The organism is Halothiobacillus sp., from assembly GCF_028710545.1.
In the GTDB taxonomy this organism is placed as follows: Bacteria; Pseudomonadota; Gammaproteobacteria; order Halothiobacillales; family Halothiobacillaceae; genus Halothiobacillus.
Genome location: NZ_JAQTTX010000002.1, coordinates 1 through 57,671, shown reverse-complemented (window position 1 = coordinate 57,671; position 57,671 = coordinate 1). Strand labels below are relative to the sequence as shown.

Below are 57,671 nucleotides of genomic sequence, written 5' to 3'. Positions count from 1 at the left end.
GATACCCAACCAACGCGCAGCCAATCCGCCTGGCCCTGCGGCATAGCCGCCCAAGCCCAGAACAAGGGCGGGTTTGTTGCGGGCAAAATATTTTCTTGCGGCAAATACAGCGCGGATGAGTCGCCAGGGCGTGAGTAAGCGAGTCAGCAGGTTTTTGCCGCGCAGTCCGCCAATTTTGAGCCAGTCGATCGGGAAGCCCGCTTCCGGCACGAGCCGCGCCTCAATGCCCGCGGTGGTGCCCAGCCAGCGAATGGCGTAGCCTTTTTCGGCAAGGCCACGAGCCACGGCCAAAGCGGGGATGACATGCCCACCCGTGCCACCGGCCATCACATAAACAAGAGGTTTTTCCTGACCGGTCATAATGACACCTCCTTTGTCCGCATCGATGCATCCTGCCGTCGCTTCATCATTTGCGCTTCACGCAGCTCGGCCACCATGGCCGCCTCGTGGTGCACTCGCATCAAAAACCCCAGAGAAATCAATGCCACAATCATGGCCGAACCGCCATAACTCATCAGCGGCAAGGTGAGCCCCTTGGTCGGTAGCACGCCCATATTCACGCCCATGTTGATCAGCGCCTGCATCCCGATCCACACACTGATGCCCCAGGCCAGCGCGGCACCGGCAATCTGATTTTCCTTCCACGCCATGCTGGCAATCGCAAACCCGCGCCAGACGATGAGGCCGTACAACGCAATCAGAGCAATCACGCCGAACAACCCCAGCTCTTCTGCCAATACGGCGAAAATAAAATCGGTGTGCGCCTCGGGCAGATAAGAGAGTTTCTGCACGCTCTCACCCAGACCGCGCCCCCAGACGCCGCCCGTGCCGATGGCAATCAGCGCATTGGCCAGTTGATAGCCATGCCCGAACGGATCCGCGAAGGGATTGGAAAACGACAGCAAGCGCTCAATGCGGTATTGCTCGGAAAGCACAACGAATACGCCCAGCAGGCTCATGACCACGGTGGAACCGACCATCATCTGCCATTGCGCCCGCGCCAGCCATGCCATCGCGAACAAGGTGGCGGCAAGCACGGCGGTCGTCCCGAAGTCCGGTTGCAGCAGCAGCAATAAGCTCGCCGCGAAAATAACAACCGCCGGCCCCAGCATCCCGGTGATGCGGTTTTGCAGCTTGATGGTGTGTGTGGCAATGTAGCCGGCCATCCAGACGATGAATCCCAAACGGGCAAATTCGGACACCTGAATATTGACCGGCCCGAGCGGAATCCAGCGGTTGGCCCCGTTGACGGAATGCCCGATGCCTGGCAGCAGCACAACCAGCAGCATCAGCAGTGAAGCGATCAGAATCCACAACTTGTATTCAACCCACAGCGCGATTGGCTGCCGCAATACCAGCCAAATGGTGATGGCCGCGCCAATTACCACGGCGATCGACTGACGAATCACAAAAAAGAACGGATTGCCAAAACGTTCGCCCAATTCCATGGAGGCGGAAGTCACCATGACAAGTCCCCACGCCAGCAGTGCCAGCACGGCAATCATCAAGATCGGATCGAGCCGAATGCTCTCGTTGCGCACTTTTTCCACATCTTGTGGCTTCGCGGATAACCAGGGCAGCAGTTTTTGCATGGTATGGTTCATGAGGCCACCTCCGTACCGCGTGTATGAGTGGCGGCCAGTGCGGCAACGGCAGCGGCAAATTGATGGCCGCGATCCACATAGCTCACGAACATGTCGAGACTGGCGCAAGCGGGTGCCAACAATACGGTGGATTGTGGTGGTGCTATTTCCGAAGCGGCTTTAACTGCTTCGATCATTGAATTGACGCGACGAACGGGCCATGCTGCGCCCGGCTGGTTTAAGAGCGCTTCGGCGATAACCGCCTGATCCTGCCCCAACAGAACCACTCCGGCACAACGCCCGACCAGCGATTCGGCCAAGGCTGTAAAGTCCTGACCTTTGCCCTGACCGCCTGCAATCAGTACCAAGGGCGGTTGCATACCGACAATTGCCGCAACGGCCGCGCCGACGTTGGTGGCCTTGGAATCATCGATATAGCGCACGCCATCGATGACACCCACGGTTTGGGCGCGATGCGGCAGGCCGGAAAACGTACGTAACACATTGAGCAGACGTTCATCGGTCAATGCGACACCGGGTACCGCCGCCTGTACCAACGCCAAGGCCGCCAATACATTCATCTGGTTGTGTTGTCCGGCCAGAGCCAACTCGTGGACAGGCAGAATCCGAAGTGCGGGCGCATTCGCCACAGCTTGCACCAGCCATGATTCACCTGCGATGGTCATCAAGCCAAAATCACCCGGTTGTGTCGGTGTGGCCGTTCCGAACCGGATCACTTCGCCCGAAGCCCGTTCCGCCATCGCTGCCACTAGGGGATCATCCCGGTTCAATATGGCGCGACACGCTTTATGCAGTACGGTTTGCTTGATTGCTGCGTAGTGCGCCAGCGTGCCGTGGCGATCGAGATGATCCTGACTGATGTTCAGCACCGAAGCGGCCACCGGCATCTGTGCGGCTGGCAGGCTGTCAAAGTCGGTCGATTCGAGCTGGAAGCTGGAAACCTCAAGCACCAGCACTTGTGCACCGGCAGCCAGCAAATCCAGCGCGGGGGTGCCGAAATTTCCGCCCACAGCGGCAGATACGCCAACCGCATTCAGCAACTCACCGACCAGCGCGGTCACCGTGCTCTTGCCGTTGGAGCCTGTGATCAGCACCACGGGCAAATCGGTCGCATGCAGGGCCAAGTCAATATCGCCGCGCACGGGAATTTCCTTCGCCCGTGCCGACATGATCAAGGGCAAATCCAGCGCGATACCGGGGCTGACGATGAGTTCCGCCACGTTATCCAGGAGCGACTCGGGCAAAGCACCCATGGTGACGCAAACCTCTGGATACTGCGCCAGCCAGTCGGCACGTAGTGCAGCGTCATCGCGGGTATCGGCGGCCGCAAACGGCAGGCCGAGACGCGACAGATGCCGCGCCACGGATTGCCCGCTCGTGCCCATACCCAGAATGAGGCTGTGTTTTTCCATCAGCGCACCTTCAACGTTGCCAAACCGATCAGCACCAGGATGACGGTGATGATCCAGAACCGCACAATGACCTTCGGCTCAGGCCACCCCTTGAGTTCGAAATGGTGGTGAATCGGCGCCATGCGGAAAATCCGCTTGCCCGTCAGCTTGAATGAGGCGACCTGGAGCATCACCGATACGGTTTCCATCACGAAAACCCCGCCCATGATGAACAGCACGATTTCCTGGCGAACCATCACCGCGACCACACCCAATGCCGCGCCGAGTGCCAGCGCACCGATGTCGCCCATGAACACTTGCGCCGGATAGCTGTTGAACCACAAAAAACCAAGCCCCGCGCCCACGATTGCCGCGCAAAATACGGCCAGTTCGCCCGCACCGGGCACGAAGGGAATGCCCAGATAGATCGCAAATTTGGCATTACCGGTCACATAGGCGAACACCGACAGCCCGCCGGCCACCAGCACGGTCGGCATGATCGCCAAGCCGTCGAGGCCGTCGGTGAGATTCACGGCATTTGAACTACCTACGATGACGAAATAGGTCAGCAGGATGTAGCCGAAACCCAACGGGATCAGTACATCCTTGAATAACGGGATAATCAATCCGGTTTCCTGCGGCGTTTTGGCCATGTTGAACAGCACGACAGCGACAATCAGCGCAATCACCGACTGCCAGAAATACTTGTAGCGGGAAGCCAGCCCCTTGCTGTTGCGCTTGGAAAGCTTGAGGTAGTCGTCCACACCACCGATCAAGCCGAAGCCGAAGGTAGTCAGCAAGGCAATCCAGACGTAACGGTTGGACAGATCACCCCAGAGCAATACGGCGGCACCGATCGCCACGAGAATGAGCGCACCGCCCATCGTCGGCGTGCCTGCTTTGGACAAATGCGACTGGGGGCCGTCACTGCGGATGGGTTGCCCGGCCTTGATCGACTGCAACCAGCGAATCATCGACGGGCCGATCCACAAGGCGACGATCAGTGCGGTCAACACGCCCAGCATGGTGCGCAGCGTGAGGTAATGAAACACACCGAACGGGCTATAGAATTTTGCCAACCAGTCGAAGAATATCAATAACATATCAGTGTGCCTCCGACTCTGGGTGGGTAGGCACGAGCCAGTTCATCATCCGTTCCATACGCATAAAGCGTGATCCTTTCACTAAAACTGTTACGGGCATCTTTGCGGACGAATCACGCTCCACCCGATCCAGCAAAGGCATCAGTTTTTCAGCAATGATTTCCGGCTCGTCAGCAGCAAGCACAAGCGCGTGCGCCGGTTCCGGCCGGGTCGATGTGATCGCCTTGTTCATGGCTTCGCCCAGGGTGAACAATCCGTAAAGAGATAAGGTCTGCGCGTAACGAATCAGCGATTCGTGCAGCTCGTCGGTCTGGTCGCCCAGCTCGCCCATATCGCCCAGAATTGCTACGTGCCGACCGGGCAGACTGACCAGATAATCGAGCGCTGCCCGCATGGATTCGGGGTTGGCGTTGTAGGTATCGTTGATCACGGAGATCTGATCGGAGCACCGAATCAGACTCATCCGGCCGGGTGGTGGCGTGAATTCACGCAAGCCCTTGGTGATGGCTTCAAGCGACAAGCCCGACGAACGGGCCACCGCAATGGCCGCCAACAGATTGGTCGCGTTATGAGCACCCGGCAACGGCAAGGCGAGTTCACTCAGCATCGGCAGCCCGTCTTCAAACACGCTAAGCCGACTCGTGGCGGTGTCGTATTCGCCAGCCCAACGTGCGCGCCCGTCACCGGCCAACGAAAAGCCAGATCGATGCGCTGGGCAATGTGCCCACCACCGATCGGCACCATACGAATCCAGATTGATAACGGCTTTGGCGTCCGGCGCCAGGCCGGCATACAGTTCGCCCTTGGCCTGAACGATGGCATCAATGGAACCGAACTCGCCTACGTGCGCGGTACCTGCCATGGTCACCAGGGCCACATCGGGGCGAGCGAGCGCCGTCAGCCGGGCAATTTCACCCACGTGGTTCGCGCCCATTTCAATAACGGCGAACCGATCGGTTAAATCCAGAGAAAGCAGGGTCAGTGGCACACCGATGTCGTTGTTGAGGTTGCCGACAGTCGCCCGCGTGGCACCAACTTGCGCGCACATTGATGCCAGCAACTGCTTGACCGTGGTTTTTCCCGCGCTGCCGGTAATGGCAATCACAAAGGGATCGACCTGATCGCGCCAGCATTTTCCGAGGGTTTGCAGCGCAGCCAGCGTGTCATCCACCAGAATCTGAAGAATATCGATTTGAGGATTCAACCGGGCGACAACCGCCGCAGCCGAACCTGCCGCCACCGCAGCGGCCAAATGATCATGACCGTCGAATCGTTCGCCTTTCAGTGCGACAAAGAGGTTGCCCGGCACCAACGAGCGTGTGTCGGTGCTCACACCTTGAATGGCGATATCAGGCAGCGGGCGTGATTGATTATTCAGCCAGTCAGCCACCTGATGCAGGGACGCACGCATCATACGGCACCCCCTGCAAAGCGTTTTGCCCCGACATAGCCTTGTTGCGCAATCCAATCGCGCACGACCGCGACATCATCGAAAGGCAGGCGTTGGCCCTGTATTTCCTGTGTGGTCTCGTGACCTTTGCCAGCGATCAGAATCCAATCACCGGCTTTGGCCTGCATCAGTGCCAACTCGATGGCCTTTCTGCGATCGGGCTCGATCATTACAGTATCTTGGGCGGTGGCCGGCGCGGTCAGGCCCGCGCACATCTCGGCAATGATCGCCTCAGGCGCTTCACTGCGCGGATTGTCTGAGGTCATGACGAGCTGATCGGCCAACCGTTCTGCTGCCTGGGCCATCAATGGACGCTTGCCGCGATCACGATCACCACCGCAACCGAACACGCAAATGATTTTGCCTGCTGCGTCCCGATGATCACGCAGGGCCCGCAATACCTGATCGAGCGCATCCGGCGTATGCGCATAATCAACCAACGCCCGCGCACCATTCGGCAGGGTGATCATCTGCATGCGGCCAGGTGGTGGCGTGCTCTGATCGAGTGCCTTGATCGCCGTATCCAGCGGCATGCCCAACGCCAGTACCGCCGCCAGCGCGGCCATGATGTTGGCACCATTGAACATGCCGACCAGCGATGGTTGCAATCGGGCTTCGCCCAGCGGCGTGCGTACCTGAATATCCAGGCCCTTGGGCAGCGCCTTGATCGAAGTCACCCGAATCTGCTGGCAATCGGCGACACGCCAATCCGGATCGCCCAGGCCATACGCCCAGCAATCGGCGGATTCGCTCAGCGCCTCGAACAAGACATCGGCCTCCGGCTCATCGAAATTGATGATGCCTGCACGCAATCCGGGCCAAGCGAACAGCTTGGTTTTTGCTGCAAAGTAATCGGTCATCGTGCCGTGATAATCGAGATGATCGCGCGACAGATTCGTAAACACCGCCATGCGGATCGGCAGACCCTGCAAGCGGTTTTGCGCCAGCGCATGAGAGGAGACCTCCATCACGACGTAGCGCACGCCCTCACGGATGAAATCGACCGCATAACGCAAGGTTTCCAGCAAACCGGGCGTGGTGTTCGCCGTTGACTGCAGGTGTTCAAGTCCCGGCGACCACAAGCCAGCGCCCAGCGTGCCGATCATGCCGATCGAAGCGGTATGTGGCGCACCGCTGCGGCTCAATGCCCCGGCGATGAATTGAGCCACACTGGTTTTGCCGTTGGTTCCGGTGATGCCGATGATCGTCAGGCCATCGAAGTTCACGGCACAAATCCGACCGACCATTTGACGCACGAACGAATGGACAGCCTCAACTCGAATCACCCGCGAGTCGGCATAATCCGCTTCGGTCACAACCAGCACCGCGCCTGCTGCCAACGCCTGGCTGATGAATGGTTCGATATTCGGTTGAACCCCTGAGCGCGCAATGAAAACGGCACCCGGCACAACCTCGCGCGAGTCATCCGTAAAGACATGGGCGGTTGCAGAGCCGACGTTTTCTGCTACCCGCAGATTCATCGCGGACAGGATTTCGCCGACAGAACGCGGGCTGAAGTGAAGCATGCTCATGCGCCACCCGCCCGTTTTTTTCCGGTAGCAGTTGCAGACGACGGCGGCACTGCAGCCGTCGTCACTTGCGCCGGTTCGTTCGGCAGGTTGTCGGGCCGGATATTCAGCATCCGCAAAGCGCCCGACATGATGCCGTGAAAGATCGGAGCCGCCACGTCGCCCGCGTAATAACTGCCCTGCTGCGGATCGGTCACCACAACGACCAGAACCAGGCGTGGATCACTGGCAGGCGCAATACCTGCAAATACCGTGTTGTAATTGTCTTTCGAATAGGCACCGTCGGGGCCGATCATGCGCGAGGTCCCGGTTTTACCGGCAATCTGGAAGCCAGCAATGCGTGCCTTGGGCGCGGTACCCTGCGGGCTGACGACTGACTGCAACATGGATACGACTTCATCGCAGTCCTTGGCAGGAGCGACCTGAACGTAACTCGGTGGTGCATCGCGCTTGAGCAGGCTGGGGTGGATGTACCGACCATGATTCGCCAATGCAGCGTAGGCCGCGGCCAGTTGCAAGGTCGTCACACTCAGACCGTAGCCGTAGGAATGCGCTGCGGTACCGCTCACACTCCACTGCCGCCAATTTTCCAACCGCCCGGCCACCTCGCCGGGGAAACCCACGCCGGTCTCCTGACCGAAGCCGAAAGCGCGCATGTTCTTCCACAAGGCCTCGGCACCCAGATCTTCACCGATATGACTCGCACCGACATTACTGGATTTTTCGAGAATGCCACGCAGATCCAGCACGCCGTAGTTGCGATGATCCCGAATGGTATAACCGCCGATGCGGACCCAGCCCGGTGCGGTATTCACGGTGCTATCCGGCTGCCACCGGCCGCTTTCCAGTGCGGCTGTGATTGTGAACGGCTTCATGGACGAGCCGGGCTCGAACTGATCGACCAGGGCACGGTTTCGCGTCAGGGCGGGTTGCATCGTGGCGCGGTTGTTGGGATTGAACGATGGCACCGTTGCCATCGCCAGCACTTCGCCCGTCACCACATTCATCAAAACGGCTGAACCGTATTCGGCTTGGTGGGCGGCGACGCCCCGGGCCAACTCGCTGTAGGTCAGGTACTGCAAGCGTTTATCAATCGACAAAACCAGGTCATGCCCTGGCTGTGCTTCTTTCTGTACGCCGAGGTCATCCACCTCGTGACCGTAGGCATCCTTGAGTATCAGCCGCCGCCCCGCGACGCCGGCAAGATAGTTGTTGTAACTGGCCTCCAGTCCGGCTTGCCCTTGATCATCAATATTGGTAAAGCCGACTAATGAAGCCGTCACATCGCCCGTGGGATAAAAGCGTTGATATTCTCGTTGCAGGCCGACGCCGGGAAGTCTGGCTGCACGGATGGCCGCCGCCACACTGGGCCGAACCTGACGCTGAACATAAATGAACTGTTTGCTGCGGTTATCCGCCACCAGAGAACGCAAGCTGGCGTCCGGAATCTTGAGTAGGCTCGCCAGGGTTTTAATCGGGTCCTGGTCGACATATTTCCTGGCCGAAGCCGTGTTGCGTGCGGCATAAAACCGGGTCAATTCGGTCGGATTCACCCAGACAGCATCCATCGGCACACTGATGGCAAGCGGATCGCCGTTACGGTCGGTGATCATGCCGCGATGAGCCGGAATCACCTGTAACCGCTGCTGACGATCCCCGCCCTGCTGCACGTAGAAGCCTTGCTCACTTACCTGAAGCTGTACCGCTCGCCCGACCAGGATCAGTGCGAGCACACCGAACAAGCCGAGCACGATCACGGTACGCCAGCAACCGCCGAACCAATCAAGGAAACGCCACAAGGCGCCCTTCTCCATCGGAGCCGGACGGCGCTGATTTGCAGGATGGATGACCCGGCTCATCGGAACACCATCGTGATCTGATCGGCTGAAGGCACGTGCATGTCCAACCGGGTCTGCGCAATTTGATCCACACGCCCCTGCGCCGCCAGCGCCCCCTGCTCCAACTGGAGTTCGGCGTAGGTCACGTTCAATTTCTCGATGGCCTGACGATGGGTACTGAGCGCGCGTGTCAGATCACGATCCCGCTGGGCGGTATCCACCACCGCCAAAGCAGACAGGAACACTGCCAATGCCAGAATGCCGATCAGAAATTTCATGCCACACGCTCCGCCACACGCATGATGGCGCTACGCGACCGCGGATTGCGGGCAATTTCTTCCGCCGAGGCGCGGATCGAGCCGCCCACGCGGGACAAACGCGCCGTCCCCACGGGTTGTCCGAAAAAATCCTTGTCCGTCGTGCTTTCGTCGCGAATGAAGTTCTTGACGATCCGGTCTTCCAGCGAATGAAAACTGATCACGACCAGGCGGCCACCAATCGAGAGCAAGTCCACCACCTGGGATAAGGCGGCGGCTATCTCGTCCAGCTCACGATTGATGTACAGCCGGATGGCCTGAAAGCTACGGGTGGCCGGATGCTTGCGCGGATCACGACGGGGTGTCGCTTCGACGATGCAACGTACAAGGTCGAAGGTGGTGGTGAGCGGGTGGGTATCACGCGTTTCGACAATGCGGCGGGCGATACGCCGTGAAAACTTCTCGTCACCCAGTCGATACAGGACGTTGGCGATTTCCTCTTCTTCTGCCCGGGCGAGCCATTCGGCAGCGGTTTGTCCAGCCTGCTGGTTCATGCGCATATCAAGCGGACCGTTTTGCTGAAAACTGAATCCGCGCTCCGCTTCGTCGATCTGGGGCGAGGAAACCCCGAGGTCGAACAAGACGCCATCCACCTTGCCCTGCAACCCCATCGACGCCAGCCATTGGGCAGCGGATGAGAAGTCCGCATGATGGATCTGAAAACGAGCATCCTTTGAAGCCAGCGCCTCGCCCGAGACCAGTGCGCGCAAATCCCGATCGGTCGCGAACAAGCGTCCACGTTCATCCAGCTTCGCCAGAATGGCGGCGCTATGACCGCCACGCCCGAACGTCGCATCGAAATAAACGCCATCGGGGCGCACGGCCAGAGCCTCTACCGCCTCGTTGAGCAGAACGGTTTCATGGGTCAAATCTTGCGCCTTTTCCTGCACGCGCATCGGGATGCCGTTCATAGGGAAATAGCCTCCAGTGCGGCTGGCAGGTTGCCGTCATTGGAATCGCTGAGGAAAGCCTCGGTTTGCGCAGCCCAGTTTGGTTGCGACCAGAGCTCAAGTTTCTTGCCTTGGCCCAACAACACGACCTCTTTCTCGAGTTCGGCATGGCTTCTTAACTCTGTCGGCACCAGAATGCGCCCGGCGGAATCGAGCGTGATCTCTGTGGCGTGACCGATCAGCATTCGCTTGACGCGGTTTGCCTGGGCGTTAAAGGAAGGGAGTGCGTCGATTTGTGGCTCGATAATCAACCAGGTGGACAAGGGATAGATCAACAGGCAGCGCTCTTGTGCGTCGATGGTCATCACCATTTGACCTTCATCCGCGGCAAAAGCCGCCCGATGGCGCGTTGGCATGGCCAAACGTCCCTTTCCATCGAGATTCAGGTTGGTGATTCCCTTAAACACTTTTTCCCACTACTCCCCACTTTTTCCCACGCAGACGCACTATATCGACACACCTGCCTGCAAACAAGAGGTGTTTGGTGAATTCTCTTTACATCACATAGAGTTACATCGACTTCACAAGAGAAGTTCGCGCAATTTTTCCGATTAAAACAGTGGGTTACAAATTATTGCTAACAAAGCGCGCGAAGAGACCTGGTGATTATTTGACCAGACGAAAAATTCGATCGGTTCGATTCTCGAGCCATGAACGGGCCAAAGACCAAAACTGATCAATATAAGCAATTGATAAAATAGAAAAAATATCGCAGGCATTCACGCCCGCGCGTTTCGGTGGAGGCGATACAGATTGAACTAAAAATGACGCCGAATGGCGGCAGAGATGGGGGGGAGTTGGTCGATAAGCCGGGTTCTGTCAAGGACTGTCATTCATCTGGGGTCATCGTCACCGATGCCCTCAAGCAGCCTACCCGGAAACAGCGCGGGCCACGCCATTGTTTCCCTATTTGGCCTTGCTCCGAGTGGGGTTTGCCTAGCCATCACGTGTTACCACGGATGCGGTGCGCTCTTACCGCACCGTTTCACCCTGACCACGCACATCTTGCGATGCCGTTCGGCGGTTTGTTTTCTGTTGCACTTTCCGTCGGCTCACACCGCCCAGGCGTTACCTGGCACTCTGCCCTATGGAGCCCGGACTTTCCTCCGCGTATTGCTACGCCGCGACAGTCTGACCAACTCCGGCGCGCATACTAGCAGCACTAAAGAAATGGCGGGGATTTTTTGCACCCCGATTTTTCAACCATGGACGGCATGAGAAACCACGTCTGATAAACTTCAGCATTCATCGAAAATCAAAACAGACACATGGCCCCCATTACCGCACCTGCAGAACTTCCCGATTCACTTAAAGCCAGCTTCTCGCTAATGAACACGACGGAAGCTTCTCGTGAACATATCGATCCTGCTTCAATCAGAAGCGTCACCGACTGGTTTTATACAGAGCGTTGGCACCAGGAACGCGCGGATACAGCGGAACTGACCTGGTTGCTGCATTGGCTGCCGGCCGAACAGGCCGAGCGGATTGCTGAAATCGCCGATGCCCTGTGCATCAGCCGGCTTCAAGCCGGGGAAATCGATTCTGCGATCACACTAGCCGAAGACACGCTGGCAAAACACGATGATTTCTGTTTGCGCCACACACTGGCTTTAGCCCAATCAGCCAAAGGCGATCTGAATCAAGCCATAGGCACATTGGAACAAGCACTGAACAATCCTGCATTCACCGAGGCGACCACCCCACCGGAACAACGGATTCAGGCCTGGCTGGATCTGGCCAGATTGTTGCAGAACGCCAAAGCCCTGTTCAAAGCCATGCGACCGGCCAAGCAAGCAATCGCACTGGCCGCTCAAAACCACGAAGAAGAGTTGCTGGTCGAAGCCCTCACTCTGCTGGTGCGGCAACTCATTGAGCAAGGCGGCAGCGACGAGGCATGGGAAGCGCTCAAACCACATCTGAACGATACCTATTCCACAGGTCAGAAAGCGCTCTGGACGCTGGCCTTTTCGGAATTATCGAACGAATTGAGTGAAGCGGATCGCGATCGTGGCGCCCTGTTCTTCCTTGAGGCCAACGAACCGGACGCCTTGATTCGTCTCTGGGTCAAACACGCTGAAACTGCGGAAGATCAGGATGATGTGCTCATCGCCTATATCCTGTGCCTCCTCTTCCGCGCACCCGTTGACGCTGCAGCCCCCCTTGCAGCCAAGCTCCTGCTTCGGGACAAGGATCGCCAGACCGAACGCGCGCCGCTCATTGCCGCTGCCGCCATGGCTCTGGCCGAAATCCCCGACGAACGCAGCATCAAGCGAGCGCACTGGTATCGGGATGCCATGATCCAACTGATCAGCGTCGCACGGCACCAGGGCGTTCCCGAAGCGGCGGTCAAGCAATGGGCCGAAGATGAGCGGTTACTGCTGGAACATGGCGTCATCGAACGGGCCGCCAAACAACTGATCAACGAATTGGCAAGCACGCCTAACTGGCTCTTGCGAGCCATAGAAAAAGCTGGTCAAAAATAACCGGCTTCAAGGAACCTCTGATTGAATCCTTCGTGGCCGAGACGGGCTTTTGAGGGATGAGTCGCAAGGCGCGGTGCGAAACGGGCTTGCGCCAGCTTAATGCGAAGCAGGCGCAAGCCCGCGTTAATGGTTACTCCATTCGTGAGCGGTGCAACACAGCGGGCTTACGCCAGCTCCGCGTAAAATCGCCCTCAAAAGCCCGTCCCATGCGGGTTGCCGCCCAAAAGCCGCAACACTTCGTTATCGGCCTTGGCATCGTAGCGTAAACTACGACCTGCGGCCTCTGCCTCGTTTTGCGGCTTTTGGATCAGCAACTCGGCTCACGAGGGATTCAATCAGAGGTTCCTAAACTTCTTGCGCTATGTGCCCTTTTTTTACGGGGCAAGCAAAAGCGGTTCTGTTTAGACCGCAAATTTTTCCAGCGATTCGCCACGCGCCAACGCATCGGCCAACCAATGTGGGCGCTTACCGCGACCAGTCCAGGTTTGAGCCGGGTTTGCCGGATTGATGTATTTAGCCGGCAGTTTCTTGTTTGTCAGTTTTGATGTTTTTTCCAGGCCGAATACCTCGGCAACAGACATATTAAGACTTGAAGCCAATTCTTCGGCTTCTTTACGCAGACTGTGTATACGCTGCTGGTGACGATCGCGCAGGGTACGCTCCGCATTGGCCATTAACTGTTTCAAGTCTTCAGCAGATAAGCTATTAAGATCGATAGAACTCATTGGAGCACCTTTAGGGCTGGTTGTTTTAATTGAAGATACACGCGGATTCTATCAATTAAACATTTAACGTCAAATCAATTATTGGCTTGCGCCATTCCTGACAAATCAACCCAGGTAAATAGCCCCAGGTAAATCAACCCTGAGAACGCTTAATTGAGGTCATCCACTTTATAACACCATAAAACATTCCATTGATACGCTTTGTGAGAACGAAAATGAAAAACCCAAAAAACCACTGATTAAATCAGAGGTTCCTTAATCCAAAGGCTGATCAAGCGAACGTATCCAGACGCCAACGCGCTGTCACAGCTTGAGTCTTATCTTCAGAAGCAACCGAACCGGTTGCGTCCTGTTCTTCAACAACGGCCGAACGATGAGTAGTCGAAGCACCGTGTGCGCCCGCAGAATCACCGAAACCTTGGGAGCCCCCCTGGTTCATGGCCTGATTATTCGAGCCGTCCTGCCCACCGCTCATCACCGTAACTTGGGCATTTCCCAAACCGGCATCCTGAAGCCACTCACGCAATCTCGGCATATTTTGATCCAGCATATCTTTGGCCAGATGGTGACTCGCCATGATTTGAATCGTGGTTTGATTATTTTGTTGATCTATCGTGATTTTCATTGGCCCCAAATGAACTGGGTTAACATCCAACGTGGCGCGGGAAATATTTTTGCCCACCATGAACTGAATGTTTTGCCCTAAATCCGCAGCCATTCGCGGTTGATTTAATGCCAGAGTTCCGGGAAGAGTAACGACGGGCGTTGTATTGGCTGCCGCACCAAATCCCGAAGTGGAGAGATTAAAGGTTCCTGGCGCGTTATTACCGGATGAGTCAGCCAACTGCAAGGTCAAATCCGATTTTGGCATTCCCTTCGAAAGGGCGCTCGATATAGAGCCGGCATTTATTGTTTGCGCCGAAAGGGCGGAACCAACTGCCCCGGATAGACTTTGCATCTGCCCTGAAAAGGCTGCCGCCGCATTACGTCCACCAGAAACGGTCGGATTATTCTGGAACTGCCCCTGATTATCGACAGCGTGATTATCCTTTTTCGAGGGATCCATCGCTTGTTGGACACTTGCGGCAGACGACCCTTTTACTGCTCCGTCTTGCTGCACCGCACGCCCACCTACCGAATGTGATGAGCGCATGTCTGAGACACTTTGGCCTACTCGCCCCTCAGCCAAATGTGTTTGCTGAATCGTTTGAGCCAGATGCTGAACCATGGCCTGAAGCTGCCCCGTCCAACTCGCCGCATTGATATCGCCTTGTTGCAGCAGGGTTTGCAGCTTATCGAGTTGGGCCAGCCACATGGACAGGCTGTTTCCATCCAGAGTAGCTGAACCGCCCCCCTTTTCCAGTTGCGATTTCAATGCAGCCAATTGCTGCGCCAGTGTACTTAGCGCGGCCTGTGCCTTATCGGACAACGGCGGGTTCTGATTGCTCAGCGCATCGATTTTTTCCTGCAATGAGCTGATCCGTTGCTGCAGCGCCGAGGCCATCTGTTGAGGGGTTGTCTGCCCCGTGGCCGGAATACCCGATTGATCCGCGACCGATCCAGTCGTCTGATTTATGTTCGCCGCCTTTGCGTCGGCTGCAACCTGCGAACGCCCGGCAACGCCCTGAGCTTGTGCGTTCTTGCTTTGATTCTGGATGGCACCGGCCATCATCTCGGCGAACCCCTTCCGTTCAGCGGGAGTATTCGACACGCTGCCTGATGCGGGATCGGATCGTCCACCGACTGCGGCATTCAACGCGCTTAAGGCTGAGCTGTTTAACTGTGCCATATGCTTACTCCCAACGTTCAAACATCCAATGGGTTATGCCGATGCTGTGCGGCGTGCGCATCATTTACGGCCTGTTCTTGCTTGTTCTGCATCCGGTTGCGCTCGTTTTCAAACCGGCCACGCAGTTTTTCAACAGAACGATGCTGACTACTGGCCTCGGCAGCGGCCTGCTTACAGGCAAGCAACTCGGCCTCCACTTGGGCGACAACCTCTTTTTGATGGGCAATGGTTTGCTCGATCCGCGCCATAAACGCGCGATAATTTTGCAAGGCAAATGCTTTTGCCTGCCCACCGGAAGCGAATCCGATACCGGCCGCGTATTCCTGCAAGTAATCCGTCAGTTGCTGCAAGCGCGCCTGCTGTTCATCCAACCGCCGCTGACATTGGAGCAGCGATTCCTTGGCAATATTCGCCCCGCGCTCGGTAATTTTCTCCACGCCTTTGACCCGTTCGATTCGCTGCTGATTCACGATGGTCACCTCCGGCCTTATCAGGCGGCGCTGTGCATCAATGATTCGAGCGCCGCAAAGCTCGAATCAAGGTCTGCCGATTCATGGATGGACTGGCTCAGGAACGCCTCCAGATCAGGCTGCGCATCAATGGCGCGATCAAGCCGCACATCATGCCCACGACGATACGCGCCCACGGCCAATAAATCCCGGCTTTGATTGTATGTGCTCATCAATTGCTTGAAGCGCTGCATCAGATCCAGATGCTCCGGTGATACCAGTGCGGGCATCATTCGGGAAATGGATGCTTCGATATCAATGGCCGGATAACGGCCGCGTTCGGCAATGGCCCGGGAAAGCACAATGTGCCCGTCCAGAATGGCACGGGCGGCATCGGCGATGGGGTCATTCTGATCGTCCCCTTCCACCAGCACGGTATAAAACGCCGTCATGCTTCCGCGAGCCGATTCCCCGTTACCCGCACGCTCAACCAGGGCAGGCAAACGGGCGAACACCGACGGCGGATAGCCCTTGGTGGCCGGTGGCTCGCCGATCGCCAAACCGATTTCCCGCTGGGCCTGGGCGTAACGCGTCAAAGAATCCATCAACAGCAGCACATCATGGCCCTGCTCGCGGAAATATTCGGCGATGGCCGTCGCCAGACTCGCGCCGTGCAAGCGCATGAGCGGCGAGGCATCGGCCGGAGCGGCGATCACAATCGCCCTTGATCGCGCTTCGTCATCGAGGATCTCGGCGACAAACTCACGCACCTCGCGCCCCCGCTCGCCGATCAGGCCGACCACGATAATCTCCGCCGCGGTGTAGCGTGTCATCATGCCGAGCAGGACGCTTTTACCCACCCCGCTACCGGCAAAAATACCCATCCGCTGCCCGCGCCCCACGGTGAGCAGGGCATTGATTGCTCGCACGCCCACATCCAATGGCTCGCGGATCGGGCGACGCTTGAGCGGATTGTTGCTGCGCCCCTGCAAATCAACCGGGATGTCGCCGAAAATGGCCGGGCCATCGTCCAGAGGTTGTCCGCGCGCATCGAGAACACGCCCCAGCAGCTCCGGCCCCAGCGGTACCCGAATGGATGCCCCCTGATTCTGCACCCGGCAGCCCGGCGCGATGCCTCTGAGCGCTTCCAGAGGCATGAGGTAGGTATTGCGCTCGGCAAAGCCGACCACTTCGGCGTCCACATAACGACCAGCCGGATCGTCATCCAGAAAAATGCGGCATTGATCGCCAATGGCCGCCGTGAGCCCGCTGGCTTCGAGCGCCAGGCCCACAACCCGGACGATTCTCCCTTCGGCTTGCAGCGGCGGGCGTTGCACGCGTGCCTGCAAACCCATGAGATGACGGGCCCAATCCAACCCGGCTCCCCCGCCGCGCATGGAAGGCGGATCGAACACGGCGGGATTGCGGCCCGATGTCATTCGGCGGCCTCGTTCACTTCATTCGCAATGGGATCGGCCGGGCCCGCCACTTGCTCATCGAGCACGCGCAGGCAAAGTGCGGCCCAGCGGGCTTCCAGACTGGCATCGACGAGCGACTCCACGCCCACGGTGTTCGATTCGACCTTCAAGCCACCCGGCGTCACCGTTGCATCTCGGCGCACGGTAATGGTTTGCGCGTGTTGGTTTTGCACCTTGTTCTGATCGATGGCGGCCTGCAAGGCATCGGCATCGTCGGGATGGCACACCAGCGTGACTGCGCGCACGGCCACCGGCAACGCTTCGATCGCCGTGCGAGCCACCACTTCCAGATGCTCGGGCGCGATGGTCAGTTCGCGGTAAATAATGGCGCGGGCCATCTGGGCAGCCAGTCGGGCCATTTGCAGGCTGACTTCCGCATCCAGATCCGCCAAGGGTTGGGTCAATGCCTGCAACCAGCCATTAAAGCGCTGTTGGATCCGTGTTTGTTCAGCCAAGGCGGCGGCCAGCCCTTCGGCATGACCAGCCGCAAAACCGGCCTTTTCCCCCTGGGCCCGCCCCGCCGCGAAACCGGCTTGTTCGGCCTCTTGGCGCGCCTGTGACAATTTTTCTGCTTGAGGATCGAGCGGCTCGCGCGCAATCTCCGATGGCTCCTCCGGCAGATCAAAATCAGGCAAGGCCCAGGCCGAAATATTCGATACATCTGCCCCCGCGGTCAACGGACGTACCAAGGGTACTTCTTCAACTGCGGCAGCCTGCACGGGATCAGACGAATTCTTCACCGCCGCCTCCTAAGCTGATCTTGCCTTCATCCGCCAGTTTGCGCGCCGCCTGCAGAATTTCTTTCTGTGCCGCTTCGACATCGGACAAGCGTGTTGGGCCCAGTGATTCCAGGTCGTCGCGCATCATCTCCGCTGCCCGCTTCGACATATTCTTGAAGAACTTATCCTTGAGGTCGTTATCCGCACCCTTCATCGCCATGAGCAGGCGATCGGACGGCACCTCACGCAGAATGGTCTGGATGCCGCGATCATCCACATCGATCAGGTTGGCGAACACGAACATCAGATCTTCGATCTGTGTACCCAATTCGGCATCGGTGGACTTGACCGCATTCATCACCACTTCCTCAACGTTACCTTCAAGGAAGTTCATGATCCCCGCCGCAATCTTGACGCCACCGACCTTGGACGACTTGCCACCACCGGCGCCAGAAACCTGACGCTCCATGATGTCGTCCAGTTCCATCAGGGCCTGTGGTGACACGCCATCGAGATGGGCGATGCGCAGGACGATATCGGCACGCATGTTCTCCGGCAGCATCTGTAGAATTTCCGCACCCTGATCGCTCTCCAGATGCGACAGCACAATCGCGATAATCTGCGGGTGTTCGTAGCGGATGATTTCGGCAATCGAGCGCGGATCCAGCCATTTGAGAAATTCCAGATTCCGGCGGTTGCCGCCCGAACTGATGCGTTCGAGCAGGCCTGCGGCCTTGTCTTCACCCAAGGCCCGGTTCAGCACGTTACGAATGTAATCGGTGGTACCGAGCGCCAGACCGGTCTGGTCGCCCAGATCCAGCACGAACTGATCGAGCACAGCCTGAATCTGGGAGCGGGTCACATTGGGCAGAACGGCCATGGCCTGGCCTATTTTCTGAACCTCGCGTGGATCGAGCTTGGCGAACAACTGTGCCGCAGACTCCTCGCCCAACGCCATCATCAGGATGGCGGCGCGCTCAGGGCCCTTCAATCCAGCGATCAGATCACCGGGGTTTTGATCCGCTTTAGCAGGGGCTTCGGCCATCTCAGTTCTCCGAATGCGTCCATTGTTTGATCACCGCGGCCACCGCCTTGGGATCATGATTGATACTTTGTTTCAGTTGTTTGAGTTTATCGGCATAGCTGGCGGCACCCACGAGTTGTGGCACCCCTTCAAGGTCATCCGCGTCGTCCGGCCCAGGGATTTGACCCGGGATCTGTCCGCCATCACCACCCTGCCGGGTAAAAGAAACGCCTTCCTCAGTCATGCCATTGTCTTCCACGCCATGAGGCAACCCTGTGCCCGGCTGGTGAGGTAATGCCTCTGGGCGGGATTTATCCGCCAGCATTTTCAGCAGAGGTCGAACGACCATCAAGAAAATGACCAACATTGCCACGCCCAATCCCAGATTTTTCAGCAATGGCATGAACCATTCCTGCTGCCAGAGCGGAACGGAGACTTTTTCAATCTTCTGCTCAACGAACGGAATGCTCGCGAGCGTCAATTTGTCGCCACGCTGTTCATCCAAGCCCACGGCTTGGGACACCAGATCCTTGATTCGCGCCAATTCGGCATCGCTCATCGGCTCGGTTTTCGTTTTCCCGTCCTTGTCCGTCACGGTTTTTTCATCCAGTAACACCGCCACGTTGAGTTTATCCACCGCGCCGCTGGCGTATTGGGTATGACGAATATCCTTATCCACATTGTAGTTGCGTGTTTCGTTCTTTTGGGTGCTGATCGGTGTCTGAATGATCTGCTGGTATTGCTGAACGTTCAGATTGGCCGGTGGCTGCAGGCCGCCTGCCGTTGGCGGCGTTACGGTGCCCCCGCCCGGTGGCTGATTGGTGAGCGCACCAGGCACGCCACCGTTGATACCCTGATCACCCAGGGCACGCGTGGTGTCGTTGGTCTGCTCGGAAAGCACGACCCCGGTTTTCGGGCCATAGGTTTCGCTTGTACCTTCCTGACGCGAGAAATCGATATCGGCAGATACCTGGGCGCGCACCTGATTTGCCCCAACAATCGGCGTCAGCAAGGCTTCGATCTGGCGAGCGTAGGCTCGTTCGACGCGCTGACGATAGGCGAATTGTTTATCGGTCAAACCCATGCCACTGGCATCGTCAGAATTTTGACTAAGCAATTCACCGCGCTGATCAATGACGCTCACATTCTCCGGTTTCATCCCCGCCACGCTCGACGCGACCAGATGCACAATCGCGCGCACCTGATCGGCAGTCAGCGATTGACCTGGCGATAATTCCACCACGACCGAAGCCGTGGGCGGTTGCTGTTCCCGAACAAAAACCGATTGCTTGGGTGTCGCCAGATGCACACGAGCTGCCGAAACGCCTTGAATGGTCTCGATTGACCGTGCCAGTTCGACTTCTATGGCGTGCTGGTACCGTGCATGTTCAACAAACTGGCTGGTACCCAGGGATTGATCCTTGTCCAACATCTCAAGCCCGACCCCGTTACCTGAAGGCAGACCCTCGCTGGCCAGCAACATCCGAACGGCGGGCAACTGGGCAGGGTCGACCAGAATGGCGCCATCCGCACTCAGTTGATAATTCTTTTTGGCCGCACGCAACGCATCGACCACGGCGGCCGACTCTTTCGGCCCCAGATTGGTATACAACGGTACCAGAGATGGCTTTTGCCCCCATAGGAAGAAGCCGACCATGAAGGAAAGCGTCGCTGCCAGCGCCACCAGAATCAGCAACTGACGGAAACTCGACGATTGCGTGAATCCGTCGATTTGCCGGATCCATGCCGGCGTTCCTGTTGTTGGCTGGTGAGCGGCAGACATGGGAGCCATCGAATTCTGTGCCATGGTGAAACCCTAACCTTTTAAATTGGCCTTAAACCGGCATGTTCATGATGTCTTGGTACGCCTGCACCAAGCGGTTGCGCACCTGCAAGGTGGCATTGAAGCCCAGTGAAGCCTTCTGGGAGGCCAGCATGACCTGCGTGAGATCCACATTCGGGTCGCCCAGCTCAAAACGGGTCTTCAACTGGGAAGAATTCTGTTGCAGATCATTGACCTGACCGATTGCCTTCGTCAAGAGCGATGAGAAGGAATCGCCACCGGCAGGCGACACCGCAGGTGGTACACTCGCCGGCTGGGCCAGCCGCTGGGTGGCTTCCTGACGCATGACGCGCATTTGCGACAAAATTTGATCGACCGACATTCCGCCACTCATCTTGCCTACTCCTCAACCTGATCAAGCCGCTTGCCGAAAACAGTGTGTGTTCCAAGCGAAGCATTGTGTTGAGATGAATTAAGCAGGGTTTATGCCAATTCAGGCGGACATCTGATACTTGCGGAGTTTCTCAACCAGAGTGGTTCGGCGGATACCCAGTTGCCGCGCGGCCTGCGCGACCACACCGTCATTATTGATCAGCGCCTGTTCGATCCAGGCGCGCTCGATGGCCTCGAGCTGATTCTTGAGATCGAAGCCCATTTCCGGCAAAACACACTGGCATTGCGCCAGTTCCTGTTCATCGACCGGCAACCGAATGCCCGCAGACTGATCCACGCTCGTCCGCCCAGCGGCAAACATGTCACGGGGATCAACATCCTCCGGCGCTGCGGCATCCTGCGAGCTCAGTTCAGGCACCCTTGCGGTGGTCGGAGCGGGCATATCGGGCATTTGCCAGTCGGCGGGCAGCTGCATGCGGATCTTTTCTGGCAGCTGCGCGACATCCACGACCTGATCGGGGTACAGAATCCCCAGACGCTCGATGAGATTACCCAACTCACGCACATTACCCGGCCACGGAAGCGCCGAAAGCACCGCCAGCGCGCCATCGGTCAACTTCGCCACGGGGCGTCCCGCCAAGGCAAAACGTTGCGTCAATGCCCGGACAATCTCGGGAATATCCGCCTGCAATTCACGTAATGGCCGGGTTTCAAGCGGGAAAACATTCAAGCGGTAGTACAAATCCTGCCGGAAGCTGCCTTCCTGTATGCGCGCTTCCAGATCCCGATGCGTCGCGGCCACGATGCGCACATCGGCCGTGAAGGTATGCCGCCCGCCAACGCGCTCGAATGTACGTTCCTGCAATACGCGTAGAATCTTGACTTGCATCGGCAGCGGCATATCGCCGATTTCATCCAGAAACAGCGTGCCGCCCTCGGCCAGTTCGAAGCGCCCCGGTCGCGCACTGATCGCGCCGGTAAAGGCGCCCTTCTCATGGCCGAATAACTCGGACTCAAGCAATTCCGCCGGAATCGCGCCGCAATTGATGGGCACGAAGGGTTTATCCGCCCGATTCGACAGACGATGAATCATGCGCGCCACGACTTCCTTGCCGGTACCGGATTCACCCAGAATCAGCACGGTGGCATCGCTGGGTGCCACCTGTTCGATCTCGGCCCGCAGCTGCCGCATGACCGGCGTTTGCCCCACCAAACCACGTCCGGCCGCAACCAGCTGTTCACCGCGCCAACGACTGAACAAACGCTGAACGATACCCTGCAACCCGGACAGCGTACAAGGCCAGGCCAGTGTGGCGAAGGGTGTTTGAACCGCGCCCAGCCAGCGTGCCGGGTCAGCGTCCAAGGCAATCCAGGGCAGCGTTTGCAGATGGTCGAGACGGGATGCGCAGGCATCGGCAAAACAGATGCCGCCAATCACATCGTCGGTAACGGAGGGAACCGGATCAGGAACCGATTCGGCCTGGATACCGAGCAAGGAAAGCCAATGCGCCAAATCGGACTTGATCTCAGATGGTGCATCCAACCATATTCGCGGCAACTGATCAGACATCTTCCGGTGACTCCGAAACAACAAGATAATCAAACACACGAGGCGGCCCGCCGACACATCTCCGATCATATTTTGGGCGGATGCCCGCCGAAAAAGCCGCTGGGAATTTGTTCAGGCGGAAACCCTACCTGTAGCCGTGATCTGTGTCAAAATATTGTCAGCATTTTCTGCACGATGTGACCACTTGACCCGGCTTTGGTTTATGAGTGTTAATTCGACCACTTGGCGCCTATCGCATCTCCAATCCCGGAAGGACTCGCCAGAAGTGAATCCATGAAAATCGACTCGACATTGATCGCCAGCACCGTCACGGAATTACGGGGCCAGCCGCTTAAGACAGGGCAGACACTGGCTGCCATTGTCTTGCAAGCGAATCAAGGCACGGGCAAAGCGGTGCTTTCCCTGGCCGGCGGACAGGTGACCGTCAATACCCGGCAGCCGCTCACCACGGGCAGCGCCATCCAGTTGACCGTTCGGGATGTCGGCCCGCCGCTGGTGTTGGGACTCACGCCCGCCGAAGGCATGGCGGCACGCGCCTCACCACAAACGCCGGTGCAAACCCTGTTTGCCCTGTTGATGACAAAACTCGGCAGCGGCGTGCTGTCGTCCACTCCGAAAGCTGATTTCACCCCGCCGCAAGGGCAGCAAGCCAATACGGCGAAGAACCCAAGCCTTTTTTCGACGACAACCACCTCATCGACCAGCAATGCGGATTCGACAACAGGCAAGACACCGGCTGGCACCGCGCCGATCACGACGGCAACTCAGTCCATTAAACTCGACCTCCCCTTGAACGTCCGCATGGCGCTGCCCAGCCTCGACCCTGTTCTCAATGCCGTGCGGACGGGTACGCCGGTCGCCGAACAAACACTCGCCCGAAATCTGACCCAGCTGATTGTCACCAACAGCCTGCCTGTAGTACCTACCAATGCTCTTGATCAGGCGACATCCGATATCAAGTCCCAGCTCAAATTGGCCGCCCAACAACTCAAAATGCAGGCAAGCCTGGAATCGGCGGGGAAGGAGCCCGTAACCACTGGCCGAGGGGCGCAGCCACCGACCGCCGCCCCATCGGCATCACAGACCACGGCCCAAACTTCGACTCAAACCAGTGCGCTGCAATCGAGCCTTGAACAATGGATCGGTCGGCTGGATGTCAGCCAGTTGCGAACCGCCCTTTTACAGGTTCAAGGGCAGCCGACGTGGGTCGTCGACGTGCCCATGATGATCGCCGAGCAACCCCGGCGCTTCCAGTTCGCCATTCAGGAACAGGCGCAGAATAACAAACCACCAACCGAATCGACATGGCAACTCGATTTTGCGATTGATCTACCCACACTGGGGCCACTGCATGGCAGCCTTTCGCTGCAATCCACCGACCTGACCGTTCGCCTGTATGCAGATAAGCCCGAGGCACGGATGCAGCTGGACGCCTCGCTCGACCAACTGGCAGAACACCTGCGTGCCGCTTCGTTGACGCCCAAGGAATTGAGCATCTACCCCGGCCCGCCGCCCAAAGCCGTTCAGGAACGACTGAGCCCCGCACCGATCACAGATGAGCACTCCACGTTCAGGTGTCGAGTGTGATATGAAGTCAGATCAAGTGAAATCAGCATGAGTCGCGACATCCCAAAATCCAAGTCGGACACGCGTTCGGTCAGCCGGGCGGTGGCCCTGAAATACGAGGGTACGGATTTACCTCGGGTGGTTGCCACGGGGCAGCATCTTGTGGCCGAGCAGATCGTGGCCCGTGCGGAAGCAGCGGGCGTACCGTTGGTGGAAGACCCGGCGTTGGCGGAAGTGCTCGCCGGTCTGGATATCGGAGACCATATCCCCGACAACCTGTTCCGGGCCGTTGCGGAAGTGCTGAGTTATGCCCTGTACGTCAGCGGCAAGCACGAAGATGTGCTCAAGCGGGCGCAGCAAACGCGGGATGAGGCCCAAAAAAATCGATCAAATGGCAACCCAAAGAACGATGAGCCCCCGGAATAAAGCAACAAGTTTGATTGGGCAATCTGCTGTCGCGCCTGTCCTGCGTCTGAGCGTGCAGCGAATTATTCCGTAGCCCCGGTTTCTGTCGAACTGGACTTAGGGAACCTCTGATTGAATCCCTCGTGAGCCGAGTTGCTGATCCAAAAGCCGCAAAACGAGGCAGAGGCCGCAGGTCGTAGTTTACGCTACGATGCCAAGGCCGATAACGAAGTGTTGCGGCTTTTGGGCGGCAACCCGCATGGGACGGGCTTTTGAGGGCGATTTACGCGCAGCTGGCGGAAGCCCGCTGTGTTGCGCCGCTCACGAATGGAATAACCATTCGTTTCGCGCCGCGCCTTGCGACTCATCCCTCAAAAGCCCGTCTCGGCCACGAAGGATTCAATCAGAGGTTCCTTAGCAGAACGGGCTTCGATGGGCACGACACCATCACCAAAATGCAGCCGCAAGGGCAAGGGCCGGTCGGATTCGGCCAAGGCAGATCGCAACGCGGCCGCGCGCCAGATCACACCGGATTCCGCTTCGACCAGACTATACCCGCGCTCAAGTACCCGCTGCGGGCTCAGGGCGGTCAGCACACCGAACGCCTGTTCGAGCCGTTGCTGCTGGCGAACGAGTCCCTGCCGACCGATCTCATGCAATCGCGCGGTCAAACGCTCCGTTTCCTGCTGGCGCTGCTCGATCTGTCGCCGCACGATCGAGGGGCGCAAGCCCGCCGCCAGCCGCAACCAATCCTGCCGCTGTGCGGCCATCTGCCGATCAATGGCCTGCTGTAGCCGCCAGCGCATCTGTTCGAGTCGACTGTGATTCTGGCGGACCCAATGCACCGGACTGCGTTGCTGCAATCGATGCGTCAATGCCTGCACCCGGCCGAGGCGCTCCTGCCAGCGCGCGCGAATCGCCCGCTGCAACCGCAGGCTGAGCATCATCTGGTGATGAAGCAGCGGTAACCAGCGCTGGCGCTGCTGGCGGAGCCGGTTCAGATTGCTGTCCAGGCGTTGCCCTGCCTCGTTCAATCGATCTTCGATCAACCGGGTTAACTGCTGGTGCCGCAGAATCAGCGCGGCCTGCAATTCGCTTAAGGTAATAGGGGTCGCCAGTTCGGCCGCCGCCGTCGGTGTCGCCGCCCGGACATCCGCCACAAAATCGCTGATCGTGAAATCGATTTCGTGACCGACGCCACTGATCACGGGGATCGGGCAGTTTGTAATTGCACGAGCCAGCGCTTCATCGTTGAATGCCCACAGATCACTCATCGAGCCGCCGCCGCGCACGAGCAGCACGACATCAAACCCCGAATCGCTCGTGATACCCCGCACCGCATTGGTGAGTTCAGCCGCCGCCGTTTCGCCCTGCACCGCCACGGGAATCAGGTTGATTTCGACCAAGGGCAGCCGCCGGATCAAGGTGGAAACCACATCCTGCAGCGCAGCGCCTACAGCGGAAGAAATCACCACGATCCGGCGAGGTAATCGGGGGATTGCGCGCTTGCGTGCCGCGTCGAACAAGCCTTCGGCAAACAGTTTTTTCTTCAAGGCTTCGAACAGGACGGCCAATTGGCCATCACCGGCCAACTCAACCCCGGTCACGATGAGTTGGTAATCACCGCGCGGGGCGTACAGCGAGACCGAACCCCGCACAACCACGGCATCGCCATTGGCGAACGCGGTCTTTACGCGCATGGCCTGCCCGCGAAACAGCGCGCAGCGCACTTCGGCCTGTTGATCTTTGAGCGAAAAATACACATGACCCGACGCGGCCCGGGTCAGCGAGCGCACCTCACCCTGAACCATGACGCCGCTTAAATTGGCTTCCAGTATCTGTTTGGCCATGGCGTTGAGGGAAGTAACGGAAAGAATCGCACTCATATGCAACTCACGGTAGATGCACGGATAGACGCAGTGCCAAAGCCAGCAAGGTCAGCAACAGTACCGGCGTAGTGAGAATCAGGCCCACCTTGAAGTAGTATCCCCATGAAATCACGATCTGCTTGCGCGCCAGCACATGCAACCACAATAACGTCGCCAGACTGCCGATGGGCGTGAACTTCGGCCCGAGATCACAGCCGATGATATTGGCGTAAACCATCGCCAGATGCGTCGTGCCGCTGGCTTGGGTACCGTCGATCGCCAAGGTGCCCATGAGCACGGCGGGCATGTTGTTGAGCACGGCAGACAACGCCGCCATGGTAAAACCCGTGCCGAGCGTAGCGACCCACAACCCGAGGTGGGCCAGTTGATCGAACCAGAGCGTCAACCCGGCGGTCAGACCGGCGTTTTTCAGTCCATAGACAACGAGATACATGCCCAGAGAGAAGATCACCACTTGCCACGGCGCCTGGATCAACACGGTGCGGGTGTTGATTTTCGCGCCCCGCCGCGCAATCAGCCACAGTATGAACGCGCCGATGGCGGCCACCAGACTGATCGGCACCCCCCAACCATCGAGTACGAAAAATCCGAACAACAGCCAGCCGAGCACCCACCAACCGGCGCGGAATACGGATCGGTCAATAATGGCTTTATCTGGCAGATCCAATTCCTCACAGGCATAGGTTTTGGGGATCGAGCGTCGAAAATACAGCCACAACATACTTAAGGAGGCGAGCACGGAAACCAGAGTAACCGGCACCATGACGGCGGCATAGTCGGCAAATCCCAACTTGAAATAGTCGGCGACGACGATATTGACGAGATTTGAAATCACCAGCGGCATACTCGCCGTATCGGCGATAAACCCGGCAGCCATCACGAAGGCGAGCGTGGCCAGCGGGCTCATGCGCAAGGCCAACAGAATACCGATCACGATCGGGGTGAGAATCAGCGCCGCGCCGTCGTTGGCAAAAAAGGCTGCCACCAAGGCACCCAACAACACCATCACCACAAACAATCGCGTACCACTGCCACCGGCCCAGCGGGCCAGATGTAATGCCGCCCAGTTGAAAAACCCGGCTTCATCCAGCAAGAGGCTGATGATAATCAGGGCAATAAAGGTGAAGGTGGCATTCCAGACGATGGCCCAAACCACCGGCACATCGGCCAGATCGATGACGCCCGCGGCGAAGGCGACCAGCGCACCGGCCGCCGCGCTCCACCCGATGCCCAGTTGAAACCGACCGATGGTGGGCTGCCACAGTACAAGCATCAAGGTGGCCAGAAAAATGGCCGCAGCTGTCATGAGGTGAGCATGGCCGCGCCGCGCACACCGCTGGAATCGCCGAATTCTGGTGCGACGAGTCGGGTACTGATCGGGTCGGAGAATACGAACTCATCCCACAGCGCGGGAACCTTGTCGTATAAAGCAGCCACATTCGACATGCCGCCGCCCAACACGATCACTTCCGGGTCGAAGATATTGATGACATGTGCCAAGGCGCGGGCAAGGCGATCGGTGTAACGGTCCAAAGCCGCTTTGGCCTCGGGGTCACCCTGTTCGACTGCCGCGACAATCTCGGCACCGGTCAGTGATCGACCGGATGCGTTTTGATAATCACGCATGAATGCCGGGCCGGAAAGCCATTGCTCGATACAACCTTGATGACCGCACCAGCAAAGCGGGCCGGGGTATTCGCCTTCATGCGTCCAGGGCAGCGGGTTATGCCCCCACTCACCGGCGATGGCGTTCTGCCCCATGATCAACTGGCCATTGAACACCAAAGCGCCGCCAACGCCGGTACCTAAAATGACACCGAATACCGAACCGATACCATCGGCTGCGCCACCATGCGCCTCGGATAAGGCGAGGCAATTGGCATCGTTGGCCATGGAAATGGATCGGTTGAGCCGAGTTTCAAGATCATATTTGAGCGGCTTATCGTTCAGAACCACCGAATTGGCATTTTTCATCAGGCCCGTGCCCGGTGAAGTCGTGCCCGGTGTGCCGACGCCAATGGAATCGACGCGGCCCAGCCTGTCCTCAGCCTGCTTGATCAACTTGGCGATGGTTTCAATAGTGCCCTCGTAATCACCTTGCGGGGTTGGCAGGCGCTCACGAAACAGGAACTCGTCCGCCTCATCGAGCACCGCCACCTCGACCTTGGTGCCACCCAAATCGACGCCGAGGCGCAACCGGCCCTCTGGTTTGAGCTTATTTTCATCGGTCGCATGCACTGTCATCGACATCGAACCTCGATCAGCCCAGTGCCGCCAAAGCCGCGGCGTAATCCGGCTCATCGGCGATTTCTGGTACCAATTGCACGTAGCGCACCTGATCGTGTTCATCGAGCACGATCACGGCCCGCGCCGCCAGATGAGCCAACGCGCCATCGGCCAGCAGCACCCCGTAATCTCGCAGAAACTCGGGATGCCGGAATGTGGACAGGGTGATCACGTTATCCAGACCTTCGGCACCGCAGAAACGGCTCTGCGCGAAAGGCAGATCGGCAGAAATGCAAAGCACCACGGTATCAGCGCGGCCGCCCGCTTTTTCATTGAAGCTGCGCACCGACTGCGCGCAAGTCGGTGTATCCAGACTCGGGAAGATATTCAGAATTTTCTTCTTGCCCGAAAAATCAGCCAGGGTTTTTTCCTGAAGCTGACCATCGGTCAGCGTGAATGCCGGTGCCTTCGTGCCGATGGTGGGCAATGTACCTGCGACCTGAACAGGGTTTCCGTGTAATGTAACTTGACTCATGTGGATACCTTTTGCGTGGTGCGGTTATTTGAGGAGATGCTCAATTGCGCAGCGTGGCGATCAAGCGCTTCGGATGCAAGAGTAAATCCAGGGCATCTTCAATGGATTTACTGACGATATCAGCGGCTGCCACCGTAATCTGGGCCGCACCCTCGGCCTGAATCACAACCAAGCCCAATGCAGTCTCTTGCAGCATCGTGGCATCGTTACGGCCATTGCCGATGGCAACGCACAGGTTGGCTCCCAACTCACGTACAAACGCAGCCTTGGCCTCGCTTTGCGCGCAGGGTGGCAGAATGTGTAAAGAAACCGGAAGGCCCGCCAGTTTTTGCGCGGCACTGCCGTGGGTATCGGCTGTTATCACGTGGATCGTCAGATGTTCGGCGAGCTGCGCCAGTCGTTCGGGCACACCGGCAATCAAGGCACCGTCCTCGGCAAGCGTGCCGTTGTAATCGAGCACGAGATGCGCAAGTGACAGGCGAACGCCGCCATTAAAATCGCCAGGTATCTCAACCGTCAGCATCGCCACCGTCCTCGTCTATCGTGATGTTCGGACCATCGAATTGATCTTGGCGCAGATGCCGCCCCAAGGCAGCCGCCAGTTTGCGCGCGGTTTGTCGATAAATCAGCGCATTGGGGGAGTCCGGAGATCGAACCACGGTCGGCAGTCCCTCATCAACGTCGGTTCGGATGGCAAGATCCAGCGGCAACTGTCCCAGCAGCGCCACATGATTTTCCAACGCCAGTTTTTCGCCACCGCCGGTGCCGAAAATCGGCTCGATATGGCCGCAGTTCGAACAGATATGCACCGACATATTTTCGATCACACCGAGCACAGGCACATTGACCTTCTCGAACATAGTGATGGCTTTGCGGGCATCGATCAAGGCGATGTCCTGCGGCGTGGTGACAATCACGCTGCCCGCCACCGGCACCTTTTGCGCCAGAGTGAGCTGAATGTCGCCCGTGCCCGGCGGCATATCGACAATCAGGTAATCCAGATCATGCCAGCGCGTATCGTTGAGTAACTGCATCAAGGCGGATGTGACCATCGGGCCACGCCAGACCATGGCCTGGGCATCATCGATCAGATAACCGATCGACATGGTTTGTAGTCCATGCGCCATCACCGGCTGCATGGCGCGCTGTTCATCGACGACAGGGGTTTCCTTGCTGCCCAGCATCAAGGGTTGGCTGGGCCCGTAGATATCGGCATCCAGCAGACCGACCGCCGCGCCTTCTGCCGCCAGCGCCAAGGCCAGATTCACGCTGGTGGTCGACTTACCCACGCCGCCCTTGCCGGACGCCACTGCAATGATGTTACGCACGCCGGGCAGCGGCTTGCCGTTCTGGCTACTGCCGATCGGGCTGACAAACGCAATGGTGGTCTTGGCGGATGTGATGCCTTCGATCCCAAGCGCGGTGCGCTCAAGCAATTCGGTCAGTTCGGCCTCGAAGCCCGCCGCCGGATAATCGAGCACCACGTCGATGTGCGCCACATCGCCCACCACCTCGGCGCGCTCGATAAAGTGCGCATCCGCCAGCGTTTCCCCGGCATGCGGATCGATCAGCGCACCCAAGGCAGCACGCAAGGCTTCTGATCGAGGCGGATCGATTTTTTTTCCAAACAGTCCAAACATTCATCACCTCCAGACGGTTATGGTGAGCGCGGTCTTTACGGTGTGGAGTCTATTCTGGCCGCATATGCGGGAAAAGCAACACATCACGGATCGAGGGCGAATCGGTCAAAAACATCACGAGACGGTCGATGCCGATGCCTTCACCCGCTGTCGGCGGCATGCCGTGTTCCAGTGCGCGGATGTAGTCGGCATCGAAATGCATGGCTTCGTCGTCTCCGGCGTCCTTTTCGGCGACCTGAGCCATGAAGCGTTCCGCCTGATCTTCGGCGTCGTTCAACTCCGAGAAACCATTGGCGATTTCACGACCACCGATGAAGAACTCGAAGCGATCGGTCACAAAGGGGTTGTTGTCGTTGCGGCGCGCCAAAGGCGACACTTCGGCCGGGTATTCGGTAATGAAGGTCGGCTGAATCAGCTTGTGTTCGGCCGTTTCTTCAAAGATTTCGATCTGGATTTTGCCGAGACCATAGGAATCCTTGATATGGATGCCCAATCGTTCCGCCACGCGACGGGCGCTGTCGATATCCGAAAGCTGTTCACGTGTGATATCCGGATTGTGTGCCAGGATGGCATCGACCACCGACAGCCGGGCAAATGGTTGCGCCAGATCGAACGCGGTGCCTTGGTAAGTCACTGTGGTCGAACCGCAGACGGACTCCGCCAGCCGACGCAGCAGGTCTTCGGTCATGTCCATGAGATCGATGTAATCGGCATAGGCCTGATAGAACTCGATCATGGTGAATTCGGGGTTATGGCGCGTCGAGAGACCTTCGTTACGGAAATTGCGGTTGATCTCGTATACCCGTTCAAAACCGCCGACCACCAAGCGTTTGAGGTACAGCTCCGGCGCAATCCGCAGGTACAGGTCCATATCGAGCGCGTTGTGGAAGGTCGTGAACGGCTTGGCCGAAGCGCCGCCGGGGATCACGTGCATCATCGGGGTTTCGACTTCAAGGAAGTCCTTGGCATTCAAATAATTGCGAATGAACTGGATGATCCGGGTGCGCTTGCGGAAGGTGTCGCGCACCGGCTCGTTCATGATCAGATCGACGTAACGCTGGCGGTAGCGCTGCTCGGTATCCGACATGCCGTGGAATTTGTCCGGCAGCGGGCGCAGGCTCTTGGTCAGCAGGCGAATCGAGTCCACGCGCACGGAAAGCTCACCCTTCTGGGTTTTGAACAAGCGGCCTTCGCCGCCGACGATATCGCCGATATCCCAGGTCTTGAAGTCATCATAGGCTGCTTCGCCCAAGGCATCGCGCGCCACATACAACTGGATACGGCCACTGTGATCAAGGATCGACAGGAAGCTCGCCTTGCCCATCACCCGCTTGGCCATCACGCGCCCGGCGACGACCACACGACGGGGATTCTGCTCGAAATAATCGGCCTCTTTTTCGGCATATTCGGCCTGCAACTCCGCCGCACTGGCATCCCGCCGGAAATCGTTGGGGAAGGCGTTGCCGCTTGCACGGATGCGACCGAGCTTCTCTCGTCGCTCGGCAATGAGTTTGTTTTCTTCGGCAAGCAGGGTTTCGTGGCTGTTTTCTCGGTTATTGGCTTCAGCCGCGCCGTTGGCGGTTTCATGTTCGGACATCAGTTAAATTCCGGTAAATAAATAAGGTCAATAGTGTCTGGAATGCGGCAGGTTCGGTTCAGGCCGTACCCTAAGGAAGCGCTGATTTATTCAGTGCGTCCCGCTTGGGGCAGGATGCCCCAACACGAGCAAAGACGTAAGTCTTTTGATTCGTGAGCGCCATCGCGGGCGTGTACCGCGATGAGCGCGCTGATTTATTCCAAGGATGGAATAAATCAGCATTTATCTAAGAGCAGACCGGCAAGAATCACAGGCCGCTTTTCAGACTTGCTTCGATAAACGGATCGAGATCGCCATCCAGCACGGCTTGCGTGTTGCCGGTTTCATAGCCGGTGCGCAAGTCCTTGATACGGCTTTGGTCGAGCACGTAGGAACGAATCTGGTTACCCCAGGACACATCGGATTTGGTGTCTTCCAGTGCCTGGCTGACGGCATTGCGTTTTTGCACTTCCAGCTCATAGAGCTTGGCTTTGAGCATTTTCATGGCGCGCTCGCGGTTCTGAATCTGTGAACGTTCCGCCTGACAGGCCACCACGACGCCGGTCGGAATATGCGTGAAGCGCACTGCCGATTCGGTTCGGTTGACGTGCTGCCCACCGGCACCGGAGGCGCGGAAAACATCTACGCGCAAATCGGCAGGGTTCACTTCGATTTCGATATTGTCATCGACTTCCGGCGACACGAATACCGAAGCGAACGAGGTATGGCGGCGGTTATCGGAATCGAACGGCGATTTGCGCACGAGTCGGTGTACGCCGATTTCTGTACGCAGCCAACCGAAGGCGTACTCACCCTCGAATCGGATGGTGGCTGATTTGATCCCCGCCACTTCACCATCGGACACTTCCATCACTTCGGTCTTGAAGCCGCGGCGATCGCCCCAACGCAGATACATCCGCATCAGAATGCTGGCCCAATCCTGCGATTCCGTCCCGCCCGCACCCGATTGAATATCGAGGTAGGCATTGGACTCGTCCATTTCCCCGGAGAACATGCGCCGAAATTCCAGATCGGCGATCTGTTTCTCGAATTCGGCCACGTCTTTTTCAATGGAAGCCACGGTGGCTTCATCATCTTCCTCGGCGGCCATTTCCAGCAAATCGGCGTTATCGTTCAAGCCCTGCGCCATATCGGCCAGCGTGTGGACGACGCGCTCCAGCGAAGCGCGTTCCTTACCCAGCGCCTGCGCCCGGGCCGGATCGTTCCACACATCGGGCACTTCGAGCTCTCTATCGACTTCTTCTAAGCGTTCTTTTTTGACATCGAAGTCAAAGATACCCCCGAAGCGCGGCCGCGCGTGCGGACAGGTCTTTGATCTTGAACAGGATAGGATTAATTTCAAGCATGGTTCTGTTTCGTTACGGATTCATGAAAATAGGTTGAATATTGTAACGCAATGCGACGCATAAGGGATCGGACTCTACTGAACACTGAAAAACTGCAGGTTGGAGTTAGTCAGCGCATTCAAAAGAAAAATCGCCCCACTGCATTTGCAGCACACTTAAGGCCACGATGGGTGCCGTTTCGGTGCGCAACACGCGCGGCCCGAGTGTCAGCGGGATAAAACCCGACGCAATGGCTACTTCGATTTCGTGATCACTAAGCCCGCCTTCGGGGCCTATCAAAACCGCTACATTTTCTGGACTTGCGACAAACGGTTTCGCTGCATGACCTCTATTCGGGTGCAAAACCCATTTGAGCGCCGCGTCGGTCTGCGCTAAGGCATCTTCAAGCGATAGGATCGGATTGATGCGCGGCAGCTTATTGCGCCCGGATTGCTCGCAAGCGCCGATCGCGATATCGATGAAACGGGCGTGGCGCTTATCGGCGCGTTCACCCTTCAGGTCGACGATGCTACGCTCGGTCGCCACCGGGGTGATTCGGGTCACGCCCAACTCGACCGCTTTCTGTATTACCCAGTCCATTTTTTCGCCCTTGCCCATCGCCTGCAGAAGATGAGTCTGCAACGGCGATTCGACGCTGTGCATCACCACACAACCAATTGCAAGCGAGGCCTCGCGCTTACCCAAACTGAGCGTCGCATCGGCTTCGTGGTTTTGGCCATCGAAGACACGCACGGCCTGCCCATCGCGCAGGCGCAAGACATTTTTCAGGTAATTGAGCCGCTCGGCGGACAGCGGCAGGGTTGCACCTTCCGCCAGAGCTGCGTCAAGGTAGATTCGTGGTACGCGCACCGGTCAATCCCTCTCGCTAGTCCTGCACCGCAAAACGCACGGCATCTAAGGTGACATCGGCGAGCATCTGCCATTGATCGTCATCCATGATGTACGGCGGCATCCAGTAGATGGTGTTCCCCAGCGGACGGAGCAGCACTTCATGATCCAGCGCATAGCGATAGGCCTTCTGGTTGCGACGTTCCGCCCGTGGGAACGGATTGCCCTGATTGCCGGGCCGGTCGTCGACCAGATCCATGGCCACGATCATGCCGCAACGACGCAGATGCGCGATGTTGGGCAACTCGGCCAGGGGCGCGGTGAGCCGGTCGATCATCGCCCCGCGCTCGCGATTGCGTTCGATCACATTATCCTGCTCGAAGATATCCAGCGTCGCCAGCGCGGCCGAGCAGGCCAGCGGATTGCCGGTGTAGCTATGTGAATGCAGGAAGGCCCGGCTGACGGGCGCCTCACAATAAAACGCCTGATAGATGTCCTCGGTGGTGAGCACGGCGGAAAGGGGCAGATAGCCGCCGGTAATACCCTTGGACAGACACAGAATATCCGGCGTGATGCCGCCCTGCTCGCAGGCAAACAGGGTGCCGGTGCGGCCGAATCCGACCGCGATTTCATCGGCAATCAGATGCACCTCGAATTCATCGCACAAGGCGCGCAAACCCTCAAGATAAGCCGGTTCGTGCATCCGCATCCCGGCGGCGCATTGCACCAGTGGCTCGATGATGATCGCGCAGGTTGAAGACGCCACGCGTTCGAGCAACGCACGCATACCCGCCAATGCGCGCTCGGTAACATCGGCGCAGGATTCGCCAGATGCTGCCTGTTGGCAATCGGGTGAAGGCGCGATAAAGGCGGGCTGGATCAGGGGCGCATAGGTCTCAGTGAATATAGGAATATTGCCAACGCCAAGCGCGCCCATGGTTTCGCCGTGATAGCTGTTTTCCAAGGCGATGAACCGCGTTTTTTCCCCGCGACCAAGATTGCGCCAGTAGTGGAAACTCATTTTCAAGGCGACTTCGACACCGGAAGCACCGTTATCCGCGAAAAACACCCGCTCCAGACCCGGCGGCGTCAATTGAACCAATCGTTCGGATAACTCGACCACCGGCTGATGGCTGAATCCGGCGAGAATCACATGTTCGAGCTGATCGAGCTGCGCCTTGAGACGCGCATTGATGACCGGATTGGCGTGCCCGAACAGGTTCACCCACCACGAACTGATCACATCGAGATAGCGTCGACCATCGAAGTCGTACAGCCAGGAACCCTCGCCTCGCGACACGGGGATCGGTGGCAGGGTTTCGTGCTCTTTCATCTGGGTGCAGGGATGCCAGAGGACCGCCAGATCGCGGTCGATCCAGGATTGATTCGAACTCATTATGTTTAACCTGAGGTTATCTCGTGACCGGTGCGACCACGAGATTGGAACTATCGACCGACGTCACCTCGACGATCGAGCCCGATGGCATGTCCGGTCCGAGTACACGCCAACGCGAATCCCCGATTCGAACCCAACCCACGCCATTGACGATGGGGGCTTCAAGGGTGAAATGACGGCCGATATATTGCTCGCCTCGCCGATTAAGCCTGGGGTGGTCGGTGGCCTGCTTGTTCGGCACGAATACCCGTCGCCCGATCAATACGGCAACGATCGACAGGACGGCAAACAGACCAATCTGCACCGGCCAGCCGACACCCGGCATGAAAAAGCTGATGCCGCCGACCACGCCAGCGGCCACGCCGAGCCAGAGGAAGAAGCTCGATGGCGCGAATATCTCCACGACGACGAGCAGCACGCCAAGGATGAACCACGCCCAATAGTCCCAAACCAAGGTATCAAGCGGCATTATGACAACTCACTTTTCATAGGGAATCCCTGCACGAATGCAAAGCCGCTTAAATCCCCCTCGCGCCCCCCTTTTACAAAGGGGGAAGTGCTTGCTCAAAAAGAGGAGGCTGATCCCCCCCTTTTTCAAAGGGGGGTTGGGGGGATTTGCCGAACCGTACCTGCTGCCCGAAGGAATGCTGCATTTGTGCAGACCTTTCCTGGACGACTGAAGCGGCGAGATCATCGAGCGATGACCCAACCATCACTGCCTTTGACCATATGCAGCATCCGGGTATTTTTCTGGTCACCAGCGAAGGGGGTGCTGACCTCGGTTTCGACCTTGCAGTCGAACCCGGTGCCTGATGCATCTTTATTGCACTCGAGCACCTTAACCGATTTGATTTCCACCTTGGCCATCAAAGCGCTTACAGCTTCACCGCCCTGAACCGAACTGGCTTGGCTCATCGCCATCGCCATACCGGATTTGAGTGCCTGCTCGACATCGCTCGACGAAGGCGCGCCGCTGGAACAGCCAGCCAAAGCGAGCACGACGAGCACGGAAAGTGTCGCAATGAAACCACGCGTTGTTTTCATAGATGGTCCCTCAATTTTTCCTGGATTATTTCGGATTGACCTTAAAGGCTTCTTTCGCCAATTCGGCGATCCCTTCGAGGGAGCCGAGCATGTTGCTGGCCTCGATCGGCAGCATGATGACCTTCTGGTTCGGCGCCGTAGCGACAGCCTGGAACGCTTCGATGTATTTGGTCGCCACAAAGTAATTGATTGCCTGCACATTACCGGCGGCAATGGCTTCACTCACAGACTTGGTAGCAAAAGCTTCTGCCTGTGCCAAGCGTTCGCGCGCTTCGGCATCACGGAAGGCCGCCTCCCGATCGCCCTCGGCTTTCAGGATATTCGACTGCTTCTCGCCCTCGGCCTTCAAAATGGCCGCCTGCCGGAAGCCCTCGGCTTCCAGAATATTGGCGCGTTTCTCCCGCTCGGCCTTCATTTGGCGTCCCATGGCCGCCACCAGATCCTGAGGTGGCGTGATGTCCTTGATTTCGATTCGGGTGATTTTGGTACCCCAGGGCGAGGTGGCTTCATCCACCACGGACAGCAGACGGGCATTGATATCGTCCCGGCGGGAGAGGATTTCGTCCAGATCCATCGACCCCATTACGTTCCGGATGTTGGTGATCACTAGGTTCAGAATGGCGTAATCAAGCTGGTGCACTTCATAGGCGGCACGGGCCGGATCGAGTACTTGAAAAAAGACGACGCCATCGACCTTGATCATCGCGTTATCCCGCGTGATGATTTCCTGCGACGCGACGTCGAGCACCTGTTCCATCACGTTGATCTTGCGACCGATCCGATCGATGTACGGCACGATCAGGTTCAAACCGGGTTCGAGCGTCCGGGTGTAGCGACCGAAACGCTCTACGGTCCACATCGAGCCTTGCGGCACCTGCTTGATGCCCGCGAAAATGGTGGCCGCAGCCAACACCAACAACACAATCGCAAACGTTCCCATGAGGCCCACTCCTTTCAATGCATTTTATTGATGCCACTTATCGATGCTGTTGTCTTGATATACGAAGTCAATACTGATGAAAAGAAATCAATCCAGCCATGATCGACGTATCAAACCGTCAATGTACGTGGCATCGATGACAATAGCATTGAAGCCGACTGCAACCAACGACAGTTAGTTAGGCTGCGAAGGCATCAATCCCGCATCACGACAGATGTTGATGACCGGGACCGCCTGGTTCATGGTGTAGAAGTGCAGACCGGGCGCGCCGGCCTGAACGAGATCGACGGTCAAGCGGGTCACCACGTCATGGCCGAATGCGCGCAGGCCATCCATGTCGTCGCCGAAGGCTTCAAGGCGTTTGCGCAACCAACGCGGCAAATCCGCCCCGCTGGCATCGGAAAACCGCGCCAGTTGGGTGTAATTGCTGATCGGCATGATGCCGGGCACGATCGGAATCGTGACCTGCAACTTTTCGCAGTCATCCAAGAAGCGGGCGTAGGCTTCGATGGAATAGAAATATTGCGTGATGGCGCCGTCGGCACCCGCTTCGACTTTCTGCTTGAAATGCAGCAAGTCGGCACGGGCATTGGCCGATTGCGGGTGAAATTCGGGATAAGCCGCCACTTCGATGTGGAACCAGTCGCCACTGTGTTCACGAATGAACGCAACGAGTTCGCTGGCATATCTGAAATCGCCCGGATCGCGCATCCCGGAGGGCAAATCCCCCCGCAAGGCGACTATTCGCTTGATACCGAGCGCACGGTACTGATCCAGAATGGCCGCGATGCTGGCTCGCGTGGAACCGATGCAGGACAGATGCGGCGCGGCAGGCACACCGGATTCGGTCTGGATGGCCTCAACCGTGGCGAAACTTCGCTCCTGAGTCGAACCACCCGCGCCATAGGTGACTGAGAAATACTCCGGCTTCAGGGCCGAGGTCAACTGTTCGGTAACGGCACGCAGCTTGAGCGCGCCCTCGTCCGACTTGGGCGGGAAAAACTCACAGGATAAGGGCGTGTGCATAATTGCCTCCGAGCCCATCAGTAGCGGTAGCTATCAGGCTTGTAGGGTCCGTTGACCTCGACACCGAGGTAGGCCGCCTGTTTGTCGGTCATCTTCGTCAGCACGCCGCCGAAACCGGCCACCATATAACGCGCCACTTCTTCATCCAGCGCCTTGGGCAGCACTTCAACCCGCAACAGTTCGGCTTTGCGCGCCTCGGGCTGGTCGGCAAACTTGTTGGCGAACAAATGCAGTTGCGCCAATACCTGATTGGCAAACGAACCATCCATGATGCGGCTGGGGTGCCCCGTCGCGTTACCCAGGTTCACCAGACGCCCTTCGGAGAGCAGAATCAGATAGTTATCCGAATCCAGATTCGGTTCCGCTCCCGGTGCCGTGTCACGATAGACCTTGTGAACCTGCGGCTTGATCTCTTCCCATACCCAGTTCTTGCGCATGTAGGCGGTGTCGATTTCGTTATCGAAGTGGCCGATGTTGCTGACCACGGCGCCATTCTTCAAGGCCTTGAGCATCGGCGCATCGCAGACATTCACGTTACCGGTTGTCGTGACGATCAGGTCGATTTTGCCGAGCAACTGTTTGTCGACACAGGTATCGCTGCCGTCATTGTGGCCGTTGAGGTAAGGTGAGACGACCTCGTAACCGTCCATACAGGCCTGCATGGCGCAGATCGGGTCGATCTCCGAGACTTTGACGATCATGCCTTCCTGACGCAGTGAAGCGGCCGAGCCCTTACCAACATCGCCATAACCGATGACCAGCGCCTGCTTGCCGGAAAGCAGATGGTCTGTTGCCCGCTTGATCGCGTCATTCAGGGAATGGCGGCAACCGTACTTGTTGTCGTTCTTGCTCTTGGTCACGGAGTCATTGACGTTGACCGCCGGAATTTTCAGCGTGCCGGCCTTCAGCATGTCGTGCAGGCGGTGCACGCCCGTTGTGGTTTCTTCCGAAACGCCATGGATACCCGCCAGCAACTCGGGATGTTTCTCGTGGATCAGACCGGTCAGATCGCCACCGTCATCCAGAATGAGGTTGGGCTTCCAGCCATCGGGGCCGGTGATCGTTTGTTCGATGCACCACCAGTATTCCTCCTCGGTTTCCCCTTTCCAGGCGAACACCGGGATACCGGCGGCTGCAATCGCAGCGGCAGCGTGATCCTGGGTGGAAAAAATATTGCATGAAGACCAGCGCACCGATGCGCCCAAATCAACCAGGGTTTCGATCAGAACGGCGGTTTGCACCGTCATGTGCAGGCTGCCGACAATGCGCGCACCGGCCAAGGGCTGGGCCACGCGATACTTGTCCCGGATCGCCATCAGGGCAGGCATTTCCCGCTCGGCAATCCGTAACTCACGACGGCCGTAATCGGCCAGGGAGATATCAGCCACTTTGTAATCGACGGCCGTTTTGAACGCATTTGGGTTTTGCATGATGTTTCCTCAGTTCAACAAAAAACCTGCCGGAATGTGCAGGTTTCAGAGCGCCGTTGAATGAAAGCCAATGCCTCAAGCCTCACCCCGGATGGGGTTGCAGCGCTCCTTGAGGAACCGGTCGGGCAGATTATAGCCCGGCGTCTGCCCGCAGTGCATCCGCCTTGTCTGTTTTTTCCCAGGTGAAGTCGTCGTCTTCCCGGCCAAAGTGACCATAGGCCGCGGTTTTCTGGTAAATCGGCCGAATGAGATCGAGCATACGGACGATGCCATACGGGCGCAGATCAAAATGCGTGCGCACCAGTTCGGTGATCCGATGATCGGAAATCTTGCCTGTGCCGAAGGTATCGATACTGATCGAGGTGGGTTCCGCCACGCCGATGGCATAGGAAACCTGGATTTCGCAGCGGTCGGCAAGGCCCGCCGCCACGATGTTCTTCGCCACATAACGACCCGCATAGGCGGCAGAACGATCCACCTTGGAGGGATCCTTGCCGGAGAACGCCCCGCCGCCATGCCGCGCCATACCGCCATAGGTATCGACAATGATCTTCCGACCGGTCAGACCGCAGTCCCCAACCGGCCCGCCAATCACAAAGTTACCGGTCGGGTTGATGTGATACTTGGTTTTCTCATCCAACCACGCCGCCGGCAGTGTCGGCTTGATGATCAACTCCATCACCGCTTCGCGCAAATCCTTCTGACTCACTTCCGGACCATGCTGCGTCGAAAGCACAACCGCGTCGATCCCGACCGGTTTGCCTTTCTGATAACGAAACGTCACCTGCGATTTCGCATCCGGGCGCAACCAGGGCAAGGTATGCGATTTGCGCACCTCGGCCTGACGCTGCACCAATCGATGCGCATAGGTGATGGGCGCGGGCATGAGCACATCGGTTTCGTTGGTGGCGTAACCGAACATCAGACCCTGATCACCGGCACCCTGCTCTTCGTCCACCATGCGATCCACACCCTGTGCGATATCTGAAGACTGTTTGCCGATCGCATTCAGAACCCCACAGGTGTTGCCATCGAATCCCAGATCGGAGCTGTCGTAGCCGATATCCACGATAACCTTGCGTACCAGCTCATCCAGATCCACCCAGGCGGAGGTGGTCACCTCGCCCGCCAGTACGACAAAACCAGTTTTCACCAAGGTTTCGCAAGCCACGCGCGCGCGCGGATCCTGACGGAGAATTGCATCCAGAACCGCATCGGAAATCTGGTCGGCAATCTTGTCTGGGTGGCCTTCAGCCACGGATTCGGAAGTAAAAAGATGAACAGGCTCGCGATGGGCGGTCATGGACAAAATCCTTGGGTTCAATAGATCGGGAAATATGAATCAGCCGCTGATTCTAGCAGCTCATCGAGTGACTGAGCGACCTCGGCACGCCTCAGGCACTGATCCGACCCAAGGCGAAAACGTCGCGCTCAATAACCGAAGGTGCCTTCGAGCAGTTTTTCCTGCCCGGCGTAATCACGGTCGGTGGCCTTGGTAAAGGCGCGCAACTGCGATTGCTTGAGCAAAGCCTCGCCCTCCGGGGTCTCACTCAGCCTGATCAGTGCAGACTGCAGGGATTTGGCAAGCTCTGGCGATACACTCGGGCTCACACTGACAGCAAGAAATGGCAGAGGCGCGGTTGTCGTCACCACATTGAGAGAAGGATAGCCCGCCGCAATCGGTGTTGGAATGACCGCAGCGGCCACTGTCCCCGCTTTGACCGCATCCGCTGCCGCCCGATTGGAATCTACAAATACAAGTTGAGGTTGCTGAACGGGGTTCGGGAACAACTGATAAAGCGTCAATGCACTGACGGAAGGCGAAGGCTGCACGGCGATTTTCTTGTTGATCAGCTCGGAGGGATCGAGCACGGCATCATTTGGCCCGGTCACCAAGGACTGCGTAACAGTACCGCTGAGTTTTGCGATAACGTGCCAATGCTGGCGCTGTACGCGAAAATCGGTTGTCGGCGCGGCGTCGAGCGCGATATCGAAGGGCGAACCCGTTCGGGTTTCCTGCCAGAAAGCCAAATAATTCGGGAACACTTCCATCTCGATGGTCGTGCCGGTCATCTCTCTCAATTTCTGAACCAGAGGGCCGAACGACTTTTCGAGCTCGGCCTTGGGCAGGAAAGGCGGAATGGCGAACTTGAGCGCGGCGGCCTGCGCCGAAAGACTCATCACCGAACACAGCAACATGGCAGCAAAAACACCGAAACGGCGACCGAGCCACCGCATCCGACCTTCCCGCTTGAACCGTAAAAAAGAAGAAATATCAAGCAAACGCATACATCAGACTCCTTTGATCACCGGGATACACGTCTTCTCCGACAGAAGCCGCAACCGGATTCTTATAAGGGCACCTTGAAAAACCTTTCGAGGTGCCCGTGCACCACAGGGATGTGGTGCCGCGCAATAACGCGAAGCTGGCGTAAGCCCGCGTAAGCGATTGAAATAGCGCAAGTTCGTTGCGGGTTTCCCGCAACGAACGCCCTCGAAAACCCCCAAGGAAGGGGGTTTTCGAGGTTCCCATAATATCGACGCGTCATCCTATGCCCTGCATGGTCAGCGACATGTTGCGCCAGCCTTGTGATAGGCTCACCGTCAGACTGAACACGACCCCCAAATCTTGGCATTGGCAAACTGCCGGGTGACGGAAGGTCTGTCACTAAAATGCAAAAATGAGGGATTGTCCAATGGTTAGTACAACAACCCCCATAGGTGAATTTAATCGGCCCGCTATCGATTTCAAACTCCCCGATACCGAAGGCCGCCCATGGACACTGGAAGATTGCCGCGGACCGCGCGGGCTGCTCGTGATGTTCATCTGCAACCATTGTCCGTACGTGCAAGCCATTCTCCCGAAAATCGTACGGGACACGGCTGAACTCAAAACCCTGGGCATCCAAGCCGTCGCCATCATGTCGAACGACATAGCGGATTACCCCGAGGACAGCCCGGAACACATGCGACGACTGGCGCGGGAATATGATTTCGGCTTCCCTTATCTGTACGACGAAACACAAGAGGCCGCCCGCGCGTATGGTGCCGTGTGCACGCCCGACTTCTTCGGTTATAACGCCGACCTCAAGTTGCAGTTCCGAGGGCGCCTTGATGCTTCAGGCAGACACCCCCTGCCCGATGCTCCACGGGAACTATTCCACGCCATGCAACTGATCGCCGAAACCGGCGTCGGCCCCTCTGAACAGACACCCTCGATCGGATGCTCGATCAAATGGCGCTCGCCGTAGCGCGGTGATCATCGATTCGGGCAACCGTAAGAGCAGCCATATCGACGACGCACCTTGTTGCCATCTGGAGCAATTACGGTAACATGTGGCAAGTTTTTGGCCGTGAAACGCGCAAGAAATCCCATCACAGCGGGCGCATTCACCACACAGTTTTCATTTATCTTTTGACCTTCAAGAACGGAGAGACTTATGTCTACGCGTAGAGAGCTTGCCAATGCGATTCGTGCCCTGAGTATGGACGCAGTACAAAAAGCGAACTCAGGCCACCCCGGTGCGCCCATGGGTATGGCTGATATTGCCGAGGTATTGTGGAACGGCTATCTGAAGCACAATCCCAAGAACCCGAAGTGGCCGAATCGTGACCGCTTTGTTCTGTCCAACGGCCACGGCTCCATGCTGATCTACTCGTTGCTGCACCTCACCGGCTACGAACTGCCGATGGAAGAGATCAAGAACTTCCGTCAGCTGCACTCCAAAACGCCCGGTCACCCGGAATACGGTTACACCCCCGGCATCGAGACCACCACCGGTCCTCTGGGTCAAGGCATCAGCAATGCCGTTGGCTTCGCCATCGCAGAAAAAATGCTGGCAGGCCAGTTCAACAAACCCGGCCACAACGTCATCGATCACTACACCTACTGCTTCCTCGGCGACGGTTGCATGATGGAAGGCATTTCTCACGAAGCCTGCTCACTGGCCGGCACCCTGGGTCTGGGCAAACTGATCGCGTTCTATGATGACAACGGCATCTCCATCGATGGTCACGTCGAAGGCTGGTTCACCGACGACACACCGGCTCGTTTTGAAGCCTATGGCTGGCACGTTGTACGCAATGTTGACGGTCACGATAGCGATGCCATCGACGCGGCCATCCGCGAAGCCCGCTCCGTCAACGACAAGCCCACCCTGATCTGCGCCAAGACCGTCATCGGTTTTGGCGCGCCGAACCTGTGCGGCACCCACGATTGCCACGGCGCCGCGCTGGGCGAAGCCGAAGTCAAGGCAACGCGCGAGAATCTGGGCTGGCACCACGAACCGTTCGTGATTCCCCCGGAAATCTACGCCGGCTGGGACGCGACCGAAGCGGGTATCCGCAACGAATCCGCCTGGGAAGACGCCATGAATGCCTACGCCAAGGCCTACCCTGCCGAAGCGGCTGAACTCAAGCGCCGCCTGGCCGGTGACCTGCCGGCCGACTTCGCCGCAAAAATGGATGCATTCATTGCAGAAGTAGCTGCCAAGGGCGAAACCATTGCCTCGCGCAAGGCATCACAAAACACCATCACCGCCATGGCAGCCATCCTGCCAGAAATGGTTGGCGGCTCTGCCGACCTCGCGCCATCGAACCTCACCACATGGAAAGGCTGTCGCGCCCTGACGTCGACCGAATCCGACGCGAACTACATTCACTACGGCGTCCGCGAATTCGGTATGTCGGCCATCATGAACGGCATGGTGCTGCATGGTGGCTTCGTGCCCTTTGCCGCCACCTTCCTCATGTTCTCCGAATATGCGCGCAACGCCCTGCGCATGTCCGCGCTGATGAAGATCGGCTCCATTTTTGTCTACACCCACGACTCCATCGGTCTGGGTGAAGATGGCCCGACACACCAACCCGTCGAGCAAATCGCCACCCTGCGCATGATTCCGCGCATGAACACATGGCGTCCTTGCGATGCGGTTGAATCAGCCGTCGCCTGGAAAGCTGCGGTAATGCGCCGCGATTCGCCAAGCACGCTGATTTTCTCTCGTCAGAATCTGGCGCATCAGAATCGTACGCCTGAACAAATTGCCAACATCGCTCGTGGTGGCTACATCCTGCGCGATTGTGCCGGCACACCGGATCTGATCCTGATCGCCACCGGCTCTGAAGTTGCCCTGGCAATGGCTGCAGCCGAAAAACTCGCCGACAAGAAGGTTCGCGTCGTATCCATGCCCTGCACCGAAGTATTCGATGCTCAGGATCCGGCCTACCGCGAATCGGTTCTGCCAGCAGCCGTTCGCGCGCGCGTTGCTGTTGAAGCGGGCGTCACCGGCTTCTGGGGCAAATATGTCGGACTGGATGGCAAGGTTGTCGGCATCGACACCTTCGGTGAATCTGCGCCTGCGGGTGATCTGTTCAAGCTCTTTGGCTTCACCGTAGACAACGTGGTCGCCACGGCACAATCCGTTCTGTAATCAACCGGATCAGCAGGCCACTTTACCGTTGCCTGCCTGTGGAACAGCGCGATGAATCACTCGGATGAGTTCGCACAAATATTATAATTTTCAAAACCTTAGAAACAGGGGTGTCTTATGACAATCAAAGTAGGTATCAACGGGTTCGGCCGTATCGGCCGCATGGTGTTTCGCGCTGCAGCGAAAGACTTTCCTGAAATCGAAGTCGTTGCCATCAACGACCTGCTGGATGCCGATTACCTGGCATACATGCTCAAATACGATTCCGTGCACGGTCGTTTTGACGGCGACGTTTCTGTCGACGGCAACTACCTCGTTGTCAACGGCAAGCGTATCCGCCTGACCGCCGAGCGTGACCCGGCCAACCTCAAGTGGAACGAAGCGGGTGCCGATATCGTCATCGAATCCACCGGCTTCTTCCTGACCAAGGAAACTTGCCAAGCGCACATCAACGCCGGTGCCAAGAAAGTCATCCAGTCCGCACCTTCAAAAGACGACACACCCATGTTCGTCTATGGCGTGAACCACGAAAAATATGCCGGTGAAACCATCGTTTCCGCGGCGTCCTGTACCACAAACTGCCTGGCGCCTGTCGCCAAGGTGTTGAATGATACATTCGGCATCAAACGCGGCCTGATGACCACCGTTCACGCGGCGACAGCTACCCAGAAAACTGTTGACGGCCCTTCTTCCAAAGACTGGCGCGGCGGTCGCGGCATCCTGGAAAACATCATCCCCTCCTCCACGGGCGCGGCAAAAGCCGTGGGCAAGGTGCTGCCGGAACTGAACGGCAAACTGACCGGGATGGCGTTCCGTGTGCCGACTTCTGACGTTTCTGTGGTCGACCTGACCGTCGAACTGAACAAGGAAACCACCTACGCCGACATCTGCAAGGCCATGAAAGCGGCGTCAGAAAGCGGTTCACTCAAAGGTGTTCTTGGTTACACCGACGATGCCGTGGTTTCCACCGACTTCCGAGGCGTGGCACAGCCGTCTGTATTCGACGCCAAGGCCGGTATCCAGTTGGACCCGACCTTCGTGAAAGTAGTTGCCTGGTATGACAACGAATACGGTTACACCAGCAACCTGATGCGGATGGTTAAAGTCATCGGCTAATCCGACTCGCTCCGTGCCGTTCCAACCAATGGCATCGGAGCTGGTCGATTGATCACCTGTGCTCTATTCAGGGCGCAGGTTTTTCACTGAAATCGTTTGTTTTGCGACCACGCAAACCAAACCATTTTTTATTTTGATGTTCAGGAGTGTCTCATGGCCAACTTCCTCCGTATGACCGACCTCGATCTGGCGGGCAAGCGTGTATTTATTCGTGCTGATTTGAACGTGCCGGTAAAGGACGGGAAGGTCACCTCTGATGCCCGTATTGCCGCCTCGATGGCCACGATCACCCATTGCGTCAAAGCGGGTGCGAAAGTCATGGTCACCTCTCATCTCGGTCGCCCGGAAGAAGGCGTTTATTCCGAAGAGAACTCACTGGCGCCCGTGGCCACAGATATGGGCGCCAAGCTCGGCAAACCCGTTCGCCTGATCAAAGATTGGGTCAATGGCGGTTTCGACGTGGCAGCCGGTGAAGTCGTTCTGCTCGAAAACGTTCGCTTCAATGTCGGCGAAAAGAAAAACCTGGATGAAACGGCCAAAAAATACGCAGCCCTATGCGACGTATTCGTCATGGATGCGTTCGGCACCGCCCACCGCGCAGAAGCATCAACCCATGGCATTGCCAAATTCGCCCCCGTGGCCTGTGCCGGCATTCTGTTGGCTCAGGAACTCGAAGCACTGGACAAGGCCCTGGCCAACCCGGCCCGCCCGATGGTTGCCATCGTGGGTGGTTCCAAGGTTTCCACCAAACTCACCGTACTCGAAGCGCTGTCCGAAAAGGTCGACCAGATGGTTGTCGGTGGCGGTATTGCCAACACCTTCATCAAGGCCGCCGGTTACAATGTGGGCAAGTCACTCTGCGAAGATGATCTGGTTCCTACTGCTCAGATGCTGATGAAGAAAATGGAAGCGCGCGGCGCTTCAATCCCGGTTGCCGTCGACGTGGTCGTGGGCACCGAGCTGCCATTCCTGCCCGGCAACGAAAACACCCCGGCCACACTCAAGCCGGTCGATGGCGTATCTGACGACGACATGATTTTCGACATCGGTCCGAAATCAGCTCAGGAACTGGCAGATATCATCATGAAGGCGGGCACCGTGGTGTGGAACGGCCCGGTTGGCGTATTCGAATACGACCAGTTTGGCGAAGGCACCAAGACCATTGCCATGGCCATTGCCAAGACCAAGGCGTTTACCCTGGCTGGCGGCGGCGACACCATTGCGGCCATTCAGAAATATGATATTTATGATCAGGTAAGTTACATTTCGACTGCGGGCGGTGCTTTCCTCGAATACCTCGAAGGCAAGACGCTGCCCGCTGTTGCCATTCTCGAACAACGCGCCAGCGCTTAAGGATTTTTCATGCACGCCCTAAACCCTCCCGGTTATTTATCCACCAAGCGACGCACGAAAATCGTAGCCACATTGGGGCCCGCCAGCGACAACCCGAAAGTAATCGCCGACCTCATCGCTGCCGGTGTCGATGTTGTTCGACTGAACTTCTCTCACGGCAAGGCAGCCGACCACCAACACCGTGCCGATATGGTTCGGGCAGCGGCTAGCGCGCAAGGGAAGTTTGTCGCGATTCTCGGCGATTTGCAGGGGCCGAAAATTCGCATCGATCGCTTCAAGACGGGTAAGGTCGAACTGGTCGATGGCGCGAGCTTCACACTGGACGCTGATCTGGATCGCGACAGTGGCGACGAAACAGCCGTAGGCATCACCTACAAGGCGCTGGTCACCGACTCGAAAGTCGGCGATATCCTGCTTCTGGATGATGGCCGGATTGTATTGCAGGTTGAAGCCGTTACCGGCAACAGAATCCAGACCAAGGTCATCGTGGGCGGCGAGCTGTCCAACAACAAGGGCATCAATCGCCAGGGGGGTGGCTTGTCTGCGCCCGCGATCACAGACAAGGATCGTGAAGATATCAAAACCGCGGCAGCCATTGGCGTTGACTACATTGCCGTTTCCTTCCCCCGCTCCGGTGATGATATCCACGAGGCCCGTCGCCTGCTGCAAGAAGCAGGATGCACGGCGCACATCGTGGCGAAAATCGAGCGGGCCGAAGCGATCGAATGTATCCGCGACATCATCCAGGCCTCCGACGCCATCATGATTGCGCGTGGCGACCTGGGCGTGGAAATTGGTGATGCCGAATTGCCTGCCGTGCAGAAAGCATTCATCCGCATGGCGCGTGACATGAACCGCCCTGTGATCACGGCCACGCAGATGATGGAAACCATGATCAGCAATCCGATCCCGACCCGGGCAGAAGTTTTCGATGTGGCCAACGCGGTTCTGGACGGCACCGATGCGGTCATGCTGTCTGCCGAAACGGCAGCGGGTAAACACCCGGTGCGCGTGGTGGAAACCATGGCGCGTATCTGTCATCGGGCGGAGTACCAGATCGAAGCCAAACGGGGACAGCCCCCACTGGATATTCCTTTTGAGCGTATCGATCAGGCCATCGCCTACTCGGCCATCTACACGGCGAACCACTTGTCCGTTGCCGCCCTTGTGGCGCTGACAGAATCGGGCGCGACCGCACTGTGGATGTCCCGCGTCAGTACCGACATCCCGATCTACGCATTCACCCGGAACGAAGTCGCAGCAAGGCGCATGGCTTTGTACCGTGGTGTTCAGGCGGTACATTTTCCCTATTCATCGACAGATCACGCTGAAGTGAATCGCCTGACCATCGAAGCCCTCACCCAGATGGAATGTTTGGATGATGGTGATGTCGTCATCATCACCAAGGGTGATCTGATGGGTCAAATGGGCGGCACAAATGCCATGAAGATTGTGCGGGTAGGCCAGATTATCAACGCCGATTAAGCGTGGCATGATGCTCAACCCAAGGGCAGGGCATCAAGATTTTGTTTTATTTTTCAACCTGACTGGAGAATCCTTATGGCGCTTATTTCCTTACGTCAACTGTTAGATCATGCCGCAGAACATAGCTATGGCATGCCTGCATTCAACGTCAACAACATGGAGCAGATCCATGCCATCATGCAGGCGGCCGATGCGGTTGACAGCCCCGTGATCCTGCAAGGCTCGGCTGGTGCGCGCAAATACGCCGGCGAACCGTTCCTGCGTCACCTCGTCGCTGCGGCCGTCGAAATGTACCCGCACATTCCTGTCGTCATGCACCAAGATCACGGCGCTGATCCGGGCGTTTGCTTCCGCGCGATCCAGTCCGGCTTCAGCTCAGTCATGATGGACGGCTCACTGATGCCCGACATGAAGACCCCTTCTTCTTTCGAATACAACGTTGAAGTTACGCGCAAAGTAGCTGAAATGTCGCACTTCGTCGGTGTATCCGTTGAAGGCGAACTGGGTTGCCTCGGCTCACTCGAAACCGGCAAAATGGGCGAAGAAGACGGCCACGGTGCAGAAGGCGAGCTGGATCACTCCATGTTGCTAACCGACCCGGAAGAAGCGGCTCAATTCGTTAAAATGACCGACGTTGACGCCTTGGCGATCGCCATCGGCACCTCACACGGCGCGTACAAGTTCACCCAGAAGCCAACCGGCAAAGTGCTGCGTATCGACCGCGTCAAAGAAATCCACGCGCGCATCCCGAACACCCACCTCGTTATGCACGGCTCATCTTCCGTACCGGAAGACTGGCTCGAAATCATCAACAACTACGGCGGCGACATGGGTCAAACCTATGGCGTGCCCGTCGAAGAAATCGTCGAAGGCATCAAGCACGGCGTGCGTAAAGTCAACATCGACACCGACCTGCGTATGGCCTCCACCGGAGCGATTCGTAAGCATCTGCATGACAACCCGGCCAACTTCGACCCGCGCAAGTTTTTCGCCGAAGCAACCAAAGCCATGAAAGGCATCTGCCAGGCACGCTTCGAGGCCTTCGGCTCAGCAGGCAAGGCTTCTTTGATCAAGCCACTCAACCTGGACGAAATGCACCAACGCTACGCCTCAGGCAGCCTGAAGCAGCAAATCAAATAAGCTGATTCGCACCACAAACCCAAAACCCGCGCTTGCCGCGGGTTTTTTGTTATCCTCACGTGGACTCGATCGTGTACCAGAATGTATCAGCGTGGTGGATAAAACTTGGGTTTCCGTCTCGCCCGCTTGGGATGCAAGCATCACGGAATATCTCCATAGGCTCAAGTTCACTGCGCCGCAAACTTTTTGACCCAGGCAACATACCGATTCATCCAGTTTTGCAGGAACTCGCGACTGGCTGGACCAACTTCGCCGAATTCATCGATCAAGCCTTCTGTGAACTGAACAAATGCCTCAGGCTGCCCCATGGTAGGAACATCCAGATAGGCCAGAACATTGCGTAAGTGTTGCTGTGCCATGGCAGTGCCAATGGCACCGGGGGAGGTTCCGAGCACCCCGGCCGGTTTACCCTGCCACGCACTCTGTCCGTACGGGCGCGATCCGTGATCGATTGCATTCTTGAGCACTCCGGGCATTGAGCGGTTGTACTCAGGAGTAACAAACAGAAATCCATCAACGGCCGACAAACTGTCCTTCAGGCGTCTTACAGCGTCTGACGGATTGGCATCATCGTCCTGGTTGTAGAGAGGTAAGTTATCAATTTGAATGTGTGAAAATGAAAAGTCAGTCGGTGCGAGCTTGATCAATGCCTCGGCCAATTTTCGATTGAACGAGTCACGACGAATACTTCCCACGATAACGCCAATATGCACCTGGTTCATATGAATCTCCTTTAAGTCAGGCTCAACGAAACATGTCCCTGCACCAAACGCCATTAGCCCAGAATTGGAACATCTGAAATATCAATCATGTCAATCTCTCCTGCGTTCGACCGTGAACTACTTGAGCCCGATGCAGCCTGAAAAACGCTGGCAGAATGATCAAGCCCAAAAAGCCAACTCAGGACAATAACTATGGGACACGTCTGTCGGGGGCAAGATCCGGTCGAACAAAAGACCTATTTTTCCGAAAAAAGGAACATCAGGTTTATTTCGCCGCGCTGTCGGGGCGATAATACCGCCTCCATGAAACCACGGGAAAAAGTGTGATGCAAGACGATAGCCTCGTAGCCGCCGTTGACCTGGGTTCCAATAGCTTTCACATGCTGATCGCTCGTGTCCGTGATGGACAGGTTCAGGTGATCGACAGGATGAAAGAGATGGTTCGCCTGGCCGGTGGCCTTCAGGCCGACGGAAGCCTGGCTGAAGAAGCCATGGAGCGTGGTGTCGCCTGCCTGACGCGTTTCGGACAACGCGTTTCCGACATGCCGCGCGGCAGTGTGCGCATCGTCGGCACCAATACGCTGCGCGCTGCCAAGAACGGTGCAGAATTCATCAAGCGCGGTGAAAAAGCCATCGGCCACCCCATCGAGATCATTGCCGGTCGAGAGGAAGCGCGGCTGGTTTACCTCGGCGTTGCCCGAAGCGAAATGCCCATAGAGGGAGACCGACTGGTTGTTGATATCGGGGGCGGTTCGACAGAACTCATCCTCGGCAATGGTATAACCCCATTCAAGATGGAAAGCGTGCCGATTGGCTGCGTTGCGCTCATGCGCGATTTTTTCCCTGATGGTGTCTTCGATGCGGCGCGGTTAGAGCACGCAAAAAACCGGGCCGAACTCGAACTTAGCCCATACAAAATGGCTTATCTCAAATCGGGCTGGACACAGGCCATGGGCAGTTCCGGTACGGCGCGTTCCCTGGCGACGGTGATCAAGGCGAACGGCTGGGGAGACGGTGCCATTACCAAAGAGGGATTGGCCAAAATCCAGGCGGCCGTCCTCAAGGCCGGTTCACTGTCCGCGCTGAAATTATCCGGCCTGTCTGAGGATAGAAAGCCCGTTTTCGTCGGTGGCTTGATTGCGATGCAGGCCATATTCGCCGCACTGGAAATCAAGCAGATGCTGGTGAGCGACGGTGCACTGCGCGAAGGGTTGGTATTCGACTGGCTCGATCGGGATGATCACGACGATATCCGCATCGCGACAGTTCGCCGCTTGCAACGCTTGTTCACGGTCGATGTTCGCCATGCCGATCGCGTGGCCAAAACTGCCGCAGACCTGTTGGCGCAGGTCGCGCCTGCCTGGGGACTCGATTGCCATCCCGAATCGATCGACGCACCGCGTTACGCCGTCTGGCTGGATATCGCGGCCCGACTGCACGAAATCGGCCTGGCGGTGAGTCATTCAGGCTTTCATCATCATGGCGCCTATATCCTTTCCTATGCCGATATGCCGGGCCTCACTCGCCCGGCCCAGATGATTATCGCGAGCCTCGTGCACACGCATCGACGCAAATTCAAACTGCAGCGTTTCGATCAAGTCGATGAACGGTTACGGGATCGCATCATCAAGCTTTCCGTGGTACTGCGACTGGCGGTACTGCTCCATCGTGATCGTTCCCCCAAACCCAATTTGTCTCGCATCAAGTTGGAGGCGGGGAAAGATAAATTGCACGTGATTTTCGCCGATGGCTGGCTCAAAACCCGACCGTTGACCCGGGTGGATCTGGAAGTGGAACAAAGCTACCTCGCCATGGCCAATATCCGGCTGAGTTTTGCGTAACCCTGTTGTGACGCCCCCACCCCGGAGTCATCAGCGCCTGATTAAACGCCGGGCGCCACCGGAAATTCCCGAGGCCATGTCGGGCATTGAGTCGCGTCTGGCTGAAATTCTGGTGACGAGGGGCATAGTCGACCCCGAACAGATCAATCCCGACCTCAGCCTGTTGCTGCCGCCGGCAGGCATGCCTGGAATCGAATTGGCGGCCGATATTCTCGCCAATGCCGTTCGCGAACATGCCCGCATCCTGATTGTCGGCGATTTCGATGCCGATGGTGCCACGGCAACGGCACTATGCGTCAGGGCCTTACGGGCTATGGGCGCCAAGCGGGTGGAATACACCCTGCCCGACCGGCAACGCCATGGTTATGGTCTCTCGCCCGCCTTGCTCAAGGACTGGATTGCCGAAGCCGATGCGCCGCCCGATGTCATCCTGACCGTGGATAACGGCATTGCCGCCTTTGCCGGGGTTGCTGCCGCACTGACTTTGAACGCGACCGTGATCATCACCGACCACCATCTGCCGGGCGACACCCTCCCGCCCGCTCATGCGATCGTCAATCCCAACCTCAACGGCTCCGACTTCGCCTCGAAGGCAATCGCCGGAGTAGGCGTGGCGTTTTATGTCATGGCGGCACTGAGGGAACGGTTATCCGCACTGGACTGGTTCACCGGCGGCATTGCACGGCCCAACCTTGCGCGCTGGCTGGATCTGGTCGCCGTGGGCACGGTAGCCGACGTGGTATCACTGGACGACAATAATCGCCGGCTGGTCGCACAGGGGCTGGCGCGCATTCAGGCGCAACAGTGCGTACCGGGCATATCGGCCTTGTTCGCTGTGGCTGGCAAGGATCCGCGTTACGCCAGCAGCACGGATCTCGGTTTCGTGGTCGGGCCAAGACTGAATGCGGCCGGGCGATTGGAAGACATGCGGATCGGCGTGGATTGCTTATTGGCGGACGATCCGATCACCGCTCGCCAATACGCCATGACGCTCAACGAGATCAATCACGAGCGACGCGCCCTCGAACAGGAAATGTTGTTCAGCCTGAAAAAACAGGGCAACAGCTCAGGGCTGAACGAGCTTGATCTCGATCGCCCGATTGATCCTGCCGACTGGGTGATTTTTGACGACAGCTTCCACCAGGGCGTGATCGGCATTGTCGCCGGTCGACTCAAAGAACGCTGGCAACGGCCGGTGTTCGTGTTTGCACCGGAAGACAACGATGCGCCAAGAGCAAAACTCAAGGCATCCGGACGTTCGATTCCCGGCGTCCACCTGCGTGATGTTCTGGTGGCGATGGCAACCGCCGCCCCCGATCTGATGCATGCCTTCGGCGGGCACGCCATGGCCGCGGGGCTGAGCCTGTCATTCGACCAGCTCGAAACATTCCGCCGTCTGTTCGCACTTGAGATGGCAAAGCACCAGCCACATTTTCCCGATCAGGCCATCGTGCTCTCCGATGGCCCATTGAGCGCAAACGAACTGACGCTGGACTTCGCCCACCTGCTGCAAACCTGCATTCCTTGGGGTACCGATTGCCCGGAACCGATTTTCGACAACCGGTTTGAAGTACTGGAACGCACCCCGCTCAAGGAAGGCCGGCACTGGCGCCTGCGTTTACGACTACTCAAACCCGGAACAGCAACACCTGCCATTGGCACCCATCTGACAGCCGTCTGGTTCGGTATCGGCGAACATATTCCTGCGGGAAAATACTGGCACCTGGCCTATCGGATCGACATCAACCGATTTCGCGGACAGGAAATGCTGCAACTGATGATCGTGTCGGGCACACCGGCCTGAATCCACGCCATATTTAGACTAGGCTAGTGTACTGTTTCGCTCTTGGAGGCACATTCAGCGAGTCGCTGGTCGATTAGATACAAGGCGCGCTCGCGCCGCAATGGCCACCCCCTTGCAAGCGAGCGCAACGCCGCAGATGATCGGCCAGCGGCTCGCCCGAAGGGAGTTCTCCGAATGCGCCATGACGGCGTTGCCGTGCTTGACAAGGGTGTGGGCCATTGCCTGCGCACGGCGCCTTGTCCTGACGCATTCGGAGGACTCTGAAAGTACCTCCAAGAGCGAAACAGTACACTAGAGGTCATAGGCGCGCATAGGAGTTCGCATGTCCATCCCTTCATCGTTAACCGAACCGACACTGCGACTACGCCAATCCGAAATCATCGGCGCGCTCTCGCACGCACTGGATTTGACCGAAGGCCTGCCCGCCGGGCACGCGCAACGATGCTGCTGGATTGGCATGCACATCGGTCAGGAACTGAACCTGAACGATCACGATCGCGCTGATTTGTACTATGCGTTGCTGCTCAAGGATGCGGGCTGCTCAAGCAACGCGGCGCGCATCTTCAACGTGTACGGCTGCGATGACCGCATCCTCAAGCGTGATTTCAAGCTGATCGATACCCACAAGCTCGACGACATGGCCAAATTCGCCTGGTCGCATGTGGCGCCCGGCGAATCCTGGCTGAAGCGACTCCCCATGCTGGCGAACCTGATCACCAAGGGAGCGGAAATCGGAGAGGAACTGTTTCTCACCCGCTGCGAACAAGGTGCGGAGATCGCGGAGCAACTCGGTTTTTCCGCTCAGGTTTGCGATGCGGTTCGTGGGCTCGATGAGCACTGGGACGGCCGCGGTAGCCCTCGACAGTTGAAGGGGGAACAGATTCCACTGTTCGCCCGCATTGCGCTACTGGCACAAGTGATTGAAATCTTCTTCGCCGAGGGCGGTAGCACATTGGCGATGCGGACCGTTCGGGCACGCACGGGCAGTTGGTTCGACCCCACGTTGGTGAATCACCTGGAAAAGCTGGCTCAGAACGACGAATTCTGGGAAGGTCTGCGTGATCCGGACATCGCCGCCCGCCTGGTCGCGCTGGAACCAGCCGACTATGCGCGCGATGTGGATGACGACGAACTCGATCGGCTGGCAGGCGCCTTTGCAGCGGTTATCGATGCCAAAAGCCCCTATACCTTCGGCCACAGTAGTCGCGTGTGCCAGTACGCCCAACGTATCGGTGGAGAAGTTGGTTTACCCGAAAAGCAACTGTTCTGGCTTCGACATGCGGCGCTGCTGCACGACATCGGTAAACTGGGCGTCAGCAACAGCATTCTGGATAAGCCGGGCAAGCTGACCGATGCGGAGTTCGACCAGATCAAACTGCATCCGGTGCATTCGATGGATATTCTCTCCAAGGTCGGCATTTTCGATTCGCTGGCGCCCGTGGCGTCCGGTCACCATGAGCGACTCGACGGGCGCGGATACCCCTGGGGGCTCAAAGGGGATCAGATTGATTTTGCCACCCGCATTATCAGCGTGGCCGATGTGTTCGATGCCGTATCGGCAGAGCGCCCCTATCGCGGGGCAATGCCGGTGGCGCAAGCGTTAAGCATTCTGGATGACCTATCCGGCCCGGCTCTTGATGGCGATCTGGTCGCCGCGTTGAAGCGTACGCTCTAGTGTGCTCGACGATCAACCGTTCGCGTACAACCAATCAAGAATCGCATCCTGAACTTTTGTGCCACCACCGTTTTGGACGTTTTTCTCGTTTTGCAGGATTACCACCACGTAGCGTCGGCCCGATTGGGTGACGACATAGCCAGCCCCCGCGCGAACATCCCGCAGCGTGCCCGTTTTCAGATGAATCATTCCGCGTGCCGGCTCACCACGTAAACGCTTACGCATGGTGCCGTCGATACCGGCGATCGGCAATGAAGCCATCAATTCCGGCATGGTCGGACTATGCCAGGCATACATCAGCAATTGGCCCATTTCCTTCGGACTGATGCGTTCCTTGCGTGACAAACCAGAGCCGTTTTCGATATCGAAGCCCGGCCAGCTGAATCCTTGGCGCTTGAGCCAATCCATGACCACTTCCCTGGATTTGAGCAATGTTCCGGGCGCGCCCTTGATTTCTGCCCCCAACGTGAGAAATATCTGCCGCGCCATCAGGTTGTTCGACCATTTGTTCTGCAGATACAGGTATTGGGTCAGGTTCTCCGAATTGTGCTGCACGAGATAGACCGCATTTTTTGGCACGACGCCTTCGGCCCAGGTATCATCGATTTTCCCACCCTGCTGTTCAAACAGGTGTTTGAATGCG

The 57,671-nt window shown here is 57.6% G+C and carries 52 protein-coding genes, 1 other RNA gene and 1 riboswitch (1 of these 54 running past the window's edge); of the genes, 13 read left to right on the top strand and 40 right to left on the bottom strand.

Features of this window, described 5'->3' with window-relative positions:
* From murG to rnpB, 11 genes are all read right to left on the bottom strand, one after another.
* Positions 1–360, bottom strand: partial view of an undecaprenyldiphospho-muramoylpentapeptide beta-N-acetylglucosaminyltransferase gene (gene murG / locus PHD44_RS00670; RefSeq protein ID WP_300186827.1) — the 5' end (the start) only. The gene continues 765 nt to the left of window position 1, outside the view; the window shows 360 of its 1,125 coding nt (coding positions 1–360); its start codon is at positions 358–360; the stop codon falls past the left edge of the window.
* Positions 357–1,604: a putative lipid II flippase FtsW gene (gene ftsW / locus PHD44_RS00665; protein ID WP_300186825.1), complete on the bottom strand. Its 1,248-nt coding sequence runs from the start codon at positions 1,602–1,604 to the stop codon at positions 357–359. Before ftsW ends, murG begins: the two co-directional genes overlap by 4 nt.
* Positions 1,601–3,016: a UDP-N-acetylmuramoyl-L-alanine--D-glutamate ligase gene (gene murD / locus PHD44_RS00660; RefSeq protein WP_300186822.1), complete on the bottom strand. Its 1,416-nt coding sequence runs from the start codon at positions 3,014–3,016 to the stop codon at positions 1,601–1,603. Before murD ends, ftsW begins: the two co-directional genes overlap by 4 nt.
* The gene (gene mraY, locus PHD44_RS00655) at positions 3,016–4,098 is read right to left on the bottom strand and encodes a phospho-N-acetylmuramoyl-pentapeptide-transferase (RefSeq protein WP_300186819.1); all 1,083 of its coding nucleotides are present in this window, start codon (positions 4,096–4,098) and stop codon (positions 3,016–3,018) included. Before mraY ends, murD begins: the two co-directional genes overlap by 1 nt.
* Before the next feature lies 1 nt (position 4,099).
* Positions 4,100–5,512: a UDP-N-acetylmuramoyl-tripeptide--D-alanyl-D-alanine ligase gene (murF, locus tag PHD44_RS00650; protein WP_300186816.1), complete on the bottom strand. Its 1,413-nt coding sequence runs from the start codon at positions 5,510–5,512 to the stop codon at positions 4,100–4,102.
* Positions 5,509–7,080 carry a UDP-N-acetylmuramoyl-L-alanyl-D-glutamate--2,6-diaminopimelate ligase gene (locus tag PHD44_RS00645; RefSeq protein ID WP_300186813.1) on the bottom strand — a complete coding sequence of 524 codons (1,572 nt, stop codon included), beginning with the start codon at positions 7,078–7,080 and terminating at the stop codon, positions 5,509–5,511. Before PHD44_RS00645 ends, murF begins: the two co-directional genes overlap by 4 nt.
* Positions 7,077–8,936, bottom strand: a complete 1,860-nt coding sequence (locus PHD44_RS00640) for a penicillin-binding protein 2 (RefSeq protein WP_300186810.1) — start codon at positions 8,934–8,936, stop codon at positions 7,077–7,079. The genes PHD44_RS00645 and PHD44_RS00640 overlap by 4 nt, the downstream gene beginning before the upstream one ends.
* The gene (gene ftsL, locus PHD44_RS00635; protein WP_300186807.1) at positions 8,933–9,193 is read right to left on the bottom strand and encodes a cell division protein FtsL; all 261 of its coding nucleotides are present in this window, start codon (positions 9,191–9,193) and stop codon (positions 8,933–8,935) included. The genes PHD44_RS00640 and ftsL overlap by 4 nt, the downstream gene beginning before the upstream one ends.
* Positions 9,190–10,143, bottom strand: a complete 954-nt coding sequence (rsmH, locus tag PHD44_RS00630) for a 16S rRNA (cytosine(1402)-N(4))-methyltransferase RsmH (protein ID WP_300186804.1) — start codon at positions 10,141–10,143, stop codon at positions 9,190–9,192. The genes ftsL and rsmH overlap by 4 nt, the downstream gene beginning before the upstream one ends.
* Entirely contained in the window at positions 10,140–10,589 is a 450-nt protein-coding gene (gene mraZ, locus PHD44_RS00625) for a division/cell wall cluster transcriptional repressor MraZ (RefSeq protein ID WP_300186801.1), read from the bottom strand. The genes rsmH and mraZ overlap by 4 nt, the downstream gene beginning before the upstream one ends.
* Before the next feature lie 382 nt (positions 10,590–10,971).
* Positions 10,972–11,325, bottom strand: an RNA gene (rnpB, locus tag PHD44_RS00620) — RNase P RNA component class A.
* 125 nt (positions 11,326–11,450) lie between these two features.
* On the opposite strand from rnpB, the gene PHD44_RS00615 reads away from it, so the two are divergent.
* Entirely contained in the window at positions 11,451–12,665 is a 1,215-nt protein-coding gene (locus tag PHD44_RS00615; protein ID WP_300186798.1) for a hypothetical protein, read from the top strand.
* Positions 12,666–12,856: 191 nt separating this feature from the next.
* On the opposite strand, the gene PHD44_RS00610 is transcribed toward PHD44_RS00615, so the two are convergent.
* The 10 genes from PHD44_RS00610 to PHD44_RS00565 all read right to left on the bottom strand — a co-directional run bounded on the left by PHD44_RS00610 (position 12,857) and on the right by PHD44_RS00565 (position 22,595).
* A complete protein-coding gene (locus tag PHD44_RS00610; RefSeq protein WP_300186763.1) occupies positions 12,857–12,979 on the bottom strand; it encodes a hypothetical protein in 123 nt (40 codons plus the stop codon).
* 87 nt (positions 12,980–13,066) lie between these two features.
* The gene (locus PHD44_RS00605; RefSeq protein WP_300186795.1) at positions 13,067–13,390 is read right to left on the bottom strand and encodes an H-NS histone family protein; all 324 of its coding nucleotides are present in this window, start codon (positions 13,388–13,390) and stop codon (positions 13,067–13,069) included.
* 271 nt (positions 13,391–13,661) lie between these two features.
* A complete protein-coding gene (locus PHD44_RS00600; RefSeq protein ID WP_300186792.1) occupies positions 13,662–15,179 on the bottom strand; it encodes a flagellar hook-length control protein FliK in 1,518 nt (505 codons plus the stop codon).
* Between the two features lie 17 nt (positions 15,180–15,196).
* Positions 15,197–15,649 carry a flagellar export protein FliJ gene (fliJ, locus tag PHD44_RS00595; protein WP_300186789.1) on the bottom strand — a complete coding sequence of 151 codons (453 nt, stop codon included), beginning with the start codon at positions 15,647–15,649 and terminating at the stop codon, positions 15,197–15,199.
* A gap of 20 nt (positions 15,650–15,669) precedes the next feature.
* Positions 15,670–17,067 (bottom strand): flagellar protein export ATPase FliI, encoded by a 1,398-nt coding sequence (gene fliI, locus PHD44_RS00590; RefSeq protein WP_300186786.1) that lies wholly within the window; start codon positions 17,065–17,067, stop codon positions 15,670–15,672.
* Positions 17,064–17,846: a FliH/SctL family protein gene (locus PHD44_RS00585; protein ID WP_300186784.1), complete on the bottom strand. Its 783-nt coding sequence runs from the start codon at positions 17,844–17,846 to the stop codon at positions 17,064–17,066. Before PHD44_RS00585 ends, fliI begins: the two co-directional genes overlap by 4 nt.
* Positions 17,830–18,870: a flagellar motor switch protein FliG gene (fliG, locus tag PHD44_RS00580; protein WP_300186781.1), complete on the bottom strand. Its 1,041-nt coding sequence runs from the start codon at positions 18,868–18,870 to the stop codon at positions 17,830–17,832. Before fliG ends, PHD44_RS00585 begins: the two co-directional genes overlap by 17 nt.
* Before the next feature lies 1 nt (position 18,871).
* Complete coding sequence (gene fliF / locus PHD44_RS00575) at positions 18,872–20,656, bottom strand: flagellar basal-body MS-ring/collar protein FliF (RefSeq protein WP_300186778.1); 1,785 nt, start codon at positions 20,654–20,656, stop codon at positions 18,872–18,874.
* A gap of 28 nt (positions 20,657–20,684) precedes the next feature.
* Positions 20,685–21,026: a flagellar hook-basal body complex protein FliE gene (gene fliE, locus PHD44_RS00570; protein WP_300186775.1), complete on the bottom strand. Its 342-nt coding sequence runs from the start codon at positions 21,024–21,026 to the stop codon at positions 20,685–20,687.
* A gap of 99 nt (positions 21,027–21,125) precedes the next feature.
* Positions 21,126–22,595: a sigma-54-dependent Fis family transcriptional regulator gene (locus PHD44_RS00565; RefSeq protein ID WP_300186772.1), complete on the bottom strand. Its 1,470-nt coding sequence runs from the start codon at positions 22,593–22,595 to the stop codon at positions 21,126–21,128.
* A gap of 273 nt (positions 22,596–22,868) precedes the next feature.
* Here PHD44_RS00565 and PHD44_RS00560 point away from each other — a divergent pair, with 273 nt between their 5' ends.
* The 3 genes from PHD44_RS00560 (at position 22,869) to PHD44_RS00550 (ending at position 24,842) form a co-directional block, all read left to right on the top strand.
* Positions 22,869–24,182, top strand: coding sequence for a flagellar hook-length control protein FliK (locus PHD44_RS00560; protein ID WP_300186769.1), 1,314 nt, complete (start codon positions 22,869–22,871; stop codon positions 24,180–24,182).
* A 27-nt stretch (positions 24,183–24,209) separates the two neighbouring features.
* Positions 24,210–24,587, top strand: a complete 378-nt coding sequence (locus tag PHD44_RS00555; protein ID WP_300186766.1) for an EscU/YscU/HrcU family type III secretion system export apparatus switch protein — start codon at positions 24,210–24,212, stop codon at positions 24,585–24,587.
* A gap of 132 nt (positions 24,588–24,719) precedes the next feature.
* Positions 24,720–24,842 (top strand): hypothetical protein, encoded by a 123-nt coding sequence (locus PHD44_RS00550; RefSeq protein ID WP_300186763.1) that lies wholly within the window; start codon positions 24,720–24,722, stop codon positions 24,840–24,842.
* Positions 24,843–24,937: 95 nt separating this feature from the next.
* On the opposite strand, the gene xseA is transcribed toward PHD44_RS00550, so the two are convergent.
* From xseA to PHD44_RS00465, 17 genes are all read right to left on the bottom strand, one after another.
* Complete coding sequence (gene xseA / locus PHD44_RS00545; RefSeq protein ID WP_300186760.1) at positions 24,938–26,452, bottom strand: exodeoxyribonuclease VII large subunit; 1,515 nt, start codon at positions 26,450–26,452, stop codon at positions 24,938–24,940.
* A 7-nt stretch (positions 26,453–26,459) separates the two neighbouring features.
* On the bottom strand, positions 26,460–27,761 hold the full coding sequence (locus PHD44_RS00540) for an arsenic transporter (protein ID WP_300186757.1): 1,302 nt from the start codon (positions 27,759–27,761) through the stop codon (positions 26,460–26,462).
* On the bottom strand, positions 27,758–28,705 hold the full coding sequence (locus tag PHD44_RS00535) for an ROK family protein (protein WP_367181998.1): 948 nt from the start codon (positions 28,703–28,705) through the stop codon (positions 27,758–27,760). The genes PHD44_RS00540 and PHD44_RS00535 overlap by 4 nt, the downstream gene beginning before the upstream one ends.
* Positions 28,706–28,715: 10 nt before the next feature.
* Positions 28,716–29,216, bottom strand: coding sequence for a thiol peroxidase (tpx, locus tag PHD44_RS00530; protein WP_300186755.1), 501 nt, complete (start codon positions 29,214–29,216; stop codon positions 28,716–28,718).
* Positions 29,217–29,256: 40 nt separating this feature from the next.
* The gene (locus tag PHD44_RS00525; protein ID WP_300186752.1) at positions 29,257–29,739 is read right to left on the bottom strand and encodes an ATPase P; all 483 of its coding nucleotides are present in this window, start codon (positions 29,737–29,739) and stop codon (positions 29,257–29,259) included.
* Positions 29,726–30,856, bottom strand: a complete 1,131-nt coding sequence (apbC, locus tag PHD44_RS00520) for an iron-sulfur cluster carrier protein ApbC (RefSeq protein WP_300186749.1) — start codon at positions 30,854–30,856, stop codon at positions 29,726–29,728. The genes PHD44_RS00525 and apbC overlap by 14 nt, the downstream gene beginning before the upstream one ends.
* A gap of 49 nt (positions 30,857–30,905) precedes the next feature.
* Positions 30,906–32,453: a lysine--tRNA ligase gene (gene lysS, locus PHD44_RS00515; protein ID WP_300186746.1), complete on the bottom strand. Its 1,548-nt coding sequence runs from the start codon at positions 32,451–32,453 to the stop codon at positions 30,906–30,908.
* Between the two features lie 247 nt (positions 32,454–32,700).
* A protein-coding gene (gene prfB / locus PHD44_RS00510) for a peptide chain release factor 2 (RefSeq protein WP_300186743.1) occupies positions 32,701–33,799 on the bottom strand; the annotation gives its coding sequence in 2 pieces (ribosomal slippage) (positions 32,701–33,723 and positions 33,725–33,799; 1,098 coding nt in all).
* A 105-nt stretch (positions 33,800–33,904) separates the two neighbouring features.
* On the bottom strand, positions 33,905–34,648 hold the full coding sequence (locus PHD44_RS00505; RefSeq protein WP_300186740.1) for a 16S rRNA (uracil(1498)-N(3))-methyltransferase: 744 nt from the start codon (positions 34,646–34,648) through the stop codon (positions 33,905–33,907).
* Between the two features lie 16 nt (positions 34,649–34,664).
* Positions 34,665–36,023, bottom strand: coding sequence for an adenosylmethionine--8-amino-7-oxononanoate transaminase (gene bioA, locus PHD44_RS00500; RefSeq protein WP_300186738.1), 1,359 nt, complete (start codon positions 36,021–36,023; stop codon positions 34,665–34,667).
* Positions 36,024–36,039: 16 nt separating this feature from the next.
* Positions 36,040–36,492, bottom strand: a complete 453-nt coding sequence (locus PHD44_RS00495; RefSeq protein ID WP_300186735.1) for an NfeD family protein — start codon at positions 36,490–36,492, stop codon at positions 36,040–36,042.
* 221 nt (positions 36,493–36,713) lie between these two features.
* Positions 36,714–37,067 (bottom strand): hypothetical protein, encoded by a 354-nt coding sequence (locus PHD44_RS00490; protein ID WP_300186732.1) that lies wholly within the window; start codon positions 37,065–37,067, stop codon positions 36,714–36,716.
* A gap of 25 nt (positions 37,068–37,092) precedes the next feature.
* Positions 37,093–38,007 (bottom strand): SPFH domain-containing protein, encoded by a 915-nt coding sequence (locus tag PHD44_RS00485; RefSeq protein WP_298218250.1) that lies wholly within the window; start codon positions 38,005–38,007, stop codon positions 37,093–37,095.
* Between the two features lie 174 nt (positions 38,008–38,181).
* A complete protein-coding gene (gene metF, locus PHD44_RS00480; protein ID WP_300186729.1) occupies positions 38,182–39,033 on the bottom strand; it encodes a methylenetetrahydrofolate reductase [NAD(P)H] in 852 nt (283 codons plus the stop codon).
* 17 nt (positions 39,034–39,050) lie between these two features.
* The gene (gene ahcY, locus PHD44_RS00475) at positions 39,051–40,463 is read right to left on the bottom strand and encodes an adenosylhomocysteinase (RefSeq protein WP_300186726.1); all 1,413 of its coding nucleotides are present in this window, start codon (positions 40,461–40,463) and stop codon (positions 39,051–39,053) included.
* 41 nt (positions 40,464–40,504) lie between these two features.
* A riboswitch (S-adenosyl-L-homocysteine riboswitch) is annotated at positions 40,505–40,580 on the bottom strand.
* 13 nt (positions 40,581–40,593) lie between these two features.
* Complete coding sequence (gene metK, locus PHD44_RS00470) at positions 40,594–41,766, bottom strand: methionine adenosyltransferase (protein ID WP_300186723.1); 1,173 nt, start codon at positions 41,764–41,766, stop codon at positions 40,594–40,596.
* A gap of 128 nt (positions 41,767–41,894) precedes the next feature.
* Positions 41,895–42,752, bottom strand: coding sequence for a PhnD/SsuA/transferrin family substrate-binding protein (locus PHD44_RS00465; protein ID WP_300186721.1), 858 nt, complete (start codon positions 42,750–42,752; stop codon positions 41,895–41,897).
* A gap of 407 nt (positions 42,753–43,159) precedes the next feature.
* On the opposite strand from PHD44_RS00465, the gene PHD44_RS00460 reads away from it, so the two are divergent.
* From PHD44_RS00460 to fba, 6 genes are all read left to right on the top strand, one after another.
* Positions 43,160–43,714 (top strand): thioredoxin family protein, encoded by a 555-nt coding sequence (locus PHD44_RS00460; protein ID WP_300186718.1) that lies wholly within the window; start codon positions 43,160–43,162, stop codon positions 43,712–43,714.
* 189 nt (positions 43,715–43,903) lie between these two features.
* Positions 43,904–45,892, top strand: coding sequence for a transketolase (gene tkt, locus PHD44_RS00455; protein ID WP_300186715.1), 1,989 nt, complete (start codon positions 43,904–43,906; stop codon positions 45,890–45,892).
* A 117-nt stretch (positions 45,893–46,009) separates the two neighbouring features.
* Positions 46,010–47,008 (top strand): type I glyceraldehyde-3-phosphate dehydrogenase, encoded by a 999-nt coding sequence (gene gap, locus PHD44_RS00450; protein ID WP_300186712.1) that lies wholly within the window; start codon positions 46,010–46,012, stop codon positions 47,006–47,008.
* Positions 47,009–47,161: 153 nt separating this feature from the next.
* Positions 47,162–48,361 (top strand): phosphoglycerate kinase, encoded by a 1,200-nt coding sequence (locus PHD44_RS00445; RefSeq protein WP_300186709.1) that lies wholly within the window; start codon positions 47,162–47,164, stop codon positions 48,359–48,361.
* A gap of 9 nt (positions 48,362–48,370) precedes the next feature.
* Complete coding sequence (gene pyk, locus PHD44_RS00440) at positions 48,371–49,846, top strand: pyruvate kinase (RefSeq protein WP_300186706.1); 1,476 nt, start codon at positions 48,371–48,373, stop codon at positions 49,844–49,846.
* 75 nt (positions 49,847–49,921) lie between these two features.
* Complete coding sequence (gene fba, locus PHD44_RS00435; protein ID WP_290677088.1) at positions 49,922–50,986, top strand: class II fructose-bisphosphate aldolase; 1,065 nt, start codon at positions 49,922–49,924, stop codon at positions 50,984–50,986.
* 167 nt (positions 50,987–51,153) lie between these two features.
* Here the strand turns inward: fba and PHD44_RS00430 are convergent, their stop codons facing one another.
* Positions 51,154–51,708: an NADPH-dependent FMN reductase gene (locus tag PHD44_RS00430; RefSeq protein WP_300186701.1), complete on the bottom strand. Its 555-nt coding sequence runs from the start codon at positions 51,706–51,708 to the stop codon at positions 51,154–51,156.
* A 326-nt stretch (positions 51,709–52,034) separates the two neighbouring features.
* Between PHD44_RS00430 and ppx the strand changes: the two genes are divergently transcribed.
* The 3 genes from ppx to PHD44_RS00415 all read left to right on the top strand — a co-directional run bounded on the left by ppx (position 52,035) and on the right by PHD44_RS00415 (position 57,028).
* Complete coding sequence (gene ppx / locus PHD44_RS00425; RefSeq protein ID WP_300186698.1) at positions 52,035–53,549, top strand: exopolyphosphatase; 1,515 nt, start codon at positions 52,035–52,037, stop codon at positions 53,547–53,549.
* A 76-nt stretch (positions 53,550–53,625) separates the two neighbouring features.
* The gene (gene recJ / locus PHD44_RS00420; RefSeq protein WP_300186695.1) at positions 53,626–55,353 is read left to right on the top strand and encodes a single-stranded-DNA-specific exonuclease RecJ; all 1,728 of its coding nucleotides are present in this window, start codon (positions 53,626–53,628) and stop codon (positions 55,351–55,353) included.
* Positions 55,354–55,675: 322 nt separating this feature from the next.
* Complete coding sequence (locus PHD44_RS00415; RefSeq protein ID WP_300186692.1) at positions 55,676–57,028, top strand: HD-GYP domain-containing protein; 1,353 nt, start codon at positions 55,676–55,678, stop codon at positions 57,026–57,028.
* Positions 57,029–57,040: 12 nt separating this feature from the next.
* Here PHD44_RS00415 and dacB read toward each other — a convergent pair.
* Positions 57,041–57,671, bottom strand: a 631-nt coding sequence (gene dacB, locus PHD44_RS00410) for a D-alanyl-D-alanine carboxypeptidase/D-alanyl-D-alanine-endopeptidase (protein ID WP_300186689.1), incomplete at its 5' end; no start/stop codon positions are given.

What these genes read in the sequence shown, in the direction of transcription:
- PHD44_RS00460 (WP_300186718.1), top strand. Translation starts at nt 43,160, where the DNA reads ATGGTTAGTACAACAACCCCCATAGGTGAATTTAATCGGCCCGCTATC.
- ahcY (WP_300186726.1), bottom strand. Translation starts at nt 40,463, where the DNA reads ATGCAAAACCCAAATGCGTTCAAAACGGCCGTCGATTACAAAGTGGCT.
- fba (WP_290677088.1), top strand. Translation starts at nt 49,922, where the DNA reads ATGGCGCTTATTTCCTTACGTCAACTGTTAGATCATGCCGCAGAACAT.
- PHD44_RS00415 (WP_300186692.1), top strand. Translation starts at nt 55,676, where the DNA reads ATGTCCATCCCTTCATCGTTAACCGAACCGACACTGCGACTACGCCAA.
- PHD44_RS00565 (WP_300186772.1), bottom strand. Translation starts at nt 22,595, where the DNA reads ATGTCTGATCAGTTGCCGCGAATATGGTTGGATGCACCATCTGAGATC.
- PHD44_RS00640 (WP_300186810.1), bottom strand. Translation starts at nt 8,936, where the DNA reads ATGAGCCGGGTCATCCATCCTGCAAATCAGCGCCGTCCGGCTCCGATG.
- lysS (WP_300186746.1), bottom strand. Translation starts at nt 32,453, where the DNA reads ATGTCCGAACATGAAACCGCCAACGGCGCGGCTGAAGCCAATAACCGA.
- PHD44_RS00555 (WP_300186766.1), top strand. Translation starts at nt 24,210, where the DNA reads ATGAGTCGCGACATCCCAAAATCCAAGTCGGACACGCGTTCGGTCAGC.
- xseA (WP_300186760.1), bottom strand. Translation starts at nt 26,452, where the DNA reads ATGAGTGCGATTCTTTCCGTTACTTCCCTCAACGCCATGGCCAAACAG.
- PHD44_RS00645 (WP_300186813.1), bottom strand. Translation starts at nt 7,080, where the DNA reads ATGAGCATGCTTCACTTCAGCCCGCGTTCTGTCGGCGAAATCCTGTCC.
- gap (WP_300186712.1), top strand. Translation starts at nt 46,010, where the DNA reads ATGACAATCAAAGTAGGTATCAACGGGTTCGGCCGTATCGGCCGCATG.
- pyk (WP_300186706.1), top strand. Translation starts at nt 48,371, where the DNA reads ATGCACGCCCTAAACCCTCCCGGTTATTTATCCACCAAGCGACGCACG.
- PHD44_RS00465 (WP_300186721.1), bottom strand. Translation starts at nt 42,752, where the DNA reads ATGCGTTTGCTTGATATTTCTTCTTTTTTACGGTTCAAGCGGGAAGGT.
- PHD44_RS00525 (WP_300186752.1), bottom strand. Translation starts at nt 29,739, where the DNA reads ATGCTGACGGTTGAGATACCTGGCGATTTTAATGGCGGCGTTCGCCTG.
- fliI (WP_300186786.1), bottom strand. Translation starts at nt 17,067, where the DNA reads ATGACATCGGGCCGCAATCCCGCCGTGTTCGATCCGCCTTCCATGCGC.
- PHD44_RS00600 (WP_300186792.1), bottom strand. Translation starts at nt 15,179, where the DNA reads ATGGCACAGTTAAACAGCTCAGCCTTAAGCGCGTTGAATGCCGCAGTC.
- fliF (WP_300186778.1), bottom strand. Translation starts at nt 20,656, where the DNA reads ATGGCACAGAATTCGATGGCTCCCATGTCTGCCGCTCACCAGCCAACA.
- tkt (WP_300186715.1), top strand. Translation starts at nt 43,904, where the DNA reads ATGTCTACGCGTAGAGAGCTTGCCAATGCGATTCGTGCCCTGAGTATG.
- PHD44_RS00430 (WP_300186701.1), bottom strand. Translation starts at nt 51,708, where the DNA reads ATGAACCAGGTGCATATTGGCGTTATCGTGGGAAGTATTCGTCGTGAC.
- PHD44_RS00535 (WP_367181998.1), bottom strand. Translation starts at nt 28,705, where the DNA reads ATGTCGATGACAGTGCATGCGACCGATGAAAATAAGCTCAAACCAGAG.
- apbC (WP_300186749.1), bottom strand. Translation starts at nt 30,856, where the DNA reads ATGTTTGGACTGTTTGGAAAAAAAATCGATCCGCCTCGATCAGAAGCC.
- tpx (WP_300186755.1), bottom strand. Translation starts at nt 29,216, where the DNA reads ATGAGTCAAGTTACATTACACGGAAACCCTGTTCAGGTCGCAGGTACA.
- PHD44_RS00560 (WP_300186769.1), top strand. Translation starts at nt 22,869, where the DNA reads ATGAAAATCGACTCGACATTGATCGCCAGCACCGTCACGGAATTACGG.
- fliG (WP_300186781.1), bottom strand. Translation starts at nt 18,870, where the DNA reads ATGGCCGAAGCCCCTGCTAAAGCGGATCAAAACCCCGGTGATCTGATC.
- mraY (WP_300186819.1), bottom strand. Translation starts at nt 4,098, where the DNA reads ATGTTATTGATATTCTTCGACTGGTTGGCAAAATTCTATAGCCCGTTC.
- PHD44_RS00615 (WP_300186798.1), top strand. Translation starts at nt 11,451, where the DNA reads ATGGCCCCCATTACCGCACCTGCAGAACTTCCCGATTCACTTAAAGCC.
- murD (WP_300186822.1), bottom strand. Translation starts at nt 3,016, where the DNA reads ATGGAAAAACACAGCCTCATTCTGGGTATGGGCACGAGCGGGCAATCC.
- PHD44_RS00490 (WP_300186732.1), bottom strand. Translation starts at nt 37,067, where the DNA reads ATGAAAACAACGCGTGGTTTCATTGCGACACTTTCCGTGCTCGTCGTG.
- rsmH (WP_300186804.1), bottom strand. Translation starts at nt 10,143, where the DNA reads ATGAACGGCATCCCGATGCGCGTGCAGGAAAAGGCGCAAGATTTGACC.
- ppx (WP_300186698.1), top strand. Translation starts at nt 52,035, where the DNA reads ATGCAAGACGATAGCCTCGTAGCCGCCGTTGACCTGGGTTCCAATAGC.
- ftsW (WP_300186825.1), bottom strand. Translation starts at nt 1,604, where the DNA reads ATGAACCATACCATGCAAAAACTGCTGCCCTGGTTATCCGCGAAGCCA.
- murF (WP_300186816.1), bottom strand. Translation starts at nt 5,512, where the DNA reads ATGATGCGTGCGTCCCTGCATCAGGTGGCTGACTGGCTGAATAATCAA.
- metK (WP_300186723.1), bottom strand. Translation starts at nt 41,766, where the DNA reads ATGACCGCCCATCGCGAGCCTGTTCATCTTTTTACTTCCGAATCCGTG.
- PHD44_RS00495 (WP_300186735.1), bottom strand. Translation starts at nt 36,492, where the DNA reads ATGCCGCTTGATACCTTGGTTTGGGACTATTGGGCGTGGTTCATCCTT.
- PHD44_RS00445 (WP_300186709.1), top strand. Translation starts at nt 47,162, where the DNA reads ATGGCCAACTTCCTCCGTATGACCGACCTCGATCTGGCGGGCAAGCGT.
- recJ (WP_300186695.1), top strand. Translation starts at nt 53,626, where the DNA reads ATGTCGGGCATTGAGTCGCGTCTGGCTGAAATTCTGGTGACGAGGGGC.
- metF (WP_300186729.1), bottom strand. Translation starts at nt 39,033, where the DNA reads ATGCACACGCCCTTATCCTGTGAGTTTTTCCCGCCCAAGTCGGACGAG.
- PHD44_RS00540 (WP_300186757.1), bottom strand. Translation starts at nt 27,761, where the DNA reads ATGACAGCTGCGGCCATTTTTCTGGCCACCTTGATGCTTGTACTGTGG.
- ftsL (WP_300186807.1), bottom strand. Translation starts at nt 9,193, where the DNA reads ATGAAATTTCTGATCGGCATTCTGGCATTGGCAGTGTTCCTGTCTGCT.
- PHD44_RS00605 (WP_300186795.1), bottom strand. Translation starts at nt 13,390, where the DNA reads ATGAGTTCTATCGATCTTAATAGCTTATCTGCTGAAGACTTGAAACAG.
- fliE (WP_300186775.1), bottom strand. Translation starts at nt 21,026, where the DNA reads ATGAGTGGCGGAATGTCGGTCGATCAAATTTTGTCGCAAATGCGCGTC.
- PHD44_RS00485 (WP_298218250.1), bottom strand. Translation starts at nt 38,007, where the DNA reads ATGGGAACGTTTGCGATTGTGTTGTTGGTGTTGGCTGCGGCCACCATT.
- bioA (WP_300186738.1), bottom strand. Translation starts at nt 36,023, where the DNA reads ATGAGTTCGAATCAATCCTGGATCGACCGCGATCTGGCGGTCCTCTGG.